Raw genomic sequence first — 57,413 nt, 5'->3', positions numbered from 1 at the left:
ATTGGTGGATTCAAAGCGCAGACGGCCCAACTCCGAGAACAGTTTGTCCTCGGCCTTCTCGCGAATATGGCAAGTATTGAGAATGATCAGATCGGCTTGGGTGGGCTCTTCGGTGGCGACATAGCCGCCATCTTCGCCCAACAGATCGGCCATACGCGCGGAGTCGTAGGCGTTCATCTGGCAACCGAATGTCTTGACGTACAGACGTTTCAATGCCGAACCTTCCACAACAACCTAGTCTGGATGGGGCCAAGTGCTGGATTGGGCGCTGCAAAACGGCCACAACAATAGCCGGTCTGCGCCCCAAAGGGAAACCCATTCCGCAAACAACGGTTTAAGCTTCTGTCTTCATTGGAGGGATTTTTGCGCTTTGCGGTTCCCGCCAATGTCTGCAATCAGACGCAGGCGGCGCGCAGATCGTCGATCACCAGAGCCGGCACAAACGGCGTCACATCGCCGCCGTTGCAGGCGATCTCCTTGATCATGCTCGAAGAGATGAAGGTGGTGGACTCCTCAGCGGTGAGGAACAGCGTCTCCAGAGACGGGGCCAGTTGCCGATTCATGGCCGCCATCTGAAATTCGTACTCGAAGTCGGTCATCACTCGCAGCCCACGCAGCAGCGCCTGGGCGCCCATGGATTTGGCGAACTGCACCAGCAGGCCGTCGATGCGGCGCACATGCACATTGGGCAGATCCGCCACCGCGCGGGTCACATGGTCCAGACGCTGCTCGGCGGAGAAGAGGGTCTTTTTGGAGCGATTGACCGCCACCCCGACCACCAGGGTGTCGAACAGCGCGGCGCCGCGTTTGATGATATCCAGATGCCCCAGGGTGATGGGGTCGAAGGAGCCGGCGTAGATGGCGATGCGCGCGGAATTACTCATGATCGGGGGATGACTCCAAATCGCTGTTCTCACGACCCACGCACCACAAGGTGACCGCGGTTTGCCCATACTCGCGGGTCTGCCACAGACGCCATGCGGGGCTCGGCGCCAGCACGCTCGCGCCGCGCTCATGTTCCGCCACCGCCACCGCGCCATCGCGCAGCAGATTCAGCCGGGCGACCAGATCCACCGCCTGCTGCGCCAACCCCTGCCCATAGGGGGGGTCGAGAAACAGCAGATCAAAGCCTTCAGGCGCAGCGCTCAAAGTCTGCCGCAGCACGCTCTCGGCCACCGCCGAACCGCGCACCAAGCGCGCCTGATCGGCAAAGCCGCACAGGGCCAGATTCTCACCCAGCAGCTTCAGGGTGGCGTTATCGCGCTCCACAGAGCACACCTGCGCCGCGCCGCGACTGAGCGCCTCCATGCCCATCACCCCGGATCCGGCGAATAGCTCCAGCATGCGAGCATCGCGCACAAACGCGGCGCCGAGCATGTTAAACAGCGCCTCACGCACCCGCACCGGGGTGGGGCGCACATCGCGCCCGGGGGGCGATTTCAGCTTGCGCCCGCGCGCCTGTCCGGCGGTGATCTTCAGCATGGGCGCATCCGCTCCTGCGGCAATGGCGCAAAACTCCGGCTTATTCGGGAGGCGGCAGTGTAGCGCCCCGCACCGCGCATCTCAACCATAACTTGGACAATTTGGCGCATAGAGGCCATTCATGGCGATTCCAGCGCCGATCGCCCCAACGCCTCGCCGCTGAGGCTCTCCCCCTCCCCAGGCAGACGTCGATGCCAGAAGCGCCGCTTGGCCATGAGCGTCTGACCGCTGGCGCGCACCCAAATCGTCTCTTGGCGCAGACCGCGCCCGCCCGCCGCGTCCAGATCATAGGCGCTGCACAGGGTCAGGCTGGCCCCAGAGCGCGCCAACGCCTGCCTGAGAGGCGGTAGAAACTCAACCTGGAAAGCGCTCAATCGCGCCGCCCACCCCGCCCAATCGCCATGCCGCGCCAGCAGCGCCGGTGCGCGCAGGTGCACAATCACCGGGCCGTTCGCCCCCGCTTCAGCGCATTGCTGCGCCCAGCCGCCCCAGTCCGGTTGCGACTCATTGAGCGCAGCGGCCTGCATGCCGCAGAAGCGCCCCAAGCCGCGCGCCGCCGGATCGTCACTGAGCAGCAGCCCGCCGGTCAGCGACAGCGCGCCGGTCAGATCCGGCGCGCCGCCCACGCCCCAGATCCACGGCGTATTGAGCGGCATGCGCCCCTGGCTCTTGCGGGTTGCATTGATGGGGTGACGCGCGAGCAGCATCTGGATGGTGGTGAGGAGTTGGCTCAAACGTTTGGCGTCGGGCCCGGTGGGCAGGGCGTCGCGGCCAGAGAGTCCCTCCAGCAGGGGCGCAGGGACGATGGGATCCAGCGTGAGCGGCTCAGGGTGCGCGATAACCCAGCCATCGTCCAGCACGGCGGCGATGCGCCAGCCGTCCACGGCCAGTTCGTCGGCGAAATCGGCGGCGAGCGTCGCCGCCTCCTGCGGGGTCAGGGCGACCCGCTCGGGGGAGAGAAACAGCAGATCCTCGCGCTTGCGCGACCAGTGGGTGAAGCCCACCCGCGCCCACACGCCCGCAGCGTCATCAGAGACCGCATCGGCATCGCGGGCGGCGAACCAGCCATTGGCCAGCATGCCGCTGGGGGCGGACAGTCCCAACAGGCGCGCCAGCGCGCCCAGGGCCTCCGGCGGCTCATCGGCGCGCGCCAGATCCACGCGGCCGGTTGCGCCCAGCGCGGCCAACTCCGCCAGCGCAGGGTCCGCAGGCGCCGTCGCGCTCTCATCGGGGATGCGTCGCCCCCCCTCCACCAGCGCCAGCACGCCCATGGGAGCCTCCTTGGGCGTTTAGGCCGCGTCTTCCTCGATGCGGATCATGTGCGCTTTGCTCTCCACCAGCGGCAACTGCTCGATCTCCGCCAGGCACGCCAGCATCTGCGCCTCGCGCGCCTCGTGGGTCACCATCACCAGCGGCACCGCCTCGTTGGGGGAACGGCCGCGCTGCACCAGAGCGTCGATGGAGATATCGTGCTTTTTCAGCAGGGCGGTGATGTCGGCCAGCACGCCGGGTTTGTCGATCACCGACAGGCGCAGGTAGTAGGCGCCGAAGTGCTCGCCGGGAGAGCGGAACACCGGCGCGCTCAGATCCGCCAGCGGCGCCCCCAGCAGCGGGGTGCGTCCGGCGGCGCCGCCGGATTTGATATTGCGCGCGATATCCACCAGATCCGCCACCACCGCGCTGGCGGTGGGCTCTTCGCCCGCGCCGCGCCCGTAGTAGAGGGTGGGACCGGAGAAGTCGCCCTCCACGCGCACGGCGTTGAATACGCCCTCCACCGCGCCCAGCATGGAGTTCGCCGCAACCAGGGTCGGCTGCACCCGCAGCTCCACTTCACCATCCACGCGATTGGCGATGCCCAGCAGTTTGATGCGGTAGCCCATCTCGGTGGCCCAGGCGATATCCACGTCGGAGATCTCGGCGATGCCCTCCACCTGAATCTTGTCGTAAGAGAGCGGGATACCAAAGCCGATGGCCGCCAGAATCGTCAGCTTGTGCGCGGCGTCGAATCCGCCCACGTCAAAGGTGGGATCAGCCTCGGCGTAGCCCAGACGCTGCGCTTCGGCCAGCACCTGCTCGTAGGGCAGCCCCTTTTCGCGCATCTCGGTGAGGATATAGTTGCAGGTGCCGTTGAGAATGCCCTGAATGCGGTTGATGCGGTTGCCCGCCAGGGATTCGCGCAGCGCCTTGATGATGGGGATGGCGCCAGCGGTGGAGGCCTCGAACAGCAGTTCGCAATTGTTGGCGGCGGCCAGTTCGATCAGCCCATTGCCGCGCTCGGCGATGAGCGCCTTGTTGGCGGTGACCACATGCTTGCCGTTGCCCAGGGCGTCGCGCACCAGGGATTCGGCGGGGTCGAGCCCGCCGATCAGTTCACACACCACGTCCACGTCATCGCCAGCGGTCACCCGCGCCGCATCGTCGGTCAACGTCACGCCATCCAGGGGAATGCCGCGATCCCGCCCCGGGGTGCGGGTGGCGATGGCGGTGAGCTGCAGGGCGACGCCTGCGCGCTGTTGCAGGATGTCGGCCTGATCGCGCAGCATGCGCGCCACCCCGCGTCCCACCGTGCCAAAGCCCAGAATCCCCACTCGTAACGTCTGCATACCGCTCTCCATTGCGCGCCGACGCCGCTGGCCGGTCGCTTTCGACTCAATCCCGACTGGCTCAATCCGCCTGCGTATCGCCGCCTGCATGGAGGAAGCGTTTGATGCTGCGAATCGCCTGCCGCGTGCGATGTTCGTTCTCAATCAGCGCGATGCGCACATGGTCATCGCCATAGCGGCCAAAGCCGACCCCCGGGCTCACCGCCACCTGCGCCTCCTTGATCAGCAGTTTGGAGAACTCCAGCGAGCCCATCTTCTTGAACTCCTCAGGGATCTCCGCCCAGGCAAACATGGAGGCTTTGGGCCGCTCGATACTCCACCCCGCCGCCGCCAGGCCGTCGCACAGCACATCGCGGCGACTCTTATACATGGCGACGATATCGTCCACGCAATCCTGCGGCCCGTTGAGGGCCACGGTGGCGGCGATCTGGATGGGCTGGAACATGCCGTAGTCCAGGTAGGACTTGATGCGCGTCAAGGCGTGGATCAGGGTCTGATTGCCCACCGCAAAGCCCACCCGCCAGCCGGGCATGTTGTAGGTTTTGGAGAGCGAATAGAACTCCACCGCCAGATCCTTGGCCCCGGGGACTTGCAGGATGCTCGGCGCTTTGTAGTCGTCGAAGCAGATTTCGGAATAGGCGATATCGGAGATCACCCACATTTTGTGCTCGCGGGCGAACTCCACCACCTTCTGATAGAACTCCAGATCCACCACCTGGGCGGTGGGGTTGGAGGGGAAGTTGACCAGCAGCACCTTGGGCGTGGGCCAGCAGTCCGCCACTGCATTCTGCAGATCCTCGAAGAAGTCGCGATCGCGGTGGATGGGCACGCGCAGGATGTCGGCCCCGGCGATGATGAAGCTGTATTCGTGAATCGGATAGGTGGGGCTGGGCACCACCACGTTCATGCCCGGCTCGGTGATGGCCAGCGCCAGGTGCGACAGCCCCTCTTTGGAGCCGATGGTGACGATGGCTTCGCTGCTGGGGTCCAGGTCGACGTCAAAACGGCGCTGATAGAAGGCGCACACCGCCCGGCGCAGACCGTTGATGCCGCGGGAGAGCGAATAGCGGTGGTTGCGGCCATCTTTGGCGGCTTCGCACAGCTTATCAATAATGTGTTGGGGCGTGGACTGATCGGGATTGCCCATGCCGAAGTCGATGACATCCTCCCCACGCTGCCGGGCGGCGTATTTCAGCTCGTTGACCACGGAGAAAACGTAGGGGGGAAGACGCTGAATCAGATGGAACTCTTCCATGGCGCGACCGCTTGGCAAAAAGGAATAGGGAACTGTGTAATCTATCGGGGGGCGGGGCGCGCTGTCAAGATGCGCTTGGGCCTTGAGCAGAGGAATCCGCCGCCCGGCGAAAAAGCAACGCCAAACCCCCGGCGACAACGGGTCGCCAGGGTCTGGACTGCTCAGTCTTCCTATTTCACAACAAAAGCAGCGTCCTTGCCGCGCCAAGGATCGCTCCTGGCGCTGTTCCACTCAAAGCCGCATTACTGCGGTTTGGGATAGAACGGTCCACGCGACAGCTGCGAGCCGGAAATCGCAAGGGAAGTGGCCTTACGGGCGTACCCTTTGGTGTAGCTCGCCGCCGTCCCCTCCCCCTGATACATGCGCGAACGCACGGTATCGGGCACCACCGAGGACTGCTGCTTGATTTTCGCCATTACCTTCTGTTCACCCCCACTGGCCCGTCCGCCAGTCCAGGCGTTGAGTGCTGAGATGCTCATGATCTCATTCCTACTTTACTGAGGCCTTCGGCCATCCGTCTGTTTTTATTATGGGTGACGGACGAAGCGCCATTGATAGGCCTTTTCCCTATCCCCTCTATCGGCGACGCGCTTGAACGGCTTGAGAACTTTTTTTGCAATCCTGCGATTTTTTTTGCCGGGGATCACGCCGCCTGCTGCAAACTGTAGAGCAGTTCGATCTCCTGGGGCCAGATGGTCTCATCGATGGTCTCCAGCACCATGGGCACGCCATCCAACCGCGCGTCGTTCATTATCAGGCGAAACGCCTCCATCCCCAGCTTACCTTCGCCGATGCTGTGGTGGCGGTCCACCCGTGCGCCCAAGTCGGGCTTGCTGTCGTTGATGTGCATCCCCATCAGGTATTGGAACCCGATCAGGCGGTCGAATTCGTCCATGGTCTGGGCGTAGGCCTCGGCGGTGCGCAGATCATAGCCGGCGGTAAAGGTGTGGCAGGTGTCCAGGCACACCCCGACCCGGCTTTTATCCTCTACGCCGTCGATGATGGCGGCGATCTGCTCAAACCGATGCCCCAGGTTGGAGCCCTGCCCGGCGGTGTTTTCGATCACCGCTTTGACCCCCTCCACCTCCGCCAGCGCGGTGTTGAGGCTGGCGACGATATTGTCGATGCACTCCTGCTCGCTGATTTTGCGCAGATGACTGCCGGGATGGAAATTGAGCCGATCCAATCCCAACTGGGCGCAGCGGCTCATCTCGTCGATGAAGGCGGTGAGCGACTTCTCCCGCGCCTCGGGCTCCGGGTGCCCCAGATTGATCAGATAGCTGTCGTGGGCCAGCACATGCTCCGGGGCGAAGCCGCCATCGGCCAGATTCTGCTTGAAGGCGTCGATCTCCGCCTGCTCGTAGGGTTTGGCCGTCCACTGACGCTGATTCTTGGTGAACAGGGCGAACGCCTTGGCGCCGATTTTGGTCGCGTTCAGCGGGGCGTTGCGCACGCCGCCGGAGGCGCTCACGTGAGCTCCGATATACTTCATGGATCAATCCTGCTTTGGGTTGGGGTCTGCAACATCGTCGTCGACAGCGGGTCCGTCAGAAGCCTCGTCAACGGAGCCGTCGGCGCGTTTGCCGGTGATGTCGGCGCGCTGCGCCAGGTCCGCTTCCAGCGCCTCCCAGTCGCCCATATTGTCGTCGCCCGCCATCCAGTCGATGACGTCATCCGGCGTCGCCGACGGCGCCGCCGGGCGCGCAGGGGCGTTCTGTTTGGCGCGGGCGCGGCGTTCACGCAGCCTGGCCAATTGGCTATTGGGTTCGGACCACTGATCCAATGTATTGGCCAGATTCGCCAAGGCGTCAGAGAGTTGCGGTTTGTCGTCGTCGGAATCGGTTGCGGACATGAGAGGCGATGGCAAGGATGGCGCGATGCGGGAGTTTGGCCATCATGCTAGCGCAGCAGGCTGTGGGGAGCAATGCGCCGGCTGGTCCGCGTCGGGCGGACGCAGACGATGAATATCGAATTAAGCGCGGATAAACAGCGAGATGATAAACAGAATGGTAAAAATGGCCACGCTCACCACCAAGCCGGAGCTGGAGTCGTTTTTGACCACTTCCACCCGCTTTTCCAACTGCCCCTGATGCTTGTTGGCGCGCACCAGGGATTCGGAGACGTCCTTGAGGTTGCGGTTGAGCTTATCCCACTCTTCGGGGTTGGCCGCGCCTTGGGAGCCCATCTCCTCGAGCTTGGTTTTCAGCTCGACGATCTCCTCTTCGATGGCCGTGAATCGCTTGTCGAACTCGACCACGAACTTCAGGAGCATCTCTTTTTGTTCTTTATCGGACATCTGCCCACACCTTCACGCATCTCTCGGCGTCAAAACCGACGGCCCCACGCCGCGCTTCGGACCGGCCAAAGTCTGTTGCGCCGTACAGTCTCCGACGCCTGCTAGAGCGTCATGGAGGCGCGCAATTCACGCACCACAGCGACACGCTTCTGACGCAACGCTTCGCCTACGGCCTTGCCTTGCACGCCGCGCGCCAAAATCTCAGAAACATCAATCGCCAGACAGGCTGATAATGCTTTTCGGAAAAATTCACCCGCAACATAAGGCGTTTGTGTCCCACTCTCGCCCCGCCCCCGCGCATCGGCCTCGCAGCAGAGGGTAAACAGGATGAATCGTTCCGGTTTGCGCAGGGCGTCACAACTGTCGAGCAAATCCACCACCGTGCCGGGCCGCAGCTCGGCGCAGCGATGCCCCAACAGATGCCAGCGTACGGTCAGACGCGCCAGATCGCGATACGCCGTGGGCGCGCGCAGCCGCTCACACACCGCCTCGGCCAACGGCACGCCGCTGATCTCATGCCCCCGATGGGAGGGCAGCAACTCGGGCGGCGTCAGCCCCTTGCCCAGATCATGCACCAGCACCGCAAAGCGCGCCACCGGGTCGGGCGTGAGCGCACAGATGCTCTTCAGCGCCAACAGCGTATGGGTCCAGGCGTCCCCTTCTGGGTGGTATTTGGGCGGCTGCGTCTGACCTTGCAGCGCCAGCAACTCCGGCAGCCAATGGTCCAGCCCGCCGACGCGGGCGAGAAGTTCGATACCCGCCGCCGGATCCACCGCCTCCAACGTCAGTTGCAGCTCCCGCCACACCCGCTCCGGGCTCAGATGCGCCAGTTCGCCAGAGGCCGCCAATTCGCCACACAGCGCCTCTGTGGCCGGGTCCACGGCAAACCCCAGGTCGGCGAACCGCGCCAGAAATCGCCCCAGCCGGAACAGCCGCAGCGGATCCTCCGCAAACGCATCGGAGACGTGGCGCAGACGCCGCGCCTGGATGTCCTGCGCGCCGCCATAGGGGTCGATAAGGCTCCCATCAGCATCCAGCGCCATGGCGTTGATGGTCAGATCGCGCCGCGCCAGATCCTCCTCCAGCGTCACCTCGGGGCCGAATTCGGTCTCAAACCCCGTATACCCCGGCCCACTCTTGCGCTCGCGCCGCGCCAGGGCGCACTCCTCGCCGCTGTGGGGGTGCAGAAACACCGGAAACGCCGCCCCCACTTGCTTAAAGCCACGATCCAGCAGCATCTGTGGCGTGGCGCCGACGATCAGCCAGTCGCGATCCTTCACCGGCCGCCCCAACAGCGCGTCGCGCACGGCGCCGCCCACCGCATAGCGGGTCAGTCCAGCAAACAGGGGATCGGGCGCAAAAGGGGTCATACGGTCACAAACGGCGCAGAGAACGGAAACGGCAAAGCCCGTCCTGGGACGGGCTCTGCGCACTGCCTATGGATCAGCCCGCTCAGGAGAACGGGTTGGTCCGAATCAAGGTTTCATTACGGTCGGGACCGGTGGAGAGAATCGCCACTGGTGCGCCCAGCAGCCGCTCAACATTGGCGATGTAGTTGCGCGCGGCCTCGGGCAGATCCGCCATATCTTTACACCCCACGGTGGATTCCGACCAGCCGGGGAACTCTTCGTAGATGGGCTTGCAGCGCGCCAGCTCTTCGATGTCGCCGGGCATGTAATCGATGGTCTCGCCGTCCAGGTCGTAGGCCACACACACCTTAATGGTCTGCATGCCGTCGAGCACGTCCAGCTTGGTCAGGGCGATGCCGTCCATGCCGCTCATGCGCGCGGAGTGGCGCACCACCACCGCATCCAGCCAGCCGCAGCGGCGCGGACGCCCGGTGGTTGCGCCGAACTCATGCCCCTTCTCGCCCAGATGCTTGCCGTCTTCGTCAAACAGCTCGGTGGGGAACGGACCGCCGCCCACGCGAGTGGTGTAGGCCTTACAGATGGCCATCACGTAGTCGATGCGCTTGGGACCGACGCCGGTGCCGGCGCAGGCGTTGGCCGAGCCGGTGACGCTGGAGGTCACATAGGGGTAGGTGCCGTGATCCACGTCCAAAAGCGCGCCCTGGGCGCCCTCGAAAAGCACCTGTTTGCCGGAGTCGATCTGGTCGTTGAGCCAGGGACCGGTGTCGGTGACGTACTGACGCAGACGCTCGGCCTGGCCCAGCAACTCTTCGCGCACGGTTTTGAAGTCGAACGACTCAAAACCTTCGTAGTAGTTGGCCATCAGGAAGTTGACGAACTCCAGGTTCTCCTGGAGTTTGGCGTCGAACAGTTCGCGATTGTACAGATCGCCCAGACGGATGCCGCGGCGGCCCACTTTATCTTCATAGGCCGGACCGATGCCGCGGCCGGTGGTGCCGATCTTACCACCCGCGCGCTTGGATTCGCGCGCCGCGTCCAGCGCCTTGTGGTAGGGCATGATCAGATGCATGCGGTTGGAGAGCTTGAGGCTGTCGCCGGTCACCGGCACGCCCAGGGCCAACAGTTCATCGATCTCCTGGATGAACACGCCCGGATCCAGCACCACGCCGTTGCCGATCATGCTCACTTTGCCTTCGCGCAGAATGCCCGAGGGGATCAGGTGCAGCACGTACTTGACGCCGTCCACCACCAGGGTGTGCCCGGCGTTGTTGCCGCCCTGAAAGCGCGCCACCACATCGGCCTGTTCGGTGAGCAGATCGACGATCTTGCCCTTGCCCTCATCGCCCCACTGGGCGCCCACGATCACGACGTTGGCCATATTGCCTTCCCACGCGGCGCGCCGCGTTTCGCGTCACGCCCCTTCCATTTGGTGTTTGTCGAAAACGCCGCGCCCCGCCTCGGCCGCGGCCAAAACTCGGATTATTGATCAAGCGCGGGCGCGCTTCAATGGGAATTCGCCCCGCCCCGCCCTACTCACCGGACTCAAAGCGCGCCTGCGGTAGAATCTCAAACAGTTGTTGCAGATCAACCGGCCCATAGAGGTAGATCTCCTGGGCGCCGCCGCCGCTGACGATGATGCGGGTGCGGTTGGGTTGGGCGACGATCTTGATGCGCAGCGCGCCGCGCCCGCCGCGCCCATCGATGGGCCCAGGATGCGGCTTATACCCCGCCTTGCGCAGCAGCGCCACCACCTTCTCGGCGTTGGGAATCAGCGAGGTGTGACGGGTGCGCGTCGTGGCCATGGCTGCGAATCAAACGCCGCTTACGCCACCGCGTAGGCTTCGATCACCTGACGGGTGACGGCGGCGTCCACATCACTGCTGATCATGGCCGAACCGATGCCGCGCATGAGCACAAAGCGCATCACCCCCGCCTCCACCTTCTTATCGCGGCTCATGGCGTCCATATACGCCTCCACCGCATGTTTGGGCGCGTGCAGCGGCAGCCCGGCGCGCTCGACCAGCTCGCGGATGCGCGCCACGTCATTGCCCGGACAGAGCTTGAGCCAGTGGGATAGATCCGCCGCCATCACCATGCCAATGGCCACCGCCTCGCCGTGCAGGATCTCGCCATAACCGGCCAGATTCTCAATGGCGTGACCAAAGGTGTGCCCCAAATTGAGCAGCGCGCGCTGGCCCGCCTCGCGCTCGTCGGCGCTCACCACCTCCGCCTTGATGGCGCAGCAGCGGTGAATCACCTCGGCGACCACGGTGGGCTCCAACGCCAGGAAGGCGTCCAGATCGCGCTCCAAACGGGCGAACAGTTCCGCATCCCAGATGATGCCGTACTTGATCACCTCCGCCAGCCCCGCCAGCAGCTCACGGCGCGGCAGGGTGCGCAGAGTGTCGATGTCGATGGTCACCTTCTTGGGTTGATAGAAGGCGCCGATGAGGTTCTTGCCTAACGGATGGTTGATGCCGGTCTTGCCCCCCACCGAGCTGTCCACTTGCGACAGCAGCGTGGTGGGAACCTGCACGAAATTGACCCCGCGCAGCAGCGAGGCGGCGGCAAAGCCGGAGAGGTCGCCGATCACCCCGCCGCCCAGCGCCACAACCGTGGACGACCGCTCGAAGCGCGCCCCAATCAGCACGTCGAACACCTGATTGAGGGCCTGCCAGCTTTTGCTGGTCTCGCCATCGGGCAGAATGATGGGGGTGACGTCAAACCCGGCGGCGGTCAGGGACGCCTGTGCGCGCTCAAGATAGAGCGGGGCCACCGTCTCGGTGGTGAGCACCGCCATCTGCCGCCCTTTGAGCAGCGGCTTGAGCCCGTCGCCCAGACCGTCCAGCAACCCCTGCCCGATCTCAATGGGGTAGCTGCGCGCGCCCAAATCCACCTGCAAACTGTTCAAAACACCCATGCCTGACTCCTGATGACGCGCCGCTGCGCGCCGAACTGCGCCGCCTTATCGCGCTTGCGGAACCACCCGCCAAGCGCCCTCGCCCGCCGGTTCGCGCCGATAGCCGGTCTGATCCAACAGACGATCCACCCCCTGCAGCGGGGTGACGTCCACCAGTTTGGCGCTCACCGATTGATCCAACCCCGATGGCAGCTTCAGCTCGATTTCGCCGCTGGCGGCCACCAGCTTGAGGGCGTTGGCCAGTTTGGCGCCTTGGAACTCCAGCGTCAGTCGCTGCGCTGCTGCAGGCGCGGCCTGCGCCTTGGCCTGCGCCGCCGCGCGCGCCGTCGCCTGAGGGTCCAGACGCGGCGCCAAGCCGACATCATGCCCCGCCGAGAACAGGGTGATAATCTGTCGCTTGGGGTGGTTGTCGATGCGATAGCCCACATCGGGGCCGGTCACTCGCGCCGCCAGTCGCACGCCGCGATCGGTGGCGGCGATGAGGGCCTCCTCCAGATCCAGCGCCGCCACTGGAAAGCGCGTGGGCGGCAGCGTGCTGCGCAGCCCGGGATAGTCCAACACCAGTTGCGGCGGCTCCCCCACCCGCATCACGCGCGGATCGGGCAAGCGGCCATCGGCGATGAGGTGAATGCGCGCGGCGCGATCCTCGCCATAGGAAACATAGGCGTCCAGCAGCTGCGGAGTTGCGCTGCGCATTGCAGAGGGAGTCGCCGCCACGCGCTCGGCGCGCACGCTCAGATCGCCGTTGCGCTGCGCCAGGGACAAGCGCCAAAGCGAACCACCCTCAATGCGCAGATGCGCGCCATCGGCGCCCTGGGTGCGCAGCAAGCCCGGCGCGGCGTTGCTGGCGGACAGGCTCCCGGTCTGCGCCCAGCGCCCGTGGGGACAGTGCGCCGTCACCACCGCTGGGCGTTCGGAAACCCTCGCCTGACAGGCGCTCTTGGCGCTGCCTTTGAGCCGCCAGACCACGCCATCACTGCGCGCCTGTCGCTCCAGCGTCAGCAGCGCCCCATCGGTCGCGGCGGCGGCGGGGGATTGCGCGTGCGCCGCCCCGCCGACAAACAGAGTGACGCTCAACGCCACAACGACTCCCATGATGGAACCCAACATGCGTCCTGCGCTCCCACTTATCACAACGATTTTTCCATGATCCTGAGACAGGATGGGAGTAAACTGAGCTTTTTAGTCAAAAAGATCAAGCCTACCTGGGCGCCGCGCGCTGGACAGGCGGATCATTTGAGCGCCCCGAACCGACGACAGAAGAGTTGTGCGCAAGCCCAAACGCCCATCCGCCAACAGCTATCGCAACCCCCCCGAGAAGAGACGCCCCCGCGCCATGAACGCCGACGCCGCCTCCCGTAGCGATGCGCCCAACGCCCGCCCAAAGGCGCCCAAGCCCCGCAAACGCGGTCGCTGGGGCTGGGTCAAGTGGCTGTTGTTGCTGTTTGTCGTCATCGGCGCGGTGGTCGCCGTGTTTGGCTACAGCCTCTATCTGCGCTATGCGCGCGATCTGCCCACCCTCAACAGCCTGACCGACTATCAGCCCAGCCTGATCACCCGGGTCTACGCCCGTGACTATCAACTGCTGGGCGAATTCTATATCGAACGGCGTCAATTCCTGCCCTTCGAAGACACCCCCAAGAAGCTGCTGGACGCCGTCCTCGCCATTGAGGATTCGCGCTACTATTCACGCCCCAAACTGGGCATCGATCCGCTGGGCATCGCCCGCGCCTTCGTCACCAACCTCAAGGCCGGGCGCATTGTGCAGGGCGGCTCCACCCTCACCCAGCAGGTAGCCAAAACCTTCCTCCTCTCCAGCGACAAAACCTACGTGCGCAAGCTCAAGGAGGCGATCCTCTCCTACCGCCTGGAGCAGCAGTTGGGCAAGGATGACATCCTTGAGCTCTACATCAACCAGATCTATCTGGGCGCGGGCGCCTATGGCGTGGCGTCGGCTTCACGGCTCTATTTTGACCGCGACGTCTCCGAATTGAATATGGGGCAGATCGCCCTGTTGGCGGGTCTACCCAAAGCGCCCAGCCACTACGATCCCTGGCGCCACCCGGAAGCCGCGCGCAAGCGCCAGGGGGTAGTCCTGGATCGCATGGCGGAGCTCCAGCTCATCACCGCCGCCGAGGCGCAGAAGTGGAAACAGGAGCCGCTGGGACTGGCGCGTCCGAAGCCGCCCCTGGAACAGGTGGCGCCGCACTATCTGGAGCATGTGCGCCGCAAGCTGCAGGAGGAGTGGGGCTCCCGCCGCCTCTATCGCGGCGGCCTGGACGTCTACACCTCGCTGGACCCGGTCAAGCAGCGCGCGGCGCAAGCGGCGGTCAAACAGGGCTTGCTGGAGTATAACGACCGCCATGGCTATCGCGGCCCGCTGGAGGAGCTGGGTGGCGCGCCCACCGCCGCAGCCCAGGCCAAATGGCGCGAATCCGTGGCGGAAGAGCCGCGCTCGCCCTCCGGCTATTACAAGGCGCTCACGCTGTCGGTAAGCGGCGGCGCCAAGGGCGCGGCCAAACTGCTGCTGGCCGACGGCAAAACCGTGGCGCTGGGCCTGCCTGGAGTCAAATGGGCGCGAGAGCAGCGCACCGAAAAACGCTACCTGGGCCCCACCATCAAACGCGTGTCGCAAGTGCTGAAAGCGGGGGATGTGGTGTTGCTGGATATTGAGCGCCGCATCGCGCCGCCAGCCCCGCGCAAAAAGGGCGACGTCGCCCCCGCACAGCCGAACGAGCCCAAGGTTGACGAAATCATCACCCTAGCCCAAGAGCCCGACGCCGAGGCCGCATTGGTCAGCCTCGACCCCCACACCGGTCAGGTGCTGGCCATGGTGGGCGGCTACGACTTCGCCATCAGCGAGTTCAACCGCGCCACCCAGGGCCGCCGCCTGCCTGGTTCGTCGTTCAAGCCCATTGTCTACGCCACCGCCATGGCCAATGGCTACAACCCCACCAGTCGGGTTGATGACAGCCCCATGCCGGTGCCCTATCGCGACCCGCTCACCGGCGAGACCAAAATCTGGAAGGCGGAGAACTACGAGCGCGTCTTCTATGGCCCCACCACCCTGCGCGTGGCGCTGGAGCACTCGCGCAACCTGGTCACCATTCGCCTGCTCAAGCAGCTGGGCATCGATCAGGTGGTGGCCATGGCCGACCGCTTCGGCCTGACCATCCCCGAAGGCCAACAGGAGCTCTCCCTGGCGCTGGGCACCATCGGCTTCTCGCCGCTGCAGATGGCCAGCGCCTATGCGGTGTTCGCCAATGGCGGCAAGTTGGTCAAACCGGTCTACATCGCCCGCGTGCAGGATCCGCTGGGCCGCACCGTCTACCGCCATGGCGGCGGCGACTGCCTGTTGTGCCATCAGGAGCCGCGCAGCGACGCCCCCGCCGACCTGCTGCACAGCGCCTTTGCCGCCTCCCAACCTGCGGCGGAGCCGCCTGAAGAGGGCGATGACGACCCCTCCACCGACGAAGACGTGAAAAACGCTTCACCGTTTGGCCAGCAGGTGATCTCCTCGGAGGTGGCCTATCAAGTCACCAGCATCCTCAAAGGGGTGATCACCCACGGCACCGGTCGTCGCGCGCGGGTGCTCAATCGCCCCGTGGCGGGCAAAACCGGCACCACCAACGACCTGCGCGACGCCTGGTTCCTGGGCTTTGCCCCCTCCCTGGTCACCGCCGTGTGGGTGGGCCGCGACGACTACAAGCCGCTCGGATACAAAGAGACCGGCTCACGCGCGGCGCTGCCGATCTGGACCGATTACATGAAGTCCGCCCTGGCCGACCAGCCGCGCACCGACTTCCCGGTGCCCGACGGCATCTATTTGGAATCTGTGGATGGCGCCACCGGCGGACCGCTCACCGATCAGACCAAGCGGGTGGTGTTGGAAGCTTTCAAGAAGGGCGATGTGCGCTCTCAGGGCGTGGCGGCGACTCCCGGCGTGCCCAGCTGGGGCGGCAGTGTAACGCCCCACGGCGCGCCGACTCCGGGCGCCTCGGGCTCTGGCGCCGCCACAGGCGGTCATGTGCTGGATCTGGAACCGGGCGTCTACTGATATTTTCAGGCGAATTCAAAATTGCACAGTGGCGATTTTGAAAATGGAAGATATCGAGGGCTTTGCCCTTGAGCACCTTTACTCAGCCAGATTCAGAATTGGACATTGGTGGTTTTTGGACAGGAAAGATATCGAGGGCTTTGCCCTCGAGTTCCCAAGATCAACAGACACACCGTGGGCTCCGCCCACACCCGCTGGGGGCGCGGCCCCCAGACGATTTGGCAGGATTGCCAAATCGGACTCGCGCAGCGAGCCCGAAGGGTGAGGGCCATGGATGGCCCGAATCACCCCGCCGCCGACCAGTCGGCGACCAATAGCCAGCGTAGCCGGGCCTACGTCACGTAAACATTTGGCGCTCTGTACAATTTTGGATTGCGTTGACTCAATATCAGTGCGAGGAATGGCGCAGGGAAACAGGCTGCGCCCTGAAGCGGGCGCGGCAGGATGGGAGGCGCGGCTTACAGCCCCTCTTTTTCAATGCGCTCGATCTCTTCGCGGATCAGCTTTTCGGCCACATCCGGCAGCGCGGCGCGCACCTGTTGGCGGCTCTCATCAGTCAGAATTTCGTTCAGCTTCTGCGCCAGCGCTTCGCGCACGGCGTCTTTGATCTGCTCTTCGCTCATACCCGCTCCTTGCGCGGTGTCTCCCGCGTCCTCTTGATCCACCACCGCCAGACCAAACTGCGCCACTTCGCTCTGTTCCAGCTCCTCCAAGCGATAGTAGACCTCACACAAAAAGGTCTCGCCGCTCTCCAGAGTGAAGTCCTGCGAACAGCAGGCGAATGAGTGGTCGCTGCGCACCGAGTGCCCGGTTCCATCGATGAACACCGGCGGCGTCAGACTGATATGGCCGATGCTCTCCTCCAGCCGCGATTGCAGACCACCGGCGATCATATTGGCCATCTCGGCGTAGGCGTCCTGCATCTCGTCATCCATGCTTTCGCGCTCTTCGCCCAACAGCGCTCCCGCCAGTTCACGGGCGCCGCCATCGGGCGCGGCCAGTCGCATGCTGCCTTTGATGCTGCCGCTATACCCCACCACAGCGCTGAAATCGGCTTTGCGATGGCGTGACTCATCGTCGCTGGGGCCCGGCTCCACGCCGACAAACAGCATGGTTTCGGCGATCTCCTGCACCGCTTCGCGCAGGGGAATCAGAAAACTCTCCGCCGACAACCCCTCACTGGCCATCGACGACCTCAGCACCTTGTGTTGCGGAGTCGGCGTCCGCCGTCACGGCGGCGTCGGCAGTGAGCTGCTGCAGGGAGTCAGGGTGGTAGAAGACATTGACGCAGAAACCATCCCCCTCCAGCGCAAAGGCGTGGTTGACGCACTCGAAAGCGTGGTCGCTGGTGACGGTGTGGTTCTTGCCCCGAATGATCACCGGAGTGGAGAGTTTGATGGAGCCGAATACGCTCTCCAGACGGCTCTGCACGCCGCCGGCGATCATATTGGCCAACTCCGAGTAGGCGTCCTCCATCTCGGCATCGAACGCCTCGCGCTCTTCGCCCAGCAGCGCCGAGGCCAGTTTCAACACGCTGGACTCCGGCCCGGAGAGACTCACCGAGCCGCGCAGACCGCCGCTATACCCCAATATCGCGCTCACATCCACCGGCATTTCGGATTTGCCATGGCTGGACTCCTTGGCTTCGATCTCAAGGAACAGCATGGTCTCGGCGATCTCCTGCACCGCCCCGCGCACCGCATCCAGAAAGGTCTCAGGCATGAGCGCTTCCCATCATTTTAGAGGTTTGGAACGTCTCTCTTGCACAACGGATCGCTTTCAAACATAGCCAATTGCGCGACGAGAGGAAACCGTTAAGACGCGAGGTGTTATCATTCGCGGCTCAAACGATGGCCTGCGCCTCCATCACCTTGGCGGTAATGTAATCCACAGCGTCGTTTTTGGGCAGCTTGATGGGCTCCGGCGCGCGGCGCATTTTCAACTCCACCTGATCCTCTTTAAAGGAGCGGCCGCCCACCACCAGACGCACCGGCAGCCCCAGCAGGTCGGCGTCCTTGAACTTCACCCCGGGGCGCTCGTCGCGGTCGTCCAGCAGCACTTCCAAACCGGCGTGCTCCAGACGACGGGCCATATCCACAGCGGTGAGGGCGGCGGCCTCCTCCTTGGGATTGAGGATGATCACATGCACCTGCGCCGGGGCCAGATTGATGGGCCAGACGATGCCATTGTCATCATGGTTCTGCTCAATGGCGGCGGCGACGATGCGCGACACGCCGATGCCGTAGCAGCCCATGATGGGGTTAACGCCGCGCCCGTTCTCATCCAACACCGAAACATTGAGGGCCTCGGAGTATTTGGTCCCTAGCTTAAAGACGTGCCCCACCTCAATGCCACGGTTCAATTTCAGCTTGCCAGCCTCGCAGCGGGGGCAGCCATCGCCCTCCACCACATTGCGCAGGTCGGCGAATTCCGGGGCGGCCAGGTCGCGGTTCCAGTTGACGCCGCGCAGATGCCAACCGGCCTCATTGGCGCCGCACACCATATTGTGCGCGCCCTTCAGAGCGTGATCGGCGATGATGCGCACATCCACCGGGAAGTTCTCCGCCCCCACCGGACCCAGGAAGCCGACCTGAACCCCCAGGGCGGACGCCACGTCGCCGGGCTCAGGCATGAACGACATCGCCCCGGCGATATTGGTCGCCTTCACTTCGTTGAGTTCGTGGTCGCCGCGCAGCAGCAGCAGGAACCAGGCATCGCTCTCGGCATCGCGCCACACCAGGGTCTTGACGCACTGCGCCGGTGAGACGTTCAGCGCGCTGGCCACCTCTTCAATGGTCTTCTGGGTGGGGGTCTCCACCCGCGTCATGTCTGCCGCAGCTTCCGCTGCTGTCGCGGCGGGCGCTGGCGCGGCGGTAGCCTTCTCCAGATTGGCGGCGTAGTCGCAGGCGCTGCACGAGGCGATGGTGTCCTCGCCGGAGTCCGCCAGCACATGGAACTCATGGGACGAAGCCCCGCCAATGGAGCCGGTGTCGGCCTCCACCGGGCGGAACGCCAGACCGCAACGCTGAAAAATGCGCTTGTAGGCCTGGAACATGCGCTCGTAGCTCTGATCCAGCCCTTCGACGTTGAGATCGAAGGAGTAGGCGTCCTTCATGAGGAATTCGCGGCCCCGCATGATGCCGAAGCGGGGCCGCACTTCGTCGCGAAACTTGGTCTGAATCTGATAGAAGTTGGCGGGCAACTGCTTATATGATTGCAGGTTCTTGCGCACCAGATCGGTGATCACCTCTTCATGGGTGGGACCGAAGCAGAAGTCGCGATCGTGGCGATCGTGGATGCGCAGCAGCTCTTTGCCATACTGCTCCCAGCGGGTGGACTCCTTCCACAGCTCGGCGGGCTGCACCGCCGGCATCAGCACCTCCTGGGCGCCGGAGCGGTCCATCTCCTGGCGCACGATATGCTCCACCTTGCGCAACACCTTAAGCCCCATGGGCAGCCAGGTGTAGATCCCGGCGGCCAACTGCCGGATCAGACCGGCGCGGACCATCAGTTTGTGCGAGACCACCTGGGCCTCCACGGGGTCCTCTTTGAGGGTGGGGATCAGCGTTTCGGTGAATTTGAGCATCGGCGGCCCTTATTAGCGTGCTTCTCCGCCTTCGATGAAGGCGTAGGCGGAGTGGTTGTGAATCGATTCAAAGTTTTCCGAGGCGACGGAGAACCAGGTGATGCGCGCGTCGGCGTCCAGCTTTTCGGCCAGGTCGCGCACCATATCCTCCACAAAGCGCGGATTCTCATAGGCGCGCTCGGTGACGTATTTTTCGTCAGGACGCTTGAGGATGGCGTAGAGCTCGCACGAGGCGTTGGCCTCCACCAGCTCGATGAGCTCCTCAATCCAGACGAATGCGTTGGATTGAATATTCAGGCTCACCAGGGAGCGCTGGTTGTGCGCGCCATACTGGGAGATCTCCTTGGAGCAGGGGCACAACGAGGTCACCGCCACGTCCACCCCCAGGGTCATGAGAAACTCATCGCCCTTTTTGGAGGCCACAAAGCGCGCCTGATAGTCCATCAATCCCGCCTGCTTGGAGACCGGAGCCTCCTTGCGCATAAAGTAGGGGAAGGTCATCTCAATATGGGCCTCGTGGGCCGACAGCCGCTCCTGCACCTTGGTCAGCAGATCCGGCAGATTCTCCACCGAGATGGCGTCGTCGTGGTCGGCCAGCACCTCCAGAAAGCGCGACATGTGCGTGCCTTTGAAGTGGTGCGGCAGATTCACCGTCATGTTGATATCGGCCACGGTGTTCTGCGCGCCGCGATTGCGATCCTTCACCACAATGGGGTGGCGAATGCCCTTCACGCCCACTTTATCGATGGGCAGACGGCGGGTGTCGCGAGAGGCCTGCATATCGGGCAGGGCGTCGGCGGAGGCGTCACAGCAGTCGGGCATCAAATTGCTCACTTTTTCGTCCATGAGAGTCATCTCTATTGGGTTGCGCAAAAGAGCGCGGCGAATGGCCAACAGCGCGCGAGGCGCTGCGCATTCTCCATCCGCCGGTGCTTTCGTGCGGGCGTTAGTATAAAGTCAAAAGCGGTTGCGGCGAAAGGCGCCGCTTGGCCGTTTCTCCATCCAAATCTTTCCAGACTAAAGAGAATCGACGTGAACACGCTGTTTCCCATCAGCGCCAGACGATGGCTGGGACTGCTTGAGCGCATCGAACGCTGGCTGGATCGCGCCACGCCGGCGCGCGGCCTGCCCCTTCAGACCCTCAGCCATTCCCGTGCGTTCCGTTGGCGCCGATTAAATCCGCTGGAGGGGGTCATCGAGGTGGTCTCCACCCCCGCCATGTGCAACCCCGACGACCTGCTGGGCATCGACCGCGCCAAGGATGTTCTGCTGCGCAACACCGCCCAGTTCGCCGCAGGACTGCCCGCCAACAACGCTCTGCTGTGGGGCGCGCGGGGCACCGGCAAATCCACTCTGGTCAAGGCGGCAGCCACGCAGTTGGCCAACCAAGGCCTGAAGCTGGTGGAGATTCTCAAGGAGGATCTGGACCAGTTGCCGCAGCTGATGGCGCAACTGCGCCCCCTGCCCGCCCGTTTTCTGCTTTACTGCGACGATCTGTCGTTCGAAGAGGATGATGTCTCCTACAAGGCGCTCAAGGCGGCCCTGGAGGGGGGCGTGGAGGCGCGCCCGGAGAATGTGCTGTTCTATGCTACCTCCAACCGTCGCCACCTGATGCCGCGCCGCTTCTCGGTGGACGCCCCCGGCGACGACGGCCAGCTACACCCGGAGGAGACGGTGGAGGAGCGCATCAGCCTCTCCGACCGCTTTGGCCTGTGGCTGGGGTTCCACCCCATGGATCAGAACGACTATCTGGCCATTGTCAGACATCAGGCGCAGAAGTTACAGTTGTCGCTGGAGATTTCCGAACTGGAGCGGCGCGCCCTGTTGTGGGCGCGCACCCGCGGCGCGCGCAGCGGCCGGGTGGCGCAACAGTTCATCACCGACCTGACCGGCCAATTGGCCACGGGGTCAATCAGCCCTGAGAACACGGAGCCCTGAGCGTGCGCAACATCGGCATCATCGCCAAACGCAGCGATTCCCAAGCCCTGGTGGCCATGGGCCAGCTGGCGCATTGGCTGCATCAGCGCGGCCTTTCGGTGGTGGTCTCCCCCACCAGCGGCGAGGCGGCGGGGATCCCGGAATCGGTGGCGGTGCGCAAAAAACAGGACATCATGGCCCAGGGGCTGGACCTGATGGTGGTGATTGGCGGCGACGGCACTTTCATCGGCGCCGCGCGCTCCACCGTGCGCTGGCGCGCGCCCCTGCTGGGGGTCAACATGGGGCGGCTGGGCTTCCTCACCGAAACGCCCCACCACGCCATGTTCGAAACCCTCGAGCAGGTGCTCTCCGGCCACTACCGGGTGGAGTCGCGCACCATGCTCAAGGCGTTCCTCAAACGTCACAACGGCGAGGTCTCCAGCTACGCCGCCCTCAACGACGTGGTGGCGCACAAAGGGCATTTGGCGCGCATGATGGAGTTTCAGGTCTCCATCGACGGCCAGCACGTGTTCGCCAATCGCGCCGACGGCCTGATCCTGGCTACGCCCACCGGCTCCACCGCCTACGCCATGTCCGCTGGCGGCCCTATCATCCACCCGAAGATGGACGCCATTGTGCTCACCCCCATCTGCCCGCACACCCTGAGCAACCGCCCCATCGTGGTGCCCGGCAATGTGGAGATCAGCATCAAACTGCCCAACGACGGCGCCGACCGCCTGCTCACGGTGGATGGCCAGATCGGCGTGCAACTGGCCGACGGCGATGAGATCGTCGCCCGCGCCGGGGACTACCCCCTGCAAGTGATTCACCCCCCCGAACGCAACTACTACGAGCTGCTGCGGCGCAAATTGCGCTGGACCGAGCAGGCCGTCGCCCCGGACGCTGAAGGATAACCCCATGCTGCGTCAATTGGTGGTGGAGAATGTAGCGCTGATCGAGCGGCTGGACCTCAATTTTGACGCCGGGCTGACCGTCATCACCGGCGAGACCGGCGCAGGCAAATCGATCCTCATCGACTCCCTGGGGCTGGTGCTGGGCGAGCGCGCCGCCGCCGGGCTGCTACGCGCCGGCTGCGACAAAGCCATGGCCATGGGGCGTTTTCGCCCGCCGCCAGAGCATCCGGCGCGCCAATGGCTGGCCGAGCGCGACCTGGATCTGGACCCGGAGGAGGATCTGCATCTGCGTCGGGTGATCAGCGCCAATGGCCGCACTCGCGCGTATATCAATGAGACCCCGGCGCCGGTGTCGGCGCTGGCGGAGCTGGGCGATCTGCTGGTGGATATCCACGGCCAGCATGATCACCAATCCTTGCTGCACGCCTCGGCGCACCTGACGATTCTGGATCAGTTCGCCGCCCACCCGGCGCTGACCCAGGGCGTGCGCGATCTCTATGCCGCATGGAAAGAGGCCGACCGCGCCCTGCGCGAACTTCAGGACAACGCCCAGCAGGCTCATGAGCGCCGCGGCTTTCTCAGCTATCAACTGGAGGAGCTGGACGCCGCCGGGGTGCGCCCGGGCGAACAGGCGGAGCTGGAGTCCCAACGCGCCCGCTTGAGTCACGCCGAGAAGCTGGCGCGGGCCATGGAGAATGCTCTGGAGCTGCTGGAGCAGGGCGAAGGGGCGGCGCTGGAGCTGACCAATCGCGCCGTGGGCGAGCTGGAGGACGCCAGCGCCATCGACGCCGCCATCGAGCCCATCGCCGAAAGCGTGCGCTCGCTGCACTATGAGTTGGAAGCCGCCAGCGAACGGGTGCGCCACTATCGTGACGGCCTGGAGCTGGACCCGTCGCAACTGGCGGATCTGGAGGAGCGCCTGGACCTGATCATCAAGCTGGCGCGCAAGCATCGCTGCGACTCCGACGAGTTGGAGGGGCTGGCCGAACGCTGGCGCGCCGAGCTGGATGCGCTGGACAATCTGGACGGCGATCAATCCGCGTGGGAGAAACGGCGCGCCAAATGTGTCCAAGAGTATGATGCGGCGGCGTCCAAGCTCGGCGCTTCGCGCCGTAAAGCCGCCGCCAAGCTGGTCAAAGGGGTGGAAAAGCAGCTCAAGGAGCTGCATATGGGGCGCACCCGGGTGGACGTCGCGTTCGAAGAGAAGGGCGGCGATCCCCGCGCCAATGGCCGCGAAGAGGCGGTGATTCTGGTCAGCGCCAACCCCGGCGAACCGCTTAAGCCGCTGAAAGAAGTTGCCTCCGGCGGGGAACTGGCGCGCCTGATGTTGGCTCTGAAGACAGAGTTGTCCGACGCGGTGAGCGTGCCGACGCTGATTTTTGACGAAGTGGATGTGGGCGTGGGCGGGCGCGTGGCCTCGGCCATCGGCGCCAAGCTGGCGCAGGCGGCCACAGGAAGGCAGGTGCTGGCCATCACCCACCTGCCCCAGGTGGCGGCCCACGGTCAGCACCACATGAAGGTGGAGAAGACGGCCAAGGGGCAACGCACGCGCACCAGCGTGAGCCAGTTGACCCCCGCCGAACAGATCGAGGAGTTGGCGCGCATGCTGGCCGGGGATACAATCACCGATAAGGCGCGCGACAACGCCCAGGAGTTGGTGGCCGATGCGCGCAAACTGCGTGGGTAAGCCGCCCTGCCAGAGTTAAGACAAGCACGGCCAAGGAGTGTGTGTTGGAGATCTATTTCGATAACAAAACCGAGATCCTGCCGGAGATCTACGAACCCATCGACGACGACGCCCCGCGTCTGGCGTTGAGCATCCACCTGCATGGCTGGACCTTCCCCGACCAAAAAGGTCAGGGCATCGCCAAGCTGCGGGTGGAGATTCGCGAAGGCTCCACCGACCCGAAACAGCGCATGATCGGCGTGGGCTTCGTGGAGGCCGACGCCGACGGCGTGCGCAACTGGATCGGTTATGCGCCCTTGAGTCAGGCGATTCTGGATGGTTTGATGTCTCATGAAGCGGTGACGCACTATATGCGCCGCGCCGCCGCCAAAGCGTTGGAGCTGCCCGAACCGCCCGAACCGCCCAAGGGCGGGCCGCGTAAAATGCCCGCCAAGGCGCTGTTCAATCCCAATCTGCACCGGGGCGACTCCCCCGTTGACCACACTTAACCGGCGCTTTTTAATCGCCAATTGACGCACAATTGATATGAGCCGACACAACGCGCCAGACACCGAGCTGCTCACGCGCTCACAGCAGAAGGTTACCGAACCGCCCCTCTATCGGGTGCTGCTGCTGAATGACGATTTCACCCCCATGGAGTTTGTGGTGGAGTTGATCATGCGCGTGTTCCGCAAGAACGAAGAGGAGGCCACCCGCATCATGCTCAACGTCCATACTCAGGGCCAAGGGCTGTGCGGCGTCTACCCGCGAGAGATCGCAGAAACCAAAATGACCCAGGTTAACCAGCACGCGCGCAACAGCGGACATCCGCTGAAATGCCGGATCGAGCCCAACTGAAGCGGGTATACGCCAATGATCAGCAAACATCTGGAAGCCTCACTCAACAAAGCCCTTAAGAGCGCGCAGGAGCGTCGGCACCAGTTCGCCACCGTGGAGCATCTGCTCCTGGCGCTGCTGGACAACCCCGAAGTGAGCGACGTGCTCATCGCCTGCGGCTGCGACATGCAGCGCCTGGCCATGGACGTGGAGGGCCACCTCACCGCAAACGTGCCCACCGCCGAAGCCGAAGAGGATCTGGTGGAGATCACCCCCACGGTGGCGTTCCAGCGCGTGATTCAGCGCGCGGTCTACCAAGTGCAGTCCGCCGGACGCCAGGTGGTCACCGGCGCCTACGTGCTGGCGGCGATGTTCTCCGAGAAGGACTCCCACGCGGTCTACTTCCTGGAGAAGCAGAACATCAGCAAGCTGGACATCCAGAGCATCATCTCCCACGGCGGCGGCGACGAAGGCGCCGATGACGATCACCATGAGGATGGCGATGCGCGGCGCGAAGGGGCCCACGGCGAAGAGGGCGGCGGACAGTCCAAAGCCGACCCGCTGGAGACCTATACGGTCAATCTGAACGAGCGCGCCGCCAAGGGCGAGATCGACCCCCTGATTGGCCGTGATCGCGAGATTCAGCGCACGCTGCAGATTCTCTGTCGTCGGCGCAAGAACAACCCCCTCTACGTGGGCGAAGCCGGGGTGGGCAAGACCCATCTGGCCGAAGGCTTGGCCCTGCGCGTGGTGGAGGGCGGCGTGCCGGAAGTGCTGGCCGACGCCGAAATCTTCGCCCTGGACATGGGCGCGCTGCTGGCCGGGACCAAATTCCGCGGCGACTTCGAACAGCGTCTCAAAGCGGTGCTCAAGGGGCTCAAGGAGCGCCCCAAGTCAATCCTGTTCATCGACGAGATCCACACCGTGATCGGCGCAGGCTCCACCTCCGGCAGCAACATGGACGCCTCCAACCTGCTCAAGCCCATGCTGCAGTCGGGCGAGCTGCGCTGCATCGGCTCCACCACCTTCGATGAGTACCGCACCATCTTCGAGCGCGACCGCGCCCTGGCGCGCCGCTTCCAGAAGATCGACCTGCAGGAGCCGTCGCTGATCGAAACGGTGAAGATCCTCAAGGGGCTCAAGACCCGCTTCGAGGAGCACCACGGCATCAAGTATACCTCGCAGGCGCTGCAGATCGCCGCCGAGCTGTCGGCGCGTCACATCACCGACCGTAAGCACCCGGACTCGGCCATCGACGTCATCGACGAAGCCGGCGCCGCCTCGCGCCTGCTGCCGCAGTCGCGGCGCAAAAAGTCCATCGGCGTCAAAGAGATCGAGACCGTCATCGCCTCCATGGCGCGGATTCCGCCGCGTTCGGTCTCCCACGATGACCGCCAAGTGCTCAAGAACCTGGACAGCAACCTGAAACTCAGCCTGTTCGGTCAGGATTTGGCCGTAGGCAAGATCTGTCAGGCCATCAAGCTCTCCCGCGCCGGTCTGGGCAATCCCGACAAGCCCACCGGCTCCTTCCTGTTCGCTGGTCCCACCGGGGTGGGCAAGACCGAACTGGCGCGTCTTCTCAGCCATGAGATGAGCATGGAGCTGATTCGCTTCGACATGAGCGAATACATGGAGCGCCACACCGTTTCGCGTCTGATCGGCGCGCCTCCGGGCTATGTGGGCTTCGATCAGGGCGGTCTGCTCACCGACGCGGTGACTAAGCAACCCCACGCCGTGCTGCTGCTCGACGAGATCGAAAAGGCCCACCCCGACGTGTTCAACCTGCTGCTCCAAGTGATGGACCACGGCAAGTTGACCGACAACAATGGCCGCCCGGCGGACTTCCGCAACGTGATTCTGATCATGACTACCAATGCGGGCGCGCAGGAGTTGGATCGCCCCTCCATGGGCTTCGTCTCGCAGAACCATCACGGCGACGAGATGAAGGAGATCAAGCGGCTGTTCGCGCCGGAGTTCCGCAACCGTCTGGACGCCATCGTGCAGTTCGGTCACCTGGAGGGCGACACCATTCTGCGTGTGGTGGATAAGTTCCTGGTGCAGTTGGAGACCCAACTGGAGGAGAAAAAGGTCACTCTGGATGTGGACGACACCGCCCGCCGCTGGCTGGCGGAGAAGGGCTACGACCGTCAGAACGGCGCCCGCCCCATGGACCGCATCATCCAGCAGCACATCCGCAAGCCGCTGGCCGACGAACTCCTTTTCGGCGGGCTGGCCCACGGCGGCTCGGTGACCGTGCGCATCGATGAAGAGGAAGACAAGCTCAAGTTGGATATCCACGCCACCGAACCGGCGTAATGCTTTGAACGCGGCGCGCTCTCATCCGAGGGCGCGCCGCATCCCGCCCCCTCGCCTTCCCGCGCGACCGCTCGCCCATGCTTCGTCTGGCGCTCATCCTCCTGGCTATCGCTCTGGTCGCCCTATTTGTGCTGCGTCTGTTTGGCGTGGGCATCTCATTGACGCCCCGCGGCAAGTCGGCGCTCATCCAAGGGGCTATTGTGGCGATTCGGCTGTTTCTGCGCCGCTTTGGGCTTTGATGATATAGTCGCTTGAGCCCAGAATGACACACATCCAAAGCGCTCAATGTTTGCGTGACGCAGGCTGAACTTGCGCTGACTATGGGACAAATTTCCAACGGAAATTTGTCGGGATTCTTAAGGGTCTGTGACCCTTAAGCGGGTGTGGGCGGAGCCCACGATTTGGCAGGAGCGCCAAATCGGACTCGCGCAGCGAGCCCGTAGGGTGAGGGCCATGGATGGCCCGAATCACGGTTTGGATGTTGATCTTGGGAGCTCGAGGGCTGCGCCCTCGATATCTTTCAGCGCCCATATGTTCACTTTTGAATGCTAGCGACTATAGTGATTGGAAGATAAAAGATATCGAGGGCTTTGCCCTCGAGCTCCCAAAGACCACACCGTGGGCGCTGCCCACACCCGCTGGGGCCGCAGCCCCCAGACGATTTGGCAGGATTGCCAAATCGGACTCGCGCAAGCGAGCCCGAAGGGTGAGGACCATGGATGGCCCGAATCACCCCGCCGTCGGCCAGCCGACGGCCAATAGTTAGCGCAAGCTCAGCCTGCGTCACGCAAACATTGGTCGTTCTGTGCAGTTTTGGTTTCGATTTACGATAAAAAAACGGGAGCCCTATCGGACTCCCGTTCTTACTTGCTGATCTGCTTGATTGCTTACGCCACCGCTTGCTCTGTGGGCGCAATGGCCGGTTCCGGCAGCACATAGTTCTCCGGCGGCGGCATCGGCTCCGTCGCCTCCGGGTCGAGGCCGAAGTCCACACAGTACCGCGCCCACAACGGATCCTTGGCGTACTGGCGGAACTTCTCCATATACGCCGCGCAGGATTCCCTATCGTCCATGCCCTTATGGCACAGCGCGCCGTAGTACCACGCAAACGCATGGTCCGGCTTAATGCGGATCACATTATCGAACCCGGCCAGGGCCATTTTGTACTCGCCCAACTTCACATCGGCGTTGTGCACGAAGTTCAACTCCAGGTTCATCAAATACTGCATCTCCTGGATGAACGGGATGGAGAAGTCCTCGGTCTCCACTGCTGCAACCTTGTAGTCGGCGCCCAACGTTTCGCCGCGAATATAGCCCTTCTCGCGGGAGACTTCGTGCATCTCACTGCCGATCAGCGGGCTGGCGCAGTTGATGTGGAACCAGTTGGAGCCCAACTCGCGCAGGGTCTCACGCGCCTCGTCCATATCCGCCTTGGTCTCGCCGGGCATGCCGATGAGGATATTGGCGTTGGTGTAGATGCCCAGCTCACGGCAATCCTTGGCCACCTGCTGGGTGACCTTGAATTTGAGCGGCTTCTTCATCAACTGCTTGAGCACGCGCTGGGAGCCGGACTCCACCGCCAGCACCAGTTGCCGCACCCCCGCCGCATAAAAGTGCTCCAGCATGTCGCGATCCAACGCATACAGCGCCAGACCGCTCTGATACACCGATTTCAACTCCAGTCGCTTCAAAATGTCCAGAATCGCCTTCACCCGCGTCTTGTCGGACATCAGGTGGTCATCCTGGAAGATCATGGTGTCGCCGCCATACTTCTCCTTGAGAATGCGGAAGTCGGCCTCGATACGCTCCAGACTATGGTAGCGCATGTCGCGCCCATGCACCGCATGGGAGGCGCAGAAGGTGCACTTGAACGGGCAGCCGCGCGAGGTCATCACGTGGAAGCTGCGCTTGGCCTTCTCCGAAGCGAATGAGCTGATCACCAGGTTGGCGTTGTGGGCGTCGATATCGCACAGGTCGTAATCGAAGAAGGGGATCTCGTCCAGATCCTCGATGAAGTTATGTGACGGCGTAAACGGCAGCGGCGAGGTGGCGTTCTTGTAGGTGATCCAGTTGGGGCTGTTGGAGAGGTAGCGTTTGCGATCCTCCGCCACCACCAGATCGTGCAGCGGGACCTCGCCTTCGCCATAGCACAGGGCGTCAAAGGCTTGACCGCGCGCCTCGGAGTAGACCTCCTGATAGGCGCTGGTGGGCACGTTGCCGCCGCCAATGATCAGCTTGTCCGGATAGACGGCGCGCACCGCCGCGCCGGTATCGAGAAAGTTCTGATACGAGGGGCTGAACAGACACGATACGCCAATAATGTCTGGATCGAAGTCCAGATCCTTGAGTTGATCCGCCACATAGTCATGGAAGGTCTCAAACGGAAACGCCTGCGCCTTGACCACCTCGACGTTGAAATCCAACAGACGGATCTCCACATCCAGGCTTTTCTTCAAATAGGCGCTCAAAGAGAGAAAGCCCAACGGCAGATCGGTTGGCGGCAGATTATAGGAGCGGCCATCCTGCTTTTGAATGCAGCGCACGTTATTCGCCGGATTTTTGAACGACTCAAACGTAATGTGCATGGGGGTAAGAAACAACAACTTGGTCATGTCTGACACCATTGTGTGAAGATCGCTTGCGCCATCTCGTCCAACAACGCCGCACTGCGCAAAGAGCAGCGGGACAGCCGTTGGCGACTGGCCACATCGTCTTGCGCGGCCATCGGACCTGCGATCCTATCTTTTCCAGCGTGAATTAGACGCATCCACGGCGTGTCACATCATAGCCCGCTCATGGAGCGGGCTCAAAGGGAGCGGAACGGTCAGCGGAATTTTTGCCGCATAACAAACGGGACGCGCGTAAAATCGGAAAGTTCCCTATCAGGTTGTTGCGCAGCACACAAACAAATCGGCTCCCGCCCCAGTCAATACGCCTATTTCGCGACGCCGAAGCGCGTACTGGTCGTTCGATCCGGCTGCGCAAAACGCCCTGTTTAGAGCCGCGTTTGGATATGATTGGGAAGCAACGCCCGCGCCATCTGCAGATCCTCGGCGGTCTTCACCTCCAACGCGCTCAGACGATCCACCGGCAGGAACAGAGGGCGCTCGCCATATTGATGGTGGTTGCGCAGCAGCGTCTCCTTGGGCGTCAGATAGCAGCCGTTGACCACCTGAAACACCGGCGAGATCTCCTGGCGCGAGACCAGTGAGGAGAAGTTCACCGGCTTGCCCTGGCTATCGTAGATATACTCCCGCAGCTCCACTGCGGTGACCACCGAGTCATGCTCCGAGCCCAAATTGGCGAAAGCCTCCAGCACGCGCCTGTAGATATCCGCGCCCATAAACGGCGTAATGGGCGGCGCCACCATCAGATTCTCTTGCGGAGCCATGCGGCAGACGCTGGCGATGAAATCCAGAAACGATTGCCCTTCCGGGCGCTGCACCAGATTCACCTGCTTGGAGAGGGAGAACTGCGCCAACTGCGCCACCCGCTGCTGCGGGCAGGAAAGATAGATATGGTCCAGGGGAAACGCCTCGCGCAGTTGCGAGAGCTTCCACTCCAACAGCGTCACATCGCCAAACAGCGCCAGATCCCCTTCCGGGTGATAGCGATTGGACTGCAACGCGGGCACCACCACCGCAACATTCATCACTTTCTCCTCTGCAACTGGGTCAAGCGGTTGATCTCGGCGTCGATATAGGTGTTATGAACGTCGCGCTTGGCGAGAATGTACAGCTCCTCGAATTTCAACGCCTGCTGGATGGCGTTGGGATTGTGCACGAAGTTCTCAGTGGGCAGGATCACCTTGCGGGTCTCCAAACGCGAGACCGCCGCACACAGCTTGGGGCGCTGCTTGAGCAGATCCATACTCATTTGCGACAGACTGCCGCCCATGGTCATGGTCAACCCTGTGGGCAGAATCCGCTCAGAAACGGATTCGACCAGATCGAGGATGAACGCGCTATCCGGCGTCACCTCTTCGCGCTCAAACGAAGCGGCCAGATCCGACCGCCCCACAGTGACATTGTCCACTCGCCCGGGCGCAAACTCCAGCAGGTCGTCGAGCTCTTCGACCGCATTGCGCGTTTCCAGATTAAACGACAGGTGGATGCGGTAATCGCCATAGATCTTATGGTAGGCGGCGACGAACTTCTTCAGCCCAAAACGGCTCTCCACCATGGGCGCAATCAACCCATCGACGCCCACCTCCAGCGCGCTGCGAATGTCGCTCACCGCTTCCGGCCCGCCAATCTTAAGAAACATCGGCACGCCCGCCTTGAGCGTGACCCGGCGCAACCTGACCAGATCGGCAAAGCTCGAGCCTTCCGCCTCATACTCGGCTTTCACCCCTTCCAACCCAAATTCATCACGCAGTAGACACAACTGCTCGTAGAGTCTTCCTTCGGCGCCAAACATTCGCTCTCTCCGGTTCGACAACGTGAAACGGCGCAACGCGGCCGAGTCGCTGCGCCGCACTCGGTCAAGCCGCATCCCTGAGGCGATGACAGGGACGACTCGGCGCAACAGGGAACGGCACAGGGGATTCCTTGCGTAACTCCAGCTTACGCTTTTCCCGCCGCATGCGCCATGCTAAGATCTTAAGGAATCACTCGAAAACGGGTTCCCCTCGATCCGAACTTCTGGCGGCGCAACGATCCGCAACACACCCGTTTCTTGTTCTGCAAAAGCCCTATTGCGTCGGAACCGTCCGCCTATGCGCCCATCAGCCCCCCCTCCTTTGTCGCGCCGCCATGGGGAGATCTCCGGTTCATTGCCCGACGCCGCCAACGATCCGGCCACCCGGCTCAAGCGCAGACTCATTGAAGCGGGCGTTGATGAAGCGTTTCTGTTTGATCAGCATCTGATCCAGGCCGCCACCTATCAGGAGCCTGTGGCGGAGCACATTGGCCCCCGCACCCGCCGCATTGGCGGAGTGCTGGAGCGAACCCCAAACATATTGCTCCCTCTCTTGCTCTCCATTCTGAGCCTGATATTGCTGCTGCAATGGCGCGCCCGCGCCAAACGACGGACGACTGCGCCCGCCCCGCGCAATGGTGAGCCTTGGCGTCTCTTCATCGGGTGCGGCGCCGGCAATGAGAAGGATCTGCTGGCAGAATACCAGCAGGAGCCCGGCGAGACTGTTTTTGTCGCGCGGGATTCGGAACCGGACAGTTTTCTGCACCTATTGCGGCCTGGCCTTGGGCCTGTCGTCAGGCAGATGCGCGCCTATGCGCTTAAGATCCCGGCAGATGCTGTGGCCTTTGCGCAAACAACCGGCATCCCGCCCGGCTTGGCCATGGCGGTCTTTTCACGCCTTGGAGCCATGGCTGGGCTGGCCCAAGCCTGTGCGGCGCAACTGGCGCGCGCGCCGTATGCATCGGCGCGCACCATCACCCCCAACCAGTTCGCCTGGATCTTCTCCCAACACGGTTTGAGACCGATCTCGTTTCGCGAACATGGCTGGCTGCGCAAAGGCTACCACTTTTATCCGCTCGACGAGTGGCGCGTCTACTCCCAGGCCGAAGCGGAGTTCGTGCGTCAGGTGGGCCAGAGCCCTAACGTCCGACTGATCGAACCCATTCGCTGGACGCCGCGTCTGCTCACCCGCAAGGTGCTGTTCACCTCCATCTTCGACACCCCGTCGTTTCAGCGCGATGACTATGCACAGACGACCGGCGCCTTTCTCAACTGGGCGCAGACGCGCGGAGTCGAGGTCATCGTGCGTCCGCACCCGCGCGAGGATCGCAGTTTCTGGAGCCGCAACTTCCCTCACATCACGCTGGATGATTCCGACCCGAGCTTCCTGGCCGCCATGGAGAGGCTCAGTCCGCTGTTCGTCGTCAGTTGGTTCTCCACCACCCTGTTGGAATCCCTGTTTCTGGGAGTCATCCCCATTACGTTGTACCCCCAACAACATATGGAGACCCGCGACTACTGCTTCCCCCATCTCAATCACGTCCTGCACTGGCCCGCCGATAAACTGACCCTGGAGCAGGCGCTGGAGTCGCCCCAGTCGGCTCAGAAGGCGCACGCCGATCTGTTTGCCGGAGTGCATTGAATGGCGCGTCGCCGACGCATTCTGCTGGCGCGCAGCCTGGATCGCGACAACACCAATGCGCAGTCGCTTAACGCCAAAGCGCTCACCCGTCACTGGCGCTACGACCGCTTCGACGTACACGCCTTCCACCATCACCAAGCCGCCCCCCACGCGCGTGACAATCCGCACATCACGCTCATCGACCTGGGCGCCGACAGGCTGTGGCGCGCGCGCGCGCTGTGGCGGTATCTGAACCAACCCTGGGATCTGGTGTTCTACCCAGACTACTTCGATAGCACCGCGACGCTGGCGGTGCGGCTGCTCAAGCGATTACGCCCCCGCACCCCCGTGGTCACGACGCTGGAGGGGCTGGCGGGCGACGCCCAACGCGAAGCCCTGCTGTCGCAGCACAACGGACATAAGGTCTACTGCATGCGCGGACGCCGTCTGGACAACTGGGACAGCCAGATGCAGCGCGCGGACCGCATCGCCGCAATTTCTCCGTTCCTGGCGCGCATGGGGCGCGTGCAGTATGGCGACAAGATTGACGTCCTGCCCCTGGGTGTTGATCTCACACTGTTTCACCCCCCGTCCAGCAAGGCCGTCAATGCGCGGCCTCAGGTCGTCAGCGTGGGCAACCTCAATGGGGATAACAAGCGCCCCAGCCTGTTCCTGGCCCTGGCGCAACGCTATGCACAGGCCGATTTCATCTGGGTCGGCGACGGCGACCAACGCAGCGCGCTCCGGCGCAGAGCGCAGGAGCTGGAGATGCGGAACCTCTCCTTTCCCGGCCCCTACCCGGCGCAACAGGTCGCCGACCTTCTGCGCCAGGCGGATATTTTTGTCATGACATCCGAGTCTGAAGGCAATCCCAAATCGCTGCAGGAGGCGGTGGCGTGCGGCTTGCCCGGGGTGGCGCGGATCAACTACCAGCCGCCCTCCATTGAGGATGGTCTCAACGGCTTCCTGGCTGAGGATGACGAGCAATTGGCCGCGCGCGTGGGGCAGTTGATCAACACGCCGCAACTGGCGCGCGAAATGGGCGCCCAGGGCGCGCGCATGGCGCAAGAGTGGAGCTGGGAGCAGGTCGCCCCACAGTGGGAGGCGTGGCTGGATCGCCAGATGAGCGACATCAGCGCAGCACAACCGGAGGAAGCATGAGCCAAGTCACCGCATTACTCACAGGCCGAGGCAACAACACCTTGGCCGACAAAAATGTCAAACAGCTGCTGGGCCGTCCTCTGCTCAGTTACGGCGCGCGGGCGGGCAAACAGGCGCAGAGCGTCACCGCCCATTTCGCCAGTAGTGAAGACCCCAAGATTCTGGCCGCCGCTGAGGCCGAAGGGTATGCGCCCATCCGCCGCCCCGACGCCTTGGCTGCGCCCACCGCGCGCCATGTGGACGCCCTGCTGCACGGGATGGCGGAGATCCAACAACGCACCGGAGCCACGCCGGAGATCCTGGTGGTGATCCTGGCCAATGCCCCCACCATTCTGCCGCAATGGATCGACCAGAGCGTGCAGATGCTGTTGAGCGACCCGGAGTTGACTGCCGTAGCGCCGGTTGTTCGCGATCAGGATCACCACCCATTCCGCGCCAAAACCCTGCGTGAGGATGGGCTGCTGGGCAGCTTCTTTGATCATGGCGACGCCGACGTCTCCAGCAACCGACAAGATCTGCCGCCCTGCTTTTTCCTCTGTCACAACTTTTGGACCCTGCGCGCCGAGACCCTGCTCAACGGGCCGCAAGGGGAGCCGCCATGGGGCTTTATGGGGCAGCGCGTCGCCTCTTTGGAGATTCCCCAGAGCATCGACGTACATGAGCCGGAGGATCTGCTGCGCGCTGAAAAGTGGTTGCGGGAGAACGGGGTCGCCTGAGCGCCGCAACGCGTTCAAGGCAGCGGCATCGTCTGATCCAGCAACCCTTGCAAGTAGACGCCGTAATCGCTCTTGCTCAGCTCTGAGGCCAGATGCGCCAACTGCGCATTGTCGATGTAGCCGCGTCGCCAGGCGATCTCCTCGGGACAGGCGATCATCAACCCCTGCCGCTTCTGCACCGCATAGACGAACTGTCCGGCCTCCATTAACGACTCATGGGTGCCGGTATCAAACCACGCGCTGCCGCGACAGAGCATCTCCACGTGCAAACGCCCGGCGTTGAGATAGTGGAGATTGACGTCAGTGATCTCCAACTCGCCGCGCGGCGAGGGCTTGAGACTGCGCGCAATCTCGATCACGTCATTGCTGTAGAAGTAGATGCCCGGCACAGCGTAGTGGGATTTGGGCGCCAAGGGCTTCTCCTCCAGATGGGTCGCCTTGCCGGATTGGTCAAAGCTCACCACGCCATAGCGCTGCGGATCGCGCACATAGTGGGCGAACACGCGCCCGCCATCGGGCTTGTTGGCGGCGTTTTTCAGCGTGCTGGTGAGCCCTTCGCCGTAAAAAATGTTATCTCCCAGCACCAGACACACCGAGTCATCGCCAACGAAGGATTCGCCAATCAAAAACGCCTGCGCCAAACCGTCTGGGTTGGGCTGCACCGCGTATTGCAATGAGACCCCCCACTCCGCGCCATCCCCCAACAGGTCCACGAAACGGGGCTGGTCTTGCGGCGTGGTGATAATGAGGATTTCGCGCACCCCCGCCAACATCAGAGTGGAGAGCGGATAGTAGATCAGCGGCTTGTCATATACCGGCAGCATCTGTTTGCTCACCCCGCGGGTGATGGGATGCAGTCGAGTGCCGCTGCCGCCCGCCAGGATGATCCCCTTCATCTTTTGCTCCTCATGCTGTGAAGACATTCCGTGATGTGGCGCGCCTCGCCGTGTCTGATTGGGTAACACGTTATGCTTAGCAGGGTTGGCGCCAGCAGCTTGGCATTTGCCCTGCTCACCCATCGGGTGGACATAGACATCTTCTTCCTCCCTGGGCACAATAATGCGCTTAATGCAGATCAGCGCTGCGTGCAGGCCGCACCGACAAGGAGAGTCCTCGCCATGCCCCCGCCCAGAGACGCCACGCCCCAGGCGCCAACGCCTCATGAACCGCTGTCGATGCTGGTCACCGGCGGCGCGGGGTTTATCGGCTCCAATTTCGTGCGTGTGATGTTGGACAACCACCCCACGCTATTGGTATGCGTGCTGGACAAACTCACCTATGCGGGCTGCAAAGAGAATCTGCAGGAAGTGTGGGAAAATCCGCGTCTGAGCTTTGTGGAAGGGGATATTTGCGACGCAAAGCTGGTGGCCGACCTGTTCGCCCGGCACAAGTTTGACACCGTGATCCACTTCGCCGCCGAGAGCCACGTGGACAACTCCATCAGCGGTCCGGCGGCCTTCATTCAGACCAACTTTGTCGGCAGCTTCGTGCTGCTGGAGGCGGCGCGCACGGCTTGGCTCAGCGCCGACGGCAAGAGTGTGGCGGCGGATCAGCGCCGCTTCGTCCACGTCTCCACCGATGAAGTGTATGGGCAGCTCACCCGAGAGGATTCACCGTTTGAGGAGTCCACCCCTTACGACCCGCGCTCGCCTTACTCCGCCACCAAGGCCGGCGCCGACCACTTGGCCAGCGCCTATTTCCATACCTACGGCCTGCCGGTGGTGATCACCAACTGCTCCAACAACTACGGCCCGCGCCAGCACGACGAAAAATTTCTGCCCACCGTCATCCGCTCCTGTCGACATCAACAACCGATCCCCATCTATGGCGACGGCTCCAATATTCGCGACTGGTTGTGGGTGGAGGATCACTGCCACGGCATCGACCGCGCCGCGCGTCTAGGGCAGACAGGGCGCAGCTATAACTTCGGCGGTAACTGCGAGCGCCCCAATATCGAAGTGGCGCGTAAGATCTGTCATTTGATGGATGTGCGCTACCCAGACAACGCCCCCCATGAGAAATTGCTCACCTTTGTTGAGGATCGCTTAGGTCACGACTGGCGCTATGCGGTCTCATTCCAGCGCGCGCAAGCAGAGTTGGGGTGGCGACCCACCACAAATTTCGAGCAGGGTTTGGCCGACACCGTGGATTGGTACGCGCCACGCTATTGAGCGGTGCGCCCGACGCCACGCGGGCGCGGCGGGCGCGCCAAACGCATGGGCCGAAGGGGATCGTTTATGAAGCATCGTCTGCTGGATCTGTTCTACCGGCTGTGCGCCTGGTTCGGCGTCACGGGTCTGTTCTTCTTTCTCAATCGACGACGCACGCTGCACGTCACCTACCACAACGTGCTGCCCGATGCGATCTTCGACAATACGCCGCACCTGGGCATGTCCCACGCCGCCTCCACCTTTGCCGCGCAAGTGCGCGTTATCGCTCAGTGTCTCCCCATCACCGTAGAGTCCGAGCACGCTGGCCACTGTCGCATCACCTTTGACGACGGTTACCAAAACCAAGGCGAGGTGGCGGGCGGAATCCTGGAGGAGATGGGGCTGCGCGGGGTGTTTTTCGTCCCCTTGGAACCGCTGCAGGGCGCAGGCGAAACCCTGGCGGTGGACCAACTTCTGCAATGGGTCAGTTACGCCCCGGCAGGCGCCTACACCCCATTGGGGGTCGATTTGACTCTTGGCGACAAGGCCCAACGTCAAGCCGCCTTCTCGCGACTCTATGACGCCGCCTGCGCCGACCCGAGCCTTTGGCGCAAACTGCCGCCCGCCCTGGATGCGCTGGCGCCATTCGCCCACTTAGACATGCCCGACGATATGGCAAGATTGCGCTTCACCCCCATGCCCCGCGATACGCTCAAATCCCTGGCCGCGCGCGGCCATCGCATCGCCTGCCATGGCTGGGATCATCGGCCGTTGGCGACCCTGGATGATAACGCCATCGCGCAAGAGTTCGCCCGCTGCGCGCAACTCTACCAACAACACTGCAATTGCGATGAGTTCAGCTATCCGTTTGGCGGCTTGCGTGAAGTCGACTCTCGTGTGGTTGAGGCGTGCCGTCGCAGCCCGTTCTCCATGGGGTTCCTCAACACGCCCCAGCGTCCCGCATGGGCTCAAGGCGAGCAGAGCGACTTCGCCATTCCGCGCTTGTGTCTGCCCATAACCGAAACGCGCCCCTATGTACTCAAGGCGAAACTATCAGGGTTGGAAACGTTTCTCAAACAAGCGGTGCGCGCCCGATGACGTCTACAAAAGCGCCCCTTCCTCATCCATCCCACGCGATGAGGCACGGACGGATCAGGCTTACTTTTTGCGCCGTTTGCGCTTGCCACGCGGTTCAACCCGCGTCCACTCATCGCCTTTCTTGGCCATTTTGCGCAGACGTTTGGCGGCCTCCTCATGCCCCTGCCCAGCAGCGGACTCATAATGGCCTTTGGCCTGCGCCCAGCGTGGATCATCGCCGCTCTGCGCCAACTTTTCCAATAATCGACCCAACGCATAATCGCCTTCAAACAAGCCAGCCTCGGCAGCGCGCTCAAAGCAGCGGGCGGCGCGTTCAACATCCTGCTCCCCGCCCACGCCATCCTGACACATCTCGCCCAAGGCCAGCAGCGCGGGCTTGGAGCCCCGCTCAACCGCTTTTTCAAACCACTGCCGGGCGGTGAACGGATCATAGTGCGGTCGACGCGCGCGCCAGTAGGCCATGCCCATGCCATAGGCGGCGCGCGAACCGCTCCACTTCTCAATGCGCGAGAGCAGATCAATGGCGCGGGGAAAATCGCAAGCCCCCCCTGCGCCTCTTGCCAGCAAATCCGCCAACGGGGCCGCCGCTTCGCTCAAGCCATTGTTCCACGCCTTCTCCAACCAGCGCCGCGCCTGCTTGGGATTGACCGCCACCACGCCATGAGCGCCGCTGCAATAGGCCAGCCCCAGCTCCAATTGCGCACGCCGCCGTCCGCCCTGCGCCGCATGGGTCATCCAGCGCCACTTCTCTTCCCAACGCTCCTCATCGTCGAGCCACTCCGCCAACCAGTATTGGCTGGTCACCGAGCCCATACGCGCCGCTCTCCACAGCATGTCGTGACCCACTTCCCAATCAATGCTCCCCTCATGCTCCACCCAGCGCCGCGCCACCTCTCGCACCGCGCGCAAGTAACCGGCATCCGCCGCCTTGAGCAGATATTTCTCCGCAGAAGCCAGCGGCGTCTCCTCACGCTCCTCCAAAATCCGAAAAACGCGATAGAGCGCCAACGGGCGCCCCTGATCCGCCGCTTTGCCATAGACCTCCAGCGCCGCCGACTCATCATTGAGCGTGGTGTTGCCCTCATCATAGATCCATGCCAGCGCAAGCTGACATGGCAAGTCTCCCACCTGTGCGCCGCTTTCATAGCCATCGCGCGCCTGCGTCCAGTTCTCTTCGAGACAGGCAAGATCACCCGCCCGGCGCGCGGCGACAACCGCATCTCCAGCCCTCTCCGTTTGCCCACGCTCTTGCAGCCACGTACGCAACGCCTCAACCCCCTGATGGCGCGCTTTACGCTCTAAACTTAAACAACCCCGCACGGCATCCAATAACGCCTGTGGCATCCCCGGCGCCAACGGTCCCACTTCGACCAGAGGATCCGGCTCACGCCGCTCATGCACCAAACGATGGCGATAGTCGGAATCCGGCGGACGAAAATCGGCCAAACAGGTATGCAGCGTGGCGCCAACGCCATACCAATCAGCCTCCACCCCCACCTGCTCGCCCTCGCCCCACACCTGCTCCGGCGGCGCGAACCCAGCCGTAATAATGAACGGCTCATCGCGTTGCGCCGTCTCATCAAGGCGCACGGCGGCGCCGAAGTCGCTGAGCCAAACCTGGCCTTGGCGATCAAACATCACGTTGTGCAGCTTAATATCCAGGTGCAGGATACCCTGCGCATGCAACCAATCGGTCAACCGCAGGAGTTCGGCTGCCAGTTGCGCGATCTCATCCTCGCCCAAACTACGCCGATCGCTGCGCGATAGCAGGCTCTCGCCATCCACCAACGGCATACTGTGAAAGCCGCCCAGTTCAGACTGAATATACCCTGTGGGCGCAGCGATGCCGGTAATTGGGGCGACGCCATGCAAAAGGTTCGATTCGATCTCAAACAACTCCAGATCGATCTGAAAAATCTTCTCCGATCCGCTTTTAGGCCCCACGCGGCCCGTCTCTGTGCGCCGCGCATACTGCTGGGGATAGAACTCCTTCAGCGCCACCTGCCGCCCGGCGCGCTGATCCTGCGCCGCGTAGATAAGGCCATACGAGCCTCGCCCAATCAGTCGCTCGATGCGGTAGTCGCCGATTTCCGTTCCCACCGGTAACGAAGGTCTGGCCATCAGTCAGAGAACTCCTCAAGAAGAAACCCACAGCCATGCCCATGGCCGGTAGAACCCGCGCCAGATAGTAGCACATCCTGCGCCGCAAAAAAGAGAAAGCCCCGGAGATTCGCATCTCCGGGGCTTCAAGTTGCTAGAGGTTAAGAGGCGTGGTTACCACATGATCTTGTCGATGCCATCGAAGTCGATCTCGGTGCCATCCTCCAAGGTGATGGTGCCTGCCGCATCGCCTTCGTCGAAGACGATGGAGTCCATATCATCAGCGCCTTCACCCGGCACGTAGCTGTAGCCATCCTCAGTGGTGATGGTCCAGTTACCCACATCATCCAGACCCATGACCGGATCTTCAGTCATGCCGTCCATGCGGATCACGTCGGTATACCCGGCGCCGCCGCTGATGAAGTCGGAGCCCTCGTTCATGCCGAAGATGAACAGGTCGTTGCCTGCATCGCCGACCATGAAGTCGTCGCCCGCGCCGCCTTCGAAGATGTCATCCCCGGCGCCGCCTTCCAGCTGGTCGTCGCCCGATCCGCCCATCATCCAGTCATCGCCACCGGTTCCGGTGAGATCATCGTCGCCGGTTCCGCCGTCGATCATGGTCACGTCGGCATCGTTCTCCGCCACGCCCAGTTCGTCGGCATCCACGTCAAAGCTGACCTCATCGCTGCTCACCTCACCGCTGTCGCTGGTGGTGACGGTGGTCATCGGCACTTCCAGATCGCCGCCGTCGTAGTCATCCGGCGCCAGGATCTCCAGGGCGTCGGCCTCTTCGCCGGTCATCACCCAGGTTTCGCTCACCGGGTTGTAGACGCCCTCGGAGAGCATCGCCCCTTCCGGCAGGTCGCCGTCAGCGATCACCACCGTAGTGGATTCGCCGCCGCCTTCCATGGAGGCGCCGGTACGCGCGCCATCCTCACCGTAGGAATCATCCAGCGTCACATTGAAGCTGACGCTGCTGTCGAAGTTAATGGCTCCATCATCCTCCACAGTCACGGCGGTGACGGTCATATCGAACCCTTCACCTCCGCTGACGCCTTCCGGCGGCAGGATCATCAGGTCGCCGATCTCATCGGCCGAGACAATCCAGGTGCCGTCGCCGCCATTCATACCGGCTTGGACGATGTCACCGTTCTCATCCACTCCCACCGCCAGCACCGCGCCGTCGGGCACGTCACTGACGACGAAGTACATATCCTCCGAGCCGTCGGCTGCGGTGGCGGAGATGTCCATTGGCGCCAGATCGCCCATATTGGATTCCACCACATTGCCGTCAGGCATCGCAGTCACGTCGTCAGCGCTCAGGCTGCTAACGCCGTCGGCGGTTTCAACTCCCAGGTGGGAATCAAGATCGCCGCCTTGGCCAGATCCGCCACCGTGGCCGGAACCATCACCCTTACCGGACTGACCACCCTTGCCAGAGCCGCCGCCCTTACCGGAATGACCACCCTTGCCGGAGCCGCCGCCCTTACCGGAATGACCACCCTTGCCAGAGCCGCCGCCCTTGCCGGACTGACCACCCTTGCCAGAGCCGCCGCCCTTACCGGACTGACCGCCCTTACCAGAGCCGCCGCCCTTACCGGACTGACCGCCCTTGCCAGAACCGCCGCCCTTACCGGACTGGCCACCCTTGCCAGAGCCGCCGCCCTTACCGGACTGACCACCCTTGCCAGAGCCGCCGCCCTTACCGGACTGGCCACCCTTGCCAGAGCCGCCGCCCTTACCGGAATGACCACCCTTGCCAGAGCCGCCGCCCTTGCCGGACTGACCACCCTTGCCAGAGCCGCCGCCCTTGCCGGACTGACCACCCTTGCCAGAGCCGCCGCCCTTACCGGAATGACCACCCTTGCCGGAGCCGCCGCCCTTACCGGAATGACCACCCTTGCCAGAGCCGCCGCCCTTACCGGAATGACCGCCCTTGCCGGAGCCGCCGCCCTTACCGGAATGACCACCCTTGCCAGAGCCGCCGCCCTTGCCGGAATGACCACCCTTGCCAGAGCCGCCGCCCTTGCCGGACTGACCACCCTTGCCAGAGCCGCCGCCCTTACCGGAGCCGCCGCCCTTACCGGACTGACCACCCTTGCCGGAGCCGCCGCCCTTACCGGACTGACCACCCTTGCCGGAGCCGCCGCCCTTACCGGACTGACCGCCCTTGCCGGAGCCGCCGCCCTTACCGGACTGACCGCCCTTACCAGAGCCGCCGCCCTTACCGGACTGACCACCCTTACCAGAGCCGCCGCCTAGTTCTTCCGCAGGCTCCTCAGCAGGTTCTTCCTCAGCAGGTTCTTCCTCAGCAGGCTCTTCCGCAGGCTCCTCAGCGGGTTCTTCCGCAGGCTCCTCAGCAGGCTCTTCCGCCGGTTCCTCGCCTTTCTCAGAACCCTGGCCCTTCTCAGAACCTTGGCCCTTCTCAGACCCCTGACCTTTTTCGGAACCTTGGCCTTTTTCAGAACCCTGGCCTTTACCCTCTTCTTCTTCAGGCTCGGCTACAGGCTCTTCCTCAGCAGGCTCTTCCGCAGGCTCCTCAGCAGGCTCTTCCGCAGGCTCCTCAGCAGGCTCTTCCGCAGGCTCCTCACGCAGGCTCCTCAGCAGGCTCTTCCGCAGGCTCCTCAGCAGGCTCTTCCGCAGGCTCCTCAGCAGGCTCTTCCGCAGGCTCCTCAGCAGGCTCTTCCGCAGGTTCCTCAGCAGGCTCTTCCGCAGGTTCCTCGGCAGGCTCTTCCGCAGGCTCTTCGCCTTTCTCAGAACCCTGACCCTTCTCGGAACCTTGGCCCTTCTCAGACCCCTGACCTTTTTCGGAACCTTGGCCTTTTTCAGAACCCTGGCCTTTACCCTCTTCTTCTTCAGGCTCGGCTACAGGCTCTTCCTCAGCAGGCTCTTCCGCAGGCGGTTCTTCAGCCGGAGGCTCTTCCGCAGGCGGTTCTTCAGCCGGAGGCTCTTCCGCAGGCGGCTCTTCCGCCGGAGGCTCTTCCGCAGGCGGCTCTTCCGCCGGAGGCTCTTCCTCGTCCGTGGTCTCCTCGTCCGTGGTCTCCTCGTCCGTGGTCTCCTCGTCCGTGGTCTCCTCGTCCGTGGTCTCCTCGTCCGTGGTCTCCTCGTCCGTGGTCTCCTCAGTCACAGTTTCTTCTGTGATGGTCGTCGTAGAGCTGGCGGAGCTGGTATCGTCGTCGTCGCTCGCAGAATCATCGTCCTGAGAGGAGGAGGAAGTCGTGGTGGTATCGCTGCTCTCTTCTGTCGACTCTTCATCAGAGCTCTCTTCTTCAGAAGAAGTCTCCTCTTCGGCTTGAGTCGTGCTATCGGACTCATCACTGGTCGTGGTGGTGGCGTCGTCGCTGGTGGAAACCGCGTCTTCCGCATCCACGCTCACAGTGTTGACCGTGGTGGTTCCATCGGTAGCAGTAACGGTTGTGCCAACGTTAAAGGAGAAGTCGAGATTGGAGCCCAGATTGGTGATGGACAAGCCGCTCAGGTCCGCCGAAGTCAACGTCCAGGAGCCGTCGGGGTTCTGGGTTCCGGCAGACAGAGTCGCGCCATCCGGCAGACCGCTGATGGAGACGCTCAGGGTTTCGCCATCACCCAGTTCAGGCAGATAGTTACTCAGGTCCAACTGGAGCGCGTCGTTCTCCGTAGAGGTTGTTCCACTGGAGGCTGCGCTGGCGGCAAACGCCGCGGCTTCAGAACCCGCTGCATTGGGGTCGATGGTCTCTGCGCCGGTGGTGGTTCCGGCGTCAGTCTGCGTCGAGGCGGTGTCGAGGACATCTTCAGTTTGACCAAAGCCGTCGTCAAGAGAGACGCCGCCGTCAAACGCCGCGCCGCGCAAACCGGCGCCTGCGCCATCGGTGTTGGCGCCGTTGGGATCGACATGTTCAATATCGACGCCCGGGGGATTGACGTCCACTTCGCCATTGGTGGCGGGGCCCTCCTGCTGACCGGCCACATCGACGTCAACAGGGTTGTCATCGGCGGCGGACTCAGCGGGGTTCAAGCCGCTCTCGCCGCCAGCGCCGCCCTGTCCGGCGCCATCGTCGCCGCCCGCGACGTCCTGCGCCATGAACGGCGTAAACAGCTCTTCCGGGGTATCCTGACTGCCCATCTGAAGCATGGACATGCCCTGAAGATCTTCGGCGGCGCTTCGCGTGCCGTCTGAGACAATGCTTTGTTCGGCTGAGAGGTCAACGTCCTCCCCTCCTTGCAGCACTGTCAGATCATCAAGGATCTGTCGCGCATCGCCTTCATCGGCGGCTGCTTCTTTTACTTCTTGGGATAAATTTCGAATTTCTTCAGCCATGACGCACCCCTATTGCGCAGAACGGACTTCTCCAGCTCATATTATACGCTCATAAATGAAGCGTATACAGCTGGAAATGACACGGGCAACCAATTGTGACGAATCACTTGATTGCAGATGAAATGTGCAAAATTAGCAACCAACTCAATGAGTTGGAGGGGCAGGCAACTCGGAGGGAGTTGTGAGAAATTCGGAAAAAAACCGCTCCAAATTTTTCCCACCATCACAGGATATCAAAGTTCGACCGCTTGACGCAAGATGTTTTCCATAAAAACGTTGGATTTCTTTCCCAACACAGGAAACCTCCAATTAGATAATGCAAATCTCCACTTTTGCAGTTTTTGCCAACGCTTTCAGGCTATCCACAATAGCTTTGCAGCTGAAAGAACAACAGACGTCTTAAGCGCAGGGTTATTCACATGCGAAAATTCACATGCGAAAACTCACTTACCCCTCCCCTGTGCAGTGGAAAGCGCCACCGGGAAATCCAGATCCGGATTGGCGGAGCGCTCGGTCGGATGCTGCTGATTGTAAGTCAATTCGCGCACGCGCCGAGCAAGCCAATCGCGCAACTCCGAAACCCGAATCTGTCCATCGTCATCGGCATCGGCGCGGCCAGACTCCAGCCCTTCTCGCAGAGCATAGGTGAACACGCCGTTGGACCACTGAGCCGACTCCAGCGCATACTCCACGCCGCCCGCCGCCGCCAGCACCACCGCGCCCGCATCGGCCTCCAAATTGGAGAAGAGTCTCTGCATGGCGTGAAAGCTGGCGCCCAAGCCCACCCGCCCCACACGCCCCGCCGAGCGCGCGGCAAAGCGTTTGAGATGGCGTTTCAATCCGCGACCGGCGAGCTCCTCAGCCTCCTCTTCCTCAGCCTCCAGCACGTCCGGGTCGGGCAGGACGTCCAACTCCGGATCCACTTCCCCGGCGTGACAGCTATCGATGAGAATCAGCCGATTGCGCGCGCGGGTCTGCGCCAGCAGCGCGGGGATCTCCGCGTAAGCGATGCCCGCCTCGGCGGGATTATCCGGATCCAGAGAGTGGGCGCCGAACCAATAATCCAGCTCATCGTCCAGCACCCCGTGACCGGCAAAGAAGAGAATCGCCTGATCCGAAGCCCGCGCAGGCGCGAAAAACTGCGCCGCCGTGCGCCGCACCGACTGCCGCTCGACCTTGTCATTGTCCACCAGCGCCACATGCACGCGCTGATAAAGCTTCCCTTCCAGGGACTGAAACAGCATGGTCAGGTCGCGGGCATCCTTGGCGGCGTAGGTGAGATTCAACCCCGGACGTTTATAGCGCGACACCCCCACCGCCATGATATAGAGATCCGGCTGCGGCGCCGACAGGGAGGAGTTCACCACTATGGTGCGACGGGCGCTGAGTACGCCGCGCGCATCTTCGGCGGCGACCTGAATCCGGTTCTCCCCCGGGGCCAACCCCACGGTGATGTCGCCTTGCCACGCATCGGCGCTCATCTCCCGCCCATCAACTGAAGCCTCCGGCACCGAATTGACCCACACCCGCAGCCGCTTGAGCGGCGCATCGCCGCTCTGGGCTTCCAGCGACAGCGTCACATGCTCCGCCTCGCTGACGGCGGACAGATCGCGGGTGAGACGCAGTTTCGGTCGCTTGAGCGCCTGATGCGGAGTAAGCGCCATGACGCCTTCGCGTTTGAGGCGTTTGACGTGGGCGGCCCGCAGCACCGCCAGACGCCGCTCCGAGGCGTAGCCCAGACGCTCCAGCACCACATCGGGGCGGTTCATATAGAGATCGAAGGATTCAAAATCGAACGCCTTGCCGCCTTGGGTCAGCGCCAGGGCGCGCAGCGCGCCGGGCGAAACGCTGTAGTAGCCGTCATCGGTGGCGATGATGTGATCCTTCTCCCCGGCGCCGATGAGGGTGGCGACGTGGTGGGTCCAGCGGAACAACCCGAAGGCGCGCAGGAACTGCTGCTGCAGAAAATTGGGAAATGGCGTCGCCATCGGCGCAGGCGAGCGCACCGACCAGAGTTTGACTGCGCCATCGGCTCCAGCGGTAAACAGACGCGCGCCGTCATCGATAAAACCGAGACTCTGAATCGCCACATCGTGGGCGGAGAAATGCGCCTGCGCCACCCCTGAGGCGACATCAAACAGCGTCAACTCGCCACTCTTGACGCCCGCAGCCAGCAGCGCGCCATCGGGACTCAACGCAAGATGTGTGGCGTCGCCCAAGCCCCATGCCGGCTGCATATCGCGCTCCACTGCGCCGGTGGCGGGGTCCAGCAGCCGGATTACCGGGATGTAGGGGTTCCAGAACGCCCCCTTGGCGTCCCGCACCGGCCCCAACGCCAGCCGCGCCCCGCGCGCATCCGTGGCCAGTTTCACATGTTGGGGATTATACCAAGTCTGCGAGCGGCTCCAGAGCGGCTCGCTATCGCTTTTGCCCCACGCCACCACGCGCCCATCACCCAGCGCCGCCACCAGATCCACCGTTGGATGGTCGGGCAGAAACAGCAGATCCCGCACCGCCGCGCCGGGCTCCACGCGCAGAGTCCGCGCGGGCGCATCCCCCTGTACGGAGCGAATCGTCACCTGGCCGCGCCAATCCCCCAAGGCGACCCGCCCATCTTGTGACAGCGCGCTGGCGCTCCACACGCCCATCACCGGCTTTTGCGTCTGCGCCGCCTGCTCAGAAAGCGGTCCGAACCACGCCCCCGCCTCCCAGCGCATGGCCATATCCATGCCGGACTCGCGCGCTTGTAGATGGATCGCTTGCGGCGGATTCACCGCCGCCTGCGCCTCGAACGCGGGCGCGCGCAGATCCCATTGCCCCGTCTGCCGCTTGCCCACCAACATCATCTGCCCGGCGTGCATGGAGGTGGTGGTCACAATGGGCCAACTGCGCGGCCGCACCGTCTCCAGCAACGTTCCACTGGCCACATCGCGCAACTCAATGCGCGCGCCCTCCGTTGCCGATATGGCAAGAAACGCCACATCCCCCGCCGGACTCAACGCCACGGCGCTGGCGTCGGGGTCGGACCACGCACGCAGTGGCTCGGGCGGCGTTTGCGCCAAATCCCATACCCCGCGCTCGGTGAGCAAAGTGCGCCCGGCGGCGTCCAGATCCCCCACACGCCCAACCTGCGCCACGCTCTCCCGCTGGCCGCTGGCCACAAACCAGCGCTGCCATGCGCCATCGGCGCCGAGCCACGCCACCCACGCGCCATCGGGCGCCACCAGCAGACGCCGCACATCGGCGGGCCGCGCCACGCCGTCCAGGTGCGCGACCGCCTCACGCTCCTGGAGTTGCAGGTTCTTACACCACTTGGTCAGCAGCTCTGTTTGATCGCAGCCTGCAAATCCCAATCGCCACAGGGTCAAGCGGCCATCGTGGCCCAACGTCGCCAGTCGGTCGCCCGCATCATTGGCGCCCAGCGCCGCCACCCCGGTTTTGTCCAACTGAAACGCCATCGGCGTGTTCTTCTTCCACCCCAGATTGAGCATCGCCACCCAGCCATCCGGGTAGCCCAGCACCGGATAGAGCCCGAGATGGGTCCGCGCGCGCGGGCGTTCATCGGGCTCCTTGCGCATCGCTGTTGTCGGCCCGGAGCCGAATGGCGTGGGCTCCTGCGCCGTCATGTACCCATGCGCCGCGCCGGTTTCGCTGGTCACGCCCAACAGATCGCCATGAGATGCGAAGAACAGGTCGTCGGAATCATCGGCAAAGGCGGCGCGCACGCGACGCAGCGGCACGTCCCAAAAGGTGAGTTGCCCGGCGTCGGAGAGAAACGCCAGGGTTCTGCCATCGGCGGTCAGATCCAGCGCCGTGACGCGCGCAGAGGGCGCCACCTGGGGAATGGCGCGCACATGCAGCCCCCACAGCGGGGCGTCGGAGTAGTTCCACACCCGCACCCTATTGATCACGCCGATGTTGCGCAGTTGACCGCTCTTGCCGGCGTACGGTTCGCCCTGGGCCGGGCCGGTGACGCCCCACTGCAACGGCCGCCCGGTCTGCGCGTCGATGAACAGCTCCCCACGCAGATCACCCGTCAGATGCGCCAGATCCAACCTATCGCGACAGCGCGCCGCAAAACGGATCACCTGCCGGTGCCAACGCTCCTCAGCCCCAACGATGCGCAGCGCCGCCTGCTGCAGGCCCATGGTCTGGGTCAATGCTGGCGGCAGCTCCCGCCACTGGTCGGAGTCCCAACTCTGCTGCGTCAACCACTGGCCCAGCGCGTCATGCAGCTCCGGCTCGGCGTGACGTTCGAGAATCTGCGCGCGGGTCTTGTCATCGGGCTGGAAAGATTTCAGCGGCGTCAGTTCGCGCTCGCCATCGGGGTGGAAGGTGATGCGATAGCTCTTTCCTTCGAGGGGAAAGGTTCGGCTCTGATCGAGCCTCCCGCCATCGGTCAGACGCATACGCTCGCCGAACACCGTGCGTTTCAGCCGCTGCTGCTGCTGCGCGTCATGGTCGAACTCAAAGGATTCAAAACGGGCGTAGTTGAGGATGAGACGCTGAAACTGCTGCGGGTCGATCTCGCCGGAGCCGTCCGCGCGCAGCGGATGCACGCGATAGCGGTGCTCGGACTGCTTGAACAGAGCCGCCACCCCATCGTGCAGCGGAACATAGCGCCAAGCAGGGATCTCTTGCGCTGAGACAACGGAAGCTGACGCCACAGACCAAGCCAGCGCCACACAGATCACCCACCACCACCGACCCCCACCAACACTCATACCATCACTCTCTTGAATTCGTCCTGATTTAAGGAACAGCAGAGCGGCGCGCCTAATCGGCCACACAGATCTCCCGTCGCCGCACCGCCAGCAGGGTGCGCCAGCTCAACCCGGCGATCACCACGCACAACAACCCGAGCAGCCCCCAGGAGAGCGCCATCAAGGCGGGCGTGTGCAGCCGTTCATACAGCGCCATGGTGGCGATGGTGATAGCCGCCAACGGGAAGGAGTAGGCCCACCAGGAGAGGAAGAACTGCAAGCGGGCAAAGCGCCTCGCCTGGGTCAGCAGCAGCAGAGTGAGAAACAGCCCGGCGTAATAGAGGATGCGCGCAAACGGATCCAGCGATCCAGTCAGTTTCAAATAGGAGATGAACCCCACCGCCGGAGGCGCGATGAGGATGAACAGCGTCGGCGTCAGCTTGCCCGGCAGCGGTGGATGGAAGATCAGGCGATAGAACACCACCGCCTTGAGCACCAGCCAGAACAGCAGGCCGATGCTAAAGAAGAACCAGGAGATCTCCGTATAGCCATGGGCCACCCCCGCCACCGGCACGATGATATTGCCCACCACCGGGATGAACCAGGAGGGGTTCATGTGCTGAATCTGGAAGTGTTCGTGATTGATCCACGCCCCCAACACATAGAGGGTGAAGCCCAGATGCAGCCCCGCCCCCACCAGCCACAATCCATGGGACAGGCGCGGGGCCAACTCCAGCACCACCACCGCAAACAGCAGCATGCTGATGGAGAGCGTAGGGAAAAAACTGAGTTTGATGGGGTGATGCAGCTCATCGCGCACCGCATCCGCATGGCGCACCAATTTAACCAGGAACAGCGCGGCCAGGGTCAGAAACACCGCCGCCACCAGCGCCGCTAACATGGGGCTGACAAACGGCAAGCCCAGCACATGCTCGCCTTTGGTCCAGGCCAAGGTGAGGCCACACAGCCCCATAACCACGGCGAAAAAGGAGATCGGCAAGTGGCTTAATCGATCGGAAGCGGCGGGTGCGTTCATGCGACATCATCCAGCAGGAGGAAACGATTCAAAGACTCCACGCCGCACAACCGGCGCGCTCTGTAACTGGACAGTTCTGCGCCGCTGGCGTTCCCCGCCCGGTGCGACTATGGTCTTGTCACATCGCCAACACACCAGATGCGAGCCGATCACCATGGATCTCTCCAGCCTATCGCCCTGGGCGCCCACGCCTGCGGACAATCGCTTTGCGCTCATCGCCCTGGCGCTGCTGGCGGCGCGCATTCGGCGCCTCACCGCAGTCAATCGCTTCCTGCTGGCGGCGGTGAATCTGCTGGGCACGGCGCTGCATGAGTTGGCGCACTTCCTCGTCGGACTGCTGCTCAACGCCCGCCCCACCGGCTTCTCCCTGTGGCCAAAACCGGCGCTGGACGGCGGCACGGTGCTGGGCAGCGTGTCGTTTCGCAACTTGCGCTTCTACAACCGCTTCGCCACCGCCATGGCGCCCACGGCGCTGATCTATCTGGCGTGGCTGTTCGACCAGCGATTTTTCCAAGAGGTGGAGCAGACCATTCCCAACCTGCTGCTCTACATCGCGGTGATGGTGCTGCTGCTGGAGAACGCCATCCCCTCCACCACCGATTTCAGACTCGCCTTCGCCAACCTTGGCAGCTTGCTGTTCACTGCGCTATTGGCGCTGCCGTTTCTGTTCCCCAGCTGGTTCGAACCGCTGTGGCAAGCGATGCCTGCTTTCTGATCATCGCTTGCATTCAAAACTGAACATATGGGTGTTGGAAGATATCGAGGGCTCCGCCCTCGAGCTCCCAACTTCCACACCATGGGGCGCTGCCCCATACCCCGCTGGGGGCGAAGCCCCCTGACGATTCGGCAGGATTGCCGAATCGGACTCGCGCAGCGAGCCCGAAGGGTGAGGGCCATGGATGGCCCGAATCACCCCGCCGCCGACCAGTCGGCGGCCAATAGTTAGCGCAAGCTCAAGCGACGTCACACAAACATTGGCCGTTTTGTGCAGTTTCTGGTTTCAAACGACTATTTGAGAGTCTCAAGAGGGCAAGAAGCCCACAGTCAACCCACCAAGAGTTCATGCCAACGCGATAGAAAAACCAACGAGGGTCCAGGGAAATCATTTCCCTGGCGGGTCAAGGGCAGAGCCCTCGCAGGTCCAGGGCAGAGCCCTGGTGGGGTCTGGGGCGACGCCCCAGCCTCTTAACGTCTTCCAACGCAGCACTCTGAATTCAATTCAAACAACTGGCGCAAGAACTTAGAACGCCCAGCCGCCATCCTGGGCGCCCAGTTTGTCCATCACCGCATCGCGCCAGGTCTGGCTATTGCGATACTCCAGCAGGATCCGGTTCACCGGCTCGCGCAGCGCGCTGCCCTGGGGATAGGCCAGCGCATACTCCTCGCGCTTGATGCGTCCCGGCAGCACCTCGGCCACCCCGGCGTATTTTTCGTTGATCAAATAGCGCAGAATCGGCGCGTCATACACCACCGCGTCGAGCTTGCCGTCGGCCAGCGCCTGTAGCGCCTCATCGGGTTCGGGAAAGATCACCGCGCGCACGCCCTGGCGATTCAGATGGCGCTCGCTGGTGGTGGCGCTGATGGCGCCCACCCGCGCCGTGAGCAGGTCCGCCGGGCCTTTGACCTTGGCGTCCTGCACGCTGGAGATGGTCAGCGCCGAGGTGATCATGGCGGTAAACGAGGAGATGGTGATAATGCCGGCGAACATCCACACCAGAGCGATGATGCGTCCGCCCAGGGTGCGCGGCGCTTTGTCGCCATAGCCCACCGTGGTCATGGTGACCGCCGACCACCAGAAGCCCACGCCGATGCCCTTGAGCGCCGAACCGCCGAACTGCTCGGCGTTCTGTTTGCGCTCGAAGATCCACACCAGCACGCCGGTCACCAGCAGCAGCGCGCCCAGCGCCGCCATCGCCTTGAGGAACGGCCAGGAGAACAGACTCTCCATCAGCGAGCCCAGCAGGCTGGTCTCGGCGCGCGAAGGGATAGCGATGCCGAGGCCGGAGGTGAAATAGGGGTGGGAGAAGTCCATGGCGGTTTCCCGCTCCGCGGTCACCGTCAGCGCAGCGGCGCCCACATCCGCCTGCCCGCTCTCCACCGCTTTGAGCATGTCGCTCAGGTCCAGCGGGACGTACTCATAAGTGAGGTCGAGCTTTTCGGCGATCTCGCGCCACAGGCGGATGGTCAGTCCCTCCCACTCGCCGCTCTGCGGGTCGCGCATCACAAACGGCGGCGACTCCTTGATGGCGATTTTCAGGGTTTTGCCTGGGGCCCCTTCCGCCTGTGCGCAAGGCGCGCCCAACAGCAGCCCCAGCGCCAGAACGGCAAATAGCGCCAAGCCGCGCAAAGCCCTGCTGTGGGTGGATGGGTGTTGGTCTCCTGCGTGTAATCGCGTCTGCATCGCCACCGCCGCCTCCAATCGGAATCGTGTCTCTGTCGTGGCGACCAGTGTGCCCCAGGCGCCCCCAAAGATTCAAACCCCGGGTTGATTTTTCAGCAGAAATGTCAAAGCAGGAAGAAACAGAACAAGATCACACGACCCGCGCGAACGCGTGACCGAAAAGCAAAAAAGGGGAGCGCGCGCTCCCCTTCGATTGCGTAAAACCCGGCGGAATTACACCGACAGAATCATCCCCAAGCGGAATTTCAGATCCATGGGAATCTCCGTGGCGGTCTGCATCAGATTCTCCAGCAGAGCGATCTCATTGGCGTCGTAATCGTCGTCCTTTTCGATCATATCGATCAGCCAGGCGGTCTCCTCGGCGTCGATCTGCCCGGCGGAGATTTCGTCATACACCACGTGCTGGGTGATCACATCCACAAATAGCGCGCGCCACTGGCCGGAGCGCTTCTCCGCTTTGATCCCCTCGTTAGGCTTTGTCAACTTGTCCAGCACAAGCCTAAAGAACGCTTCCTGCGCGCAGCCGACACCCTCCCCCGACTTCAAATCCAGGACGCAGTCCCGGTAACCTTGCGCCACTCCGCGAATCCGCGATTACGGAGTTCACGATACGACGAAGCGGACATCAGATGGCGGTCTTGGCGGGAGAGATTGTTGATCGGTCCGTGGACCGAAAGAAAACGCTGAGCGTGGCCTGGAGATTTGAATCTTCGCATCTGCCGTTCCTGCTGACGCGATCGCTGGTGCGAGTTCTCAGCCCGATTGTTTTGGTACTGGCGGGTGTCGTGTTCGACGTCCAGATCGGTCTCCCTGATGGCAGCACCATAGCTCTTGAGCTTGTCCGTCACGATCCGGTTCGGGCAGTACTTCAGCCCTTTTAGGAGCTTACGGAAAAACTTCTTTGCGGCCCTTTTGTTCCTGCGGCTCTGCACCAGGATATCAAGCGTGTCGCCGTCCTGATCAACGGCCCGCCATAGATAGTGCTGCTTGCCTTTGATCTTGATAAAAACCTCATCGAGGTACCATGAGTCCCCCACCCTGCCCTGCCTGGCTCGGATCTTCTTGGCGTAATCCTGACAGAAGTGAAGACACCACTGACGGATCGACTCGTAGCTGACCTCAATGCCTCTGGATGCGAGGATTTCCTCCACATCCCGAAAGCTCAAGGTGAACCGATGGTAGAGCCAAACCGCATGGCTGATAATCTCGCATGGATGCCGGTAACCGTGGTAAGGTGAGGGATTCGTTTTCATGCGGTCAGCCTACCATACCTGATCTCGAGCGCCAACTTGACAGTGCCAGCTCTTCCCCGGGGAGCAGGGGCGACTTATTCAGCTGCTGGTGCGGCGCGTCACGCTGCGCGAAGACCAGCTCCAGATTCAGCTGCGCATTGAAGGCTTTGAGCAGCTCATCGAGGAGTTCCAGACCCAGGAGGCCGCGTAATGCATCCCGACGCCACCACAAAGCTCTCAGACGACAGAAAGACGCTCACCATCACCATCCCCATCAATCTACGGCGCAAGGGGCTGCGCAAGCAGATCGTCGCCGCCAATGGCCAGGATCTGCCCCTGACCAACCCCCGCAAGGACGAGGCTCTGATCCGGGCTCTGGCGCGCGCTTTCTACTGGCGCAAACAGATTGAGTCGGGACAGTCCGCCAATGCTCGTGAATTGGCCGCAAAGGAGAAAATCGATCACGCCTACCTGAGTCGCATCATGCGCATTACCCTGCTGGCTCCTGACATCGTAGAAGCCATTCTTGATGGGCGTCAACCAAGGCTCGTTTCCCTGGATCTGTTGATGGGAGGCTTTCCTGACGCTTGGCCAGATCAGCGAGAAGTACTCGGGTTTCCAGACACTTAACAATACATTCTGAAAGTTTTTCCGCAATCCGTATCAACCGGTCATCGCTCGCATTTCAAACCCACAAAAAAATTGTATGAGCTAAGTGCCCGATTCTCCATGGTCAACAGGCTGTTGACCTTAAGGCCAAGGTCCACAGCTTTCAGAGAATGTGTTGGAGAACGGAGAGTTTGGGGGCGATTTTGGGGCAAACGGAGAGAATCGGAGAAAAACAAGGCCGCTGCTAACGGTTGAATTTGTTAGCTATTTCCAGAAAGAAAAAAGCCCCAAAACCATAAGGAATTGGGGCTTGAGTCAAAGCAGTGGTGCACCGAACGACACCATTTGCGGAAAATTCTCCGTTTCACCCACAACCAGTTTGAGTTCGCAACCCGTTACGCTCGGTAAGCGAGTGCATCGGAACGTGAACCCACTTTTCATTTAAAAACAGCATCTAACGATTCTGCATCAAATATAGTGTCCATCCATCCCTCGATTTCGGGCAAACTGGCTGCCGTAACCTTCGGCTCTACCCAGTCAGGCAGAGAGCCAAAACGACGCTTCAAAAGCCGAGTCAACATGGCTGCGGCTTCCTCCTGACGCCCTTCGTGACGCCCCTTGGACACCATCTCCCGAGCAAACTGTGATGCGTAATGCTCCGCCTCGCCGGGAAACGCTTCTTTCGCATATGCTTGAACATCCGCCATCGTCATCCCCTTGTGCGTCTGGATCAGATACCTCAGCACTAGTTTGGCAAACTCGGGTGCGTATTCCGATGAAAGCGGCCACCGAATCCACCTGAAAGCGGCCACCTGATCCGGACGAATCCGGCCACGTGATCGGAGCGAAGCGACGCGGTGTTTTTTTGCCTCTCTGACGAATGGAGGGAAGGAAGTTATCCACAAACCCACATGGCGCTGGATCCCCACCAATCCAATCGGCCTTGTGGGGCTTGTGGGTAACTTCCTTCCCGTCGAATGTGCTGGGGACTTTTCCCCGCACGGACCTATTTTTGATACGCCCGCCAGGGCGCGGGGTCAAGCGCGAGGTCGAGTTTTCCGCAACGACTCTCCATTGAGATTGATCCGGTGAGCGTTATGCACCAGACGGTCAAGAATGGCGTCGGCGATGGTGGGTTCGCCAATGATTTCATGCCAATGGTCAACGGGGAGTTGGCTGGTGACGATGGTGGAGCGGCGCCCATGGCGCTCTTCCAGGATCTCGAGAAGATCACGGCGATGGTTGGGTTCAAAGGCGTTCAGCCCCCAATCATCCAACACCAGCAGATCCGTTTTGGCCAGAGAAGCGAGCACCTTGTCGAAACGACCATCGCCTCGGGCCACCGCCAGATCCTGGAACAGGCGCGGAACGCGAAGATAGAGTGCGGTCAGGCCGTTGAAGCAGGCCTTGTGCGCCAAGGCGCAGGCCAGCCAGCTTTTGCCGATGCCGGTTGGACCGATGATCAGTAGATTGTCGCCGCTTTTGATCCACTGGCTGGAACCCAGTCGTGAAACGACAGAGCGGTCCAACCCTCTGGGGTGCTGAAAATCGATATCCTCGAAAGTGGCGGCGTGACGTAGCTTGGCTTTTTTGAGACGGTTTTTCAGTCGGCTGTTTTCACGACTGGTCCATTCGTAGTCAACCAGCAGACCAAGCCGCTCCTCGAAGGAGAGTTCGTCTGCTGTGGATGACTGGTTCTGTTCGATCAAGGCGGTCGCCATGCCGTTCAAACGCATGGATTTCAATTTGTCGATGGTCGGATGATTAAGCATGAGGTGATCTCCGGTATGGGCGTCAGTGGAAATAACCTGCGCCGCGCAGGTTGTTGTGCTGGATTGATGGCGTTGTGGGGTCGGATTCCGGCAAAGGCTGTTGGTCGAGATTGCTTTGCAGAATCGACTTGACGCTTTTGTATGTTGGGCCGCCGATGGCCAAGGCTCTTGCGCAGGCGGCATCCACGCGCTCGGAGCCATATTTCTTGGCCAAGCGGATGATGCCCAGGCAGGAGCGGAATCCCTGCTCCGGGTGTGGCCGGTTCTCGATGATGTGGGTGGCCAGTTTGGCGACGTGAGGACCGCTTTCATGCGCCCAACTGATGATCCGTGACGGCGTCCAATGGGCGTGGCGCCGGTGGGATTCAGGCATGTGTTCCGAAGTGGTGGTGTGGCGACCTTTGACGTGGTTGCGGGGGTGGCTGGCGACTCGTTTCCCGCGATGGAAGCACTCCACCGTGTTGGCGGTGTAGCGGATGTCCAGCCGTTTGCGCGCCAATGCGTGGGGGACGCTGTAGTAATGGCCTTCCAGCTCAATGTGGTAGTCAATATGAGGTAGCCTGGAGATTCTGGACACTCCTGTTTGGTATGATGCCCAAAGGGAGCGTTCATAATGAAAAAGACTCAGAGCTACACACCGGAATTTCGCAGTGAAGCGGTCAAACTGGTTTTGGAGCAAGGGCTCACCCTGGAGTTGGCGGCCGAACGGCTTGCGATCCCCAAGAGCACGCTGGCGAACTGGACAAGCGCCGCCAGGGAGCAAGGTCAGAAGATGCCGGGCGGCAGGTCAATTTCCGAGCTTGAAGCGGAAATCACACGACTGCGCAAAGAGTTGAAGCAAGTTCGAGAAGAGCGAGACGTAGATAAAAAACGGCCACG

Annotated in this window: 51 protein-coding genes (1 of these 51 running past the window's edge); 17 read left to right on the top strand and 34 right to left on the bottom strand. The window is 62.6% G+C overall.

The features are described 5' to 3' along the window. The 15 genes from miaB to MAIT1_RS06425 form a co-directional block, all read right to left on the bottom strand. Nucleotides 1–213, bottom strand: partial view of a tRNA (N6-isopentenyl adenosine(37)-C2)-methylthiotransferase MiaB gene (miaB, locus tag MAIT1_RS06495; RefSeq protein WP_085441485.1) — the start only. It extends 1,119 nt beyond the left edge of the window; the window shows 213 of its 1,332 coding nt (coding positions 1–213); its start codon is at nt 211–213; its stop codon lies beyond the left edge, outside the window. 182 nt (nt 214–395) lie between these two features. Continuing rightward, entirely contained in the window at nt 396–884 is a 489-nt protein-coding gene (coaD, locus tag MAIT1_RS06490; protein ID WP_085441484.1) for a pantetheine-phosphate adenylyltransferase, read from the bottom strand. Then, on the bottom strand, nt 877–1,482 hold the full coding sequence (gene rsmD, locus MAIT1_RS06485) for a 16S rRNA (guanine(966)-N(2))-methyltransferase RsmD (protein ID WP_085441483.1): 606 nt from the start codon (nt 1,480–1,482) through the stop codon (nt 877–879). The genes coaD and rsmD overlap by 8 nt, the downstream gene beginning before the upstream one ends. Nucleotides 1,483–1,601: 119 nt before the next feature. Continuing rightward, nucleotides 1,602–2,753, bottom strand: a complete 1,152-nt coding sequence (locus MAIT1_RS06480; RefSeq protein ID WP_085441482.1) for a hypothetical protein — start codon at nt 2,751–2,753, stop codon at nt 1,602–1,604. A gap of 18 nt (nt 2,754–2,771) precedes the next feature. After that, nucleotides 2,772–4,085: a homoserine dehydrogenase gene (locus MAIT1_RS06475; protein ID WP_085441481.1), complete on the bottom strand. Its 1,314-nt coding sequence runs from the start codon at nt 4,083–4,085 to the stop codon at nt 2,772–2,774. Between the two features lie 61 nt (nt 4,086–4,146). Next, the gene (gene alaC, locus MAIT1_RS06470) at nt 4,147–5,340 is read right to left on the bottom strand and encodes an alanine transaminase (RefSeq protein ID WP_085441480.1); all 1,194 of its coding nucleotides are present in this window, start codon (nt 5,338–5,340) and stop codon (nt 4,147–4,149) included. Nucleotides 5,341–5,582: 242 nt separating this feature from the next. Further along, entirely contained in the window at nt 5,583–5,819 is a 237-nt protein-coding gene (locus MAIT1_RS06465; protein ID WP_085441479.1) for a hypothetical protein, read from the bottom strand. A gap of 164 nt (nt 5,820–5,983) precedes the next feature. Further along, nucleotides 5,984–6,832, bottom strand: coding sequence for a deoxyribonuclease IV (gene nfo / locus MAIT1_RS06460; protein ID WP_085441478.1), 849 nt, complete (start codon nt 6,830–6,832; stop codon nt 5,984–5,986). Nucleotides 6,833–6,835: 3 nt separating this feature from the next. After that, a complete protein-coding gene (locus MAIT1_RS06455) occupies nt 6,836–7,192 on the bottom strand; it encodes a hypothetical protein (protein WP_085441477.1) in 357 nt (118 codons plus the stop codon). A 120-nt stretch (nt 7,193–7,312) separates the two neighbouring features. After that, a complete protein-coding gene (locus MAIT1_RS06450; protein WP_085441476.1) occupies nt 7,313–7,636 on the bottom strand; it encodes a hypothetical protein in 324 nt (107 codons plus the stop codon). Nucleotides 7,637–7,737: 101 nt separating this feature from the next. Further along, a complete protein-coding gene (locus MAIT1_RS06445; protein WP_085441475.1) occupies nt 7,738–9,006 on the bottom strand; it encodes a multifunctional CCA addition/repair protein in 1,269 nt (422 codons plus the stop codon). 82 nt (nt 9,007–9,088) lie between these two features. After that, complete coding sequence (locus MAIT1_RS06440) at nt 9,089–10,384, bottom strand: adenylosuccinate synthase (RefSeq protein ID WP_085441474.1); 1,296 nt, start codon at nt 10,382–10,384, stop codon at nt 9,089–9,091. 151 nt (nt 10,385–10,535) lie between these two features. Then, a complete protein-coding gene (locus MAIT1_RS06435) occupies nt 10,536–10,808 on the bottom strand; it encodes a hypothetical protein (RefSeq protein ID WP_085441473.1) in 273 nt (90 codons plus the stop codon). 20 nt (nt 10,809–10,828) lie between these two features. After that, nucleotides 10,829–11,917, bottom strand: coding sequence for a 3-dehydroquinate synthase (gene aroB, locus MAIT1_RS06430; protein WP_085442009.1), 1,089 nt, complete (start codon nt 11,915–11,917; stop codon nt 10,829–10,831). Between the two features lie 54 nt (nt 11,918–11,971). Then, nucleotides 11,972–13,036 (bottom strand): hypothetical protein, encoded by a 1,065-nt coding sequence (locus tag MAIT1_RS06425; protein ID WP_085441472.1) that lies wholly within the window; start codon nt 13,034–13,036, stop codon nt 11,972–11,974. 157 nt (nt 13,037–13,193) lie between these two features. Between MAIT1_RS06425 and MAIT1_RS06420 the strand changes: the two genes are divergently transcribed. Continuing rightward, nucleotides 13,194–15,983, top strand: a complete 2,790-nt coding sequence (locus MAIT1_RS06420; RefSeq protein WP_085441471.1) for a penicillin-binding protein 1A — start codon at nt 13,194–13,196, stop codon at nt 15,981–15,983. A gap of 458 nt (nt 15,984–16,441) precedes the next feature. Here MAIT1_RS06420 and MAIT1_RS06410 read toward each other — a convergent pair whose 3' ends face one another. From MAIT1_RS06410 to folE2, 4 genes are all read right to left on the bottom strand, one after another. Further along, the gene (locus MAIT1_RS06410) at nt 16,442–17,170 is read right to left on the bottom strand and encodes a chemotaxis protein CheX (RefSeq protein ID WP_085441469.1); all 729 of its coding nucleotides are present in this window, start codon (nt 17,168–17,170) and stop codon (nt 16,442–16,444) included. Continuing rightward, a complete protein-coding gene (locus tag MAIT1_RS06405) occupies nt 17,160–17,705 on the bottom strand; it encodes a chemotaxis protein CheX (protein WP_085441468.1) in 546 nt (181 codons plus the stop codon). The genes MAIT1_RS06410 and MAIT1_RS06405 overlap by 11 nt, the downstream gene beginning before the upstream one ends. 121 nt (nt 17,706–17,826) lie before the next feature. Further along, the gene (locus MAIT1_RS06400) at nt 17,827–19,569 is read right to left on the bottom strand and encodes a proline--tRNA ligase (RefSeq protein WP_085441467.1); all 1,743 of its coding nucleotides are present in this window, start codon (nt 19,567–19,569) and stop codon (nt 17,827–17,829) included. Between the two features lie 12 nt (nt 19,570–19,581). Further along, entirely contained in the window at nt 19,582–20,391 is an 810-nt protein-coding gene (folE2, locus tag MAIT1_RS06395; protein WP_143814752.1) for a GTP cyclohydrolase FolE2, read from the bottom strand. Between the two features lie 210 nt (nt 20,392–20,601). Here folE2 and MAIT1_RS06390 point away from each other — a divergent pair, with 210 nt between their 5' ends. From MAIT1_RS06390 to MAIT1_RS21805, 7 genes are all read left to right on the top strand, one after another. After that, on the top strand, nt 20,602–21,507 hold the full coding sequence (locus tag MAIT1_RS06390; RefSeq protein ID WP_085441465.1) for an ATP-binding protein: 906 nt from the start codon (nt 20,602–20,604) through the stop codon (nt 21,505–21,507). Between the two features lie 2 nt (nt 21,508–21,509). Beyond that, nucleotides 21,510–22,400 carry an NAD(+) kinase gene (locus tag MAIT1_RS06385; protein ID WP_158089346.1) on the top strand — a complete coding sequence of 297 codons (891 nt, stop codon included), beginning with the start codon at nt 21,510–21,512 and terminating at the stop codon, nt 22,398–22,400. 4 nt (nt 22,401–22,404) lie between these two features. After that, a complete protein-coding gene (gene recN, locus MAIT1_RS06380; RefSeq protein ID WP_085441463.1) occupies nt 22,405–24,087 on the top strand; it encodes a DNA repair protein RecN in 1,683 nt (560 codons plus the stop codon). 41 nt (nt 24,088–24,128) lie between these two features. Further along, on the top strand, nt 24,129–24,575 hold the full coding sequence (locus MAIT1_RS06375; protein WP_143814698.1) for a hypothetical protein: 447 nt from the start codon (nt 24,129–24,131) through the stop codon (nt 24,573–24,575). Nucleotides 24,576–24,612: 37 nt separating this feature from the next. Further along, nucleotides 24,613–24,924, top strand: coding sequence for an ATP-dependent Clp protease adapter ClpS (gene clpS, locus MAIT1_RS06370; RefSeq protein WP_085441461.1), 312 nt, complete (start codon nt 24,613–24,615; stop codon nt 24,922–24,924). 15 nt (nt 24,925–24,939) lie between these two features. Then, on the top strand, nt 24,940–27,219 hold the full coding sequence (clpA, locus tag MAIT1_RS06365) for an ATP-dependent Clp protease ATP-binding subunit ClpA (protein WP_085441460.1): 2,280 nt from the start codon (nt 24,940–24,942) through the stop codon (nt 27,217–27,219). A gap of 77 nt (nt 27,220–27,296) precedes the next feature. Continuing rightward, entirely contained in the window at nt 27,297–27,458 is a 162-nt protein-coding gene (locus tag MAIT1_RS21805) for a hypothetical protein (RefSeq protein ID WP_158089345.1), read from the top strand. Between the two features lie 648 nt (nt 27,459–28,106). Here MAIT1_RS21805 and MAIT1_RS06360 read toward each other — a convergent pair. The 3 genes from MAIT1_RS06360 to MAIT1_RS06350 form a co-directional block, all read right to left on the bottom strand. Continuing rightward, complete coding sequence (locus MAIT1_RS06360) at nt 28,107–29,831, bottom strand: B12-binding domain-containing radical SAM protein (protein WP_158089344.1); 1,725 nt, start codon at nt 29,829–29,831, stop codon at nt 28,107–28,109. A gap of 383 nt (nt 29,832–30,214) precedes the next feature. Next, nucleotides 30,215–30,871 (bottom strand): NTP transferase domain-containing protein, encoded by a 657-nt coding sequence (locus MAIT1_RS06355; RefSeq protein WP_085441458.1) that lies wholly within the window; start codon nt 30,869–30,871, stop codon nt 30,215–30,217. Beyond that, nucleotides 30,871–31,638: an aldolase/citrate lyase family protein gene (locus MAIT1_RS06350; protein ID WP_158089343.1), complete on the bottom strand. Its 768-nt coding sequence runs from the start codon at nt 31,636–31,638 to the stop codon at nt 30,871–30,873. The genes MAIT1_RS06355 and MAIT1_RS06350 overlap by 1 nt, the downstream gene beginning before the upstream one ends. Nucleotides 31,639–31,936: 298 nt before the next feature. Here MAIT1_RS06350 and MAIT1_RS06345 point away from each other — a divergent pair, with 298 nt between their 5' ends. From MAIT1_RS06345 to MAIT1_RS06335, 3 genes are read left to right on the top strand one after another with little or no spacing between them, the layout of a single operon-like run. Then, on the top strand, nt 31,937–33,280 hold the full coding sequence (locus MAIT1_RS06345) for a glycosyltransferase family protein (RefSeq protein ID WP_143814697.1): 1,344 nt from the start codon (nt 31,937–31,939) through the stop codon (nt 33,278–33,280). Continuing rightward, on the top strand, nt 33,281–34,420 hold the full coding sequence (locus MAIT1_RS06340) for a glycosyltransferase (RefSeq protein WP_085441455.1): 1,140 nt from the start codon (nt 33,281–33,283) through the stop codon (nt 34,418–34,420). After that, nucleotides 34,417–35,136: an acylneuraminate cytidylyltransferase family protein gene (locus MAIT1_RS06335; RefSeq protein WP_085441454.1), complete on the top strand. Its 720-nt coding sequence runs from the start codon at nt 34,417–34,419 to the stop codon at nt 35,134–35,136. The genes MAIT1_RS06340 and MAIT1_RS06335 overlap by 4 nt, the downstream gene beginning before the upstream one ends. Before the next feature lie 14 nt (nt 35,137–35,150). On the opposite strand, the gene rfbA is transcribed toward MAIT1_RS06335, so the two are convergent. Next, nucleotides 35,151–36,059 (bottom strand): glucose-1-phosphate thymidylyltransferase RfbA, encoded by a 909-nt coding sequence (gene rfbA, locus MAIT1_RS06330; RefSeq protein ID WP_085441453.1) that lies wholly within the window; start codon nt 36,057–36,059, stop codon nt 35,151–35,153. Between the two features lie 195 nt (nt 36,060–36,254). Between rfbA and rfbB the strand changes: the two genes are divergently transcribed. Together rfbB and MAIT1_RS06320 are read left to right on the top strand one after the other, a co-directional pair. Next, the gene (gene rfbB, locus MAIT1_RS06325) at nt 36,255–37,307 is read left to right on the top strand and encodes a dTDP-glucose 4,6-dehydratase (protein WP_085441452.1); all 1,053 of its coding nucleotides are present in this window, start codon (nt 36,255–36,257) and stop codon (nt 37,305–37,307) included. Nucleotides 37,308–37,373: 66 nt separating this feature from the next. Then, a complete protein-coding gene (locus MAIT1_RS06320) occupies nt 37,374–38,384 on the top strand; it encodes a polysaccharide deacetylase family protein (RefSeq protein ID WP_158089342.1) in 1,011 nt (336 codons plus the stop codon). A gap of 60 nt (nt 38,385–38,444) precedes the next feature. Here MAIT1_RS06320 and MAIT1_RS06315 read toward each other — a convergent pair whose 3' ends face one another. Both MAIT1_RS06315 and MAIT1_RS21800 read right to left on the bottom strand, forming a co-directional pair. Further along, nucleotides 38,445–40,505, bottom strand: coding sequence for a serine/threonine-protein kinase (locus MAIT1_RS06315; protein WP_085441450.1), 2,061 nt, complete (start codon nt 40,503–40,505; stop codon nt 38,445–38,447). A 153-nt stretch (nt 40,506–40,658) separates the two neighbouring features. Continuing rightward, nucleotides 40,659–41,792: a calcium-binding protein gene (locus MAIT1_RS21800; protein WP_158089341.1), complete on the bottom strand. Its 1,134-nt coding sequence runs from the start codon at nt 41,790–41,792 to the stop codon at nt 40,659–40,661. Nucleotides 41,793–41,861: 69 nt separating this feature from the next. On the opposite strand from MAIT1_RS21800, the gene MAIT1_RS22020 reads away from it, so the two are divergent. Further along, nucleotides 41,862–42,746: a hypothetical protein gene (locus tag MAIT1_RS22020; protein WP_198947857.1), complete on the top strand. Its 885-nt coding sequence runs from the start codon at nt 41,862–41,864 to the stop codon at nt 42,744–42,746. Nucleotides 42,747–43,071: 325 nt separating this feature from the next. Here the strand turns inward: MAIT1_RS22020 and MAIT1_RS21790 are convergent, their stop codons facing one another. The 3 genes from MAIT1_RS21790 to MAIT1_RS06300 form a co-directional block, all read right to left on the bottom strand. Beyond that, nucleotides 43,072–44,601: a hypothetical protein gene (locus MAIT1_RS21790; RefSeq protein WP_158089339.1), complete on the bottom strand. Its 1,530-nt coding sequence runs from the start codon at nt 44,599–44,601 to the stop codon at nt 43,072–43,074. Nucleotides 44,602–45,224: 623 nt separating this feature from the next. Continuing rightward, nucleotides 45,225–49,505 (bottom strand): caspase family protein, encoded by a 4,281-nt coding sequence (locus MAIT1_RS06305; protein WP_143814694.1) that lies wholly within the window; start codon nt 49,503–49,505, stop codon nt 45,225–45,227. A gap of 52 nt (nt 49,506–49,557) precedes the next feature. Beyond that, nucleotides 49,558–50,520 (bottom strand): SLAC1 anion channel family protein, encoded by a 963-nt coding sequence (locus tag MAIT1_RS06300; RefSeq protein WP_085441448.1) that lies wholly within the window; start codon nt 50,518–50,520, stop codon nt 49,558–49,560. Between the two features lie 154 nt (nt 50,521–50,674). On the opposite strand from MAIT1_RS06300, the gene MAIT1_RS06295 reads away from it, so the two are divergent. Then, nucleotides 50,675–51,235 carry a hypothetical protein gene (locus tag MAIT1_RS06295; protein WP_085441447.1) on the top strand — a complete coding sequence of 187 codons (561 nt, stop codon included), beginning with the start codon at nt 50,675–50,677 and terminating at the stop codon, nt 51,233–51,235. A 525-nt stretch (nt 51,236–51,760) separates the two neighbouring features. Here the strand turns inward: MAIT1_RS06295 and MAIT1_RS06290 are convergent. The 3 genes from MAIT1_RS06290 to MAIT1_RS06280 form a co-directional block, all read right to left on the bottom strand. Further along, nucleotides 51,761–52,921, bottom strand: a complete 1,161-nt coding sequence (locus MAIT1_RS06290; protein WP_085441446.1) for a transporter substrate-binding domain-containing protein — start codon at nt 52,919–52,921, stop codon at nt 51,761–51,763. Nucleotides 52,922–53,134: 213 nt separating this feature from the next. Then, on the bottom strand, nt 53,135–53,416 hold the full coding sequence (locus tag MAIT1_RS06285; RefSeq protein ID WP_085441445.1) for a hypothetical protein: 282 nt from the start codon (nt 53,414–53,416) through the stop codon (nt 53,135–53,137). Nucleotides 53,417–53,463: 47 nt separating this feature from the next. After that, nucleotides 53,464–54,174 carry an IS6 family transposase gene (locus MAIT1_RS06280; protein ID WP_085441444.1) on the bottom strand — a complete coding sequence of 237 codons (711 nt, stop codon included), beginning with the start codon at nt 54,172–54,174 and terminating at the stop codon, nt 53,464–53,466. 189 nt (nt 54,175–54,363) lie between these two features. Here MAIT1_RS06280 and MAIT1_RS06275 point away from each other — a divergent pair, with 189 nt between their 5' ends. Next, nucleotides 54,364–54,783, top strand: a complete 420-nt coding sequence (locus MAIT1_RS06275; protein ID WP_085441443.1) for a hypothetical protein — start codon at nt 54,364–54,366, stop codon at nt 54,781–54,783. Nucleotides 54,784–55,199: 416 nt separating this feature from the next. On the opposite strand, the gene MAIT1_RS06270 is transcribed toward MAIT1_RS06275, so the two are convergent. The 3 genes from MAIT1_RS06270 to MAIT1_RS06260 form a co-directional block, all read right to left on the bottom strand. Further along, the gene (locus tag MAIT1_RS06270; protein WP_241893425.1) at nt 55,200–55,469 is read right to left on the bottom strand and encodes a DUF4351 domain-containing protein; all 270 of its coding nucleotides are present in this window, start codon (nt 55,467–55,469) and stop codon (nt 55,200–55,202) included. Nucleotides 55,470–55,799: 330 nt separating this feature from the next. Beyond that, nucleotides 55,800–56,534 (bottom strand): IS21-like element helper ATPase IstB, encoded by a 735-nt coding sequence (gene istB / locus MAIT1_RS06265; protein ID WP_085441442.1) that lies wholly within the window; start codon nt 56,532–56,534, stop codon nt 55,800–55,802. Between the two features lie 22 nt (nt 56,535–56,556). After that, entirely contained in the window at nt 56,557–57,111 is a 555-nt protein-coding gene (locus tag MAIT1_RS06260; RefSeq protein ID WP_143814693.1) for a transposase, read from the bottom strand. A 36-nt stretch (nt 57,112–57,147) separates the two neighbouring features. On the opposite strand from MAIT1_RS06260, the gene MAIT1_RS06255 reads away from it, so the two are divergent. Next, nucleotides 57,148–57,413: transposase (locus tag MAIT1_RS06255; RefSeq protein ID WP_143814692.1), on the top strand; the 266-nt coding region annotated here is incomplete at its 3' end.

The sequence above is a fragment of the Magnetofaba australis IT-1 genome, from assembly GCF_002109495.1.
GTDB lineage: Bacteria > Pseudomonadota > Magnetococcia > Magnetococcales > Magnetococcaceae > Magnetofaba > Magnetofaba australis.
Note: the sequence above shows the minus strand (reverse complement) of the source record. Positions and strands in the feature narration are given on the sequence as shown.

Excerpts from the sequence above, each read along its gene's own strand:
- MAIT1_RS06480 (WP_085441482.1), bottom strand. The coding sequence starts at position 2,753 with ATGGGCGTGCTGGCGCTGGTGGAGGGGGGGCGACGCATCCCCGATGAG.
- MAIT1_RS06350 (WP_158089343.1), bottom strand. The coding sequence starts at position 31,638 with ATGTTTGGCGCCGAAGGAAGACTCTACGAGCAGTTGTGTCTACTGCGT.
- MAIT1_RS21805 (WP_158089345.1), top strand. The coding sequence starts at position 27,297 with ATGCTTCGTCTGGCGCTCATCCTCCTGGCTATCGCTCTGGTCGCCCTA.
- MAIT1_RS06475 (WP_085441481.1), bottom strand. The coding sequence starts at position 4,085 with ATGCAGACGTTACGAGTGGGGATTCTGGGCTTTGGCACGGTGGGACGC.
- nfo (WP_085441478.1), bottom strand. The coding sequence starts at position 6,832 with ATGAAGTATATCGGAGCTCACGTGAGCGCCTCCGGCGGCGTGCGCAAC.
- MAIT1_RS06320 (WP_158089342.1), top strand. The coding sequence starts at position 37,374 with ATGAAGCATCGTCTGCTGGATCTGTTCTACCGGCTGTGCGCCTGGTTC.
- istB (WP_085441442.1), bottom strand. The coding sequence starts at position 56,534 with ATGCTTAATCATCCGACCATCGACAAATTGAAATCCATGCGTTTGAAC.
- MAIT1_RS06270 (WP_241893425.1), bottom strand. The coding sequence starts at position 55,469 with ATGGCGGATGTTCAAGCATATGCGAAAGAAGCGTTTCCCGGCGAGGCG.
- rfbB (WP_085441452.1), top strand. The coding sequence starts at position 36,255 with ATGCCCCCGCCCAGAGACGCCACGCCCCAGGCGCCAACGCCTCATGAA.
- MAIT1_RS06440 (WP_085441474.1), bottom strand. The coding sequence starts at position 10,384 with ATGGCCAACGTCGTGATCGTGGGCGCCCAGTGGGGCGATGAGGGCAAG.
- coaD (WP_085441484.1), bottom strand. The coding sequence starts at position 884 with ATGAGTAATTCCGCGCGCATCGCCATCTACGCCGGCTCCTTCGACCCC.
- MAIT1_RS06455 (WP_085441477.1), bottom strand. The coding sequence starts at position 7,192 with ATGTCCGCAACCGATTCCGACGACGACAAACCGCAACTCTCTGACGCC.
- alaC (WP_085441480.1), bottom strand. The coding sequence starts at position 5,340 with ATGGAAGAGTTCCATCTGATTCAGCGTCTTCCCCCCTACGTTTTCTCC.
- MAIT1_RS06295 (WP_085441447.1), top strand. The coding sequence starts at position 50,675 with ATGGATCTCTCCAGCCTATCGCCCTGGGCGCCCACGCCTGCGGACAAT.
- folE2 (WP_143814752.1), bottom strand. The coding sequence starts at position 20,391 with ATGCCCGACTGCTGTGACGCCTCCGCCGACGCCCTGCCCGATATGCAG.
- MAIT1_RS06410 (WP_085441469.1), bottom strand. The coding sequence starts at position 17,170 with ATGGCCAGTGAGGGGTTGTCGGCGGAGAGTTTTCTGATTCCCCTGCGC.
- MAIT1_RS06355 (WP_085441458.1), bottom strand. The coding sequence starts at position 30,871 with ATGAATGTTGCGGTGGTGGTGCCCGCGTTGCAGTCCAATCGCTATCAC.
- MAIT1_RS21790 (WP_158089339.1), bottom strand. The coding sequence starts at position 44,601 with ATGTCCATGCTTCAGATGGGCAGTCAGGATACCCCGGAAGAGCTGTTT.
- MAIT1_RS06315 (WP_085441450.1), bottom strand. The coding sequence starts at position 40,505 with ATGGCCAGACCTTCGTTACCGGTGGGAACGGAAATCGGCGACTACCGC.
- MAIT1_RS06290 (WP_085441446.1), bottom strand. The coding sequence starts at position 52,921 with ATGCAGACGCGATTACACGCAGGAGACCAACACCCATCCACCCACAGC.
- MAIT1_RS06300 (WP_085441448.1), bottom strand. The coding sequence starts at position 50,520 with ATGAACGCACCCGCCGCTTCCGATCGATTAAGCCACTTGCCGATCTCC.
- clpA (WP_085441460.1), top strand. The coding sequence starts at position 24,940 with ATGATCAGCAAACATCTGGAAGCCTCACTCAACAAAGCCCTTAAGAGC.
- rsmD (WP_085441483.1), bottom strand. The coding sequence starts at position 1,482 with ATGCTGAAGATCACCGCCGGACAGGCGCGCGGGCGCAAGCTGAAATCG.
- recN (WP_085441463.1), top strand. The coding sequence starts at position 22,405 with ATGCTGCGTCAATTGGTGGTGGAGAATGTAGCGCTGATCGAGCGGCTG.
- MAIT1_RS06340 (WP_085441455.1), top strand. The coding sequence starts at position 33,281 with ATGGCGCGTCGCCGACGCATTCTGCTGGCGCGCAGCCTGGATCGCGAC.
- MAIT1_RS06405 (WP_085441468.1), bottom strand. The coding sequence starts at position 17,705 with ATGCCTGAGACCTTTCTGGATGCGGTGCGCGGGGCGGTGCAGGAGATC.
- MAIT1_RS06445 (WP_085441475.1), bottom strand. The coding sequence starts at position 9,006 with ATGACCCCTTTTGCGCCCGATCCCCTGTTTGCTGGACTGACCCGCTAT.
- MAIT1_RS06335 (WP_085441454.1), top strand. The coding sequence starts at position 34,417 with ATGAGCCAAGTCACCGCATTACTCACAGGCCGAGGCAACAACACCTTG.
- MAIT1_RS06465 (WP_085441479.1), bottom strand. The coding sequence starts at position 5,819 with ATGAGCATCTCAGCACTCAACGCCTGGACTGGCGGACGGGCCAGTGGG.
- MAIT1_RS06425 (WP_085441472.1), bottom strand. The coding sequence starts at position 13,036 with ATGTTGGGTTCCATCATGGGAGTCGTTGTGGCGTTGAGCGTCACTCTG.
- MAIT1_RS06360 (WP_158089344.1), bottom strand. The coding sequence starts at position 29,831 with ATGACCAAGTTGTTGTTTCTTACCCCCATGCACATTACGTTTGAGTCG.
- MAIT1_RS06275 (WP_085441443.1), top strand. The coding sequence starts at position 54,364 with ATGCATCCCGACGCCACCACAAAGCTCTCAGACGACAGAAAGACGCTC.
- rfbA (WP_085441453.1), bottom strand. The coding sequence starts at position 36,059 with ATGTCTTCACAGCATGAGGAGCAAAAGATGAAGGGGATCATCCTGGCG.
- MAIT1_RS06305 (WP_143814694.1), bottom strand. The coding sequence starts at position 49,505 with ATGAGTGTTGGTGGGGGTCGGTGGTGGTGGGTGATCTGTGTGGCGCTG.
- MAIT1_RS06345 (WP_143814697.1), top strand. The coding sequence starts at position 31,937 with ATGCGCCCATCAGCCCCCCCTCCTTTGTCGCGCCGCCATGGGGAGATC.
- MAIT1_RS06280 (WP_085441444.1), bottom strand. The coding sequence starts at position 54,174 with ATGAAAACGAATCCCTCACCTTACCACGGTTACCGGCATCCATGCGAG.
- MAIT1_RS06450 (WP_085441476.1), bottom strand. The coding sequence starts at position 7,636 with ATGTCCGATAAAGAACAAAAAGAGATGCTCCTGAAGTTCGTGGTCGAG.
- MAIT1_RS06400 (WP_085441467.1), bottom strand. The coding sequence starts at position 19,569 with ATGCTCAAATTCACCGAAACGCTGATCCCCACCCTCAAAGAGGACCCC.
- MAIT1_RS06435 (WP_085441473.1), bottom strand. The coding sequence starts at position 10,808 with ATGGCCACGACGCGCACCCGTCACACCTCGCTGATTCCCAACGCCGAG.
- clpS (WP_085441461.1), top strand. The coding sequence starts at position 24,613 with ATGAGCCGACACAACGCGCCAGACACCGAGCTGCTCACGCGCTCACAG.